This is a genomic window from Planomicrobium stackebrandtii (genome assembly GCF_030814955.1).
Classification (GTDB): Bacteria; Bacillota; Bacilli; order Bacillales_A; family Planococcaceae; genus Planococcus; species Planococcus stackebrandtii.
In genome coordinates this window covers 57672-114119 of the sequence record NZ_JAUSWB010000002.1, presented here as the reverse complement: position 1 = coordinate 114119, position 56448 = coordinate 57672, and the positions used below count along the sequence as shown (strand labels likewise).

At 44.7% G+C, this 56448-nt stretch carries 61 protein-coding genes and 1 riboswitch (2 of these 62 running past the window's edge); of the genes, 13 read left to right on the top strand and 48 right to left on the bottom strand.

Features of this window, described 5'->3' with window-relative positions:
* Positions 1 to 119, bottom strand: the beginning of a protein-coding gene (locus QOZ98_RS04130) for a type IA DNA topoisomerase (RefSeq protein ID WP_308786241.1). Its footprint begins 1990 nt before the window's first position; the window shows 119 of its 2109 coding nt (coding positions 1-119); its start codon is at positions 117 to 119; the stop codon falls past the left edge of the window.
* A gap of 138 nt (positions 120 to 257) precedes the next feature.
* Here QOZ98_RS04130 and QOZ98_RS04125 point away from each other — a divergent pair, with 138 nt between their 5' ends.
* Positions 258 to 935 carry an oxidoreductase gene (locus tag QOZ98_RS04125; RefSeq protein ID WP_308786240.1) on the top strand — a complete coding sequence of 226 codons (678 nt, stop codon included), beginning with the start codon at positions 258 to 260 and terminating at the stop codon, positions 933 to 935.
* Between the two features lie 42 nt (positions 936 to 977).
* Here the strand turns inward: QOZ98_RS04125 and QOZ98_RS04120 are convergent, their stop codons facing one another.
* From QOZ98_RS04120 to QOZ98_RS04070, 11 genes are all read right to left on the bottom strand, one after another.
* A complete protein-coding gene (locus QOZ98_RS04120; protein ID WP_308786239.1) occupies positions 978 to 1754 on the bottom strand; it encodes a sulfite exporter TauE/SafE family protein in 777 nt (258 codons plus the stop codon).
* Positions 1755 to 1813: 59 nt separating this feature from the next.
* The gene (locus QOZ98_RS04115) at positions 1814 to 2041 is read right to left on the bottom strand and encodes a sulfurtransferase TusA family protein (RefSeq protein WP_308786238.1); all 228 of its coding nucleotides are present in this window, start codon (positions 2039 to 2041) and stop codon (positions 1814 to 1816) included.
* A gap of 29 nt (positions 2042 to 2070) precedes the next feature.
* On the bottom strand, positions 2071 to 3198 hold the full coding sequence (locus QOZ98_RS04110) for an MBL fold metallo-hydrolase (protein WP_308786237.1): 1128 nt from the start codon (positions 3196 to 3198) through the stop codon (positions 2071 to 2073).
* A gap of 41 nt (positions 3199 to 3239) precedes the next feature.
* Positions 3240 to 3797: a sulfurtransferase TusA family protein gene (locus tag QOZ98_RS04105; protein WP_308786236.1), complete on the bottom strand. Its 558-nt coding sequence runs from the start codon at positions 3795 to 3797 to the stop codon at positions 3240 to 3242.
* Between the two features lie 42 nt (positions 3798 to 3839).
* Entirely contained in the window at positions 3840 to 4136 is a 297-nt protein-coding gene (locus QOZ98_RS04100; protein ID WP_308786235.1) for a rhodanese-like domain-containing protein, read from the bottom strand.
* Positions 4137 to 4150: 14 nt separating this feature from the next.
* Positions 4151 to 4516 (bottom strand): rhodanese-like domain-containing protein, encoded by a 366-nt coding sequence (locus QOZ98_RS04095; protein ID WP_308786234.1) that lies wholly within the window; start codon positions 4514 to 4516, stop codon positions 4151 to 4153.
* A gap of 31 nt (positions 4517 to 4547) precedes the next feature.
* Positions 4548 to 5030: a DsrE/DsrF/DrsH-like family protein gene (locus tag QOZ98_RS04090; RefSeq protein WP_308786233.1), complete on the bottom strand. Its 483-nt coding sequence runs from the start codon at positions 5028 to 5030 to the stop codon at positions 4548 to 4550.
* 140 nt (positions 5031 to 5170) lie between these two features.
* Complete coding sequence (locus tag QOZ98_RS04085; protein ID WP_142826841.1) at positions 5171 to 5431, bottom strand: metal-sensitive transcriptional regulator; 261 nt, start codon at positions 5429 to 5431, stop codon at positions 5171 to 5173.
* Between the two features lie 146 nt (positions 5432 to 5577).
* Positions 5578 to 5961: a DUF302 domain-containing protein gene (locus QOZ98_RS04080; protein ID WP_308786232.1), complete on the bottom strand. Its 384-nt coding sequence runs from the start codon at positions 5959 to 5961 to the stop codon at positions 5578 to 5580.
* 130 nt (positions 5962 to 6091) lie between these two features.
* Positions 6092 to 6541 carry an OsmC family protein gene (locus QOZ98_RS04075; RefSeq protein ID WP_308786231.1) on the bottom strand — a complete coding sequence of 150 codons (450 nt, stop codon included), beginning with the start codon at positions 6539 to 6541 and terminating at the stop codon, positions 6092 to 6094.
* The gene (locus tag QOZ98_RS04070; protein ID WP_308786230.1) at positions 6538 to 7497 is read right to left on the bottom strand and encodes a carbohydrate kinase family protein; all 960 of its coding nucleotides are present in this window, start codon (positions 7495 to 7497) and stop codon (positions 6538 to 6540) included. Before QOZ98_RS04070 ends, QOZ98_RS04075 begins: the two co-directional genes overlap by 4 nt.
* Before the next feature lie 92 nt (positions 7498 to 7589).
* On the opposite strand from QOZ98_RS04070, the gene QOZ98_RS04065 reads away from it, so the two are divergent.
* Positions 7590 to 8153, top strand: coding sequence for a GNAT family N-acetyltransferase (locus tag QOZ98_RS04065; RefSeq protein ID WP_308786229.1), 564 nt, complete (start codon positions 7590 to 7592; stop codon positions 8151 to 8153).
* Between the two features lie 109 nt (positions 8154 to 8262).
* On the opposite strand, the gene QOZ98_RS04060 is transcribed toward QOZ98_RS04065, so the two are convergent.
* The 4 genes from QOZ98_RS04060 to QOZ98_RS04045 form a co-directional block, all read right to left on the bottom strand.
* Positions 8263 to 9093 (bottom strand): MetQ/NlpA family ABC transporter substrate-binding protein, encoded by an 831-nt coding sequence (locus QOZ98_RS04060; protein ID WP_308786228.1) that lies wholly within the window; start codon positions 9091 to 9093, stop codon positions 8263 to 8265.
* 13 nt (positions 9094 to 9106) lie between these two features.
* On the bottom strand, positions 9107 to 9778 hold the full coding sequence (locus QOZ98_RS04055) for a methionine ABC transporter permease (protein ID WP_308786227.1): 672 nt from the start codon (positions 9776 to 9778) through the stop codon (positions 9107 to 9109).
* The gene (locus QOZ98_RS04050; RefSeq protein WP_308786226.1) at positions 9768 to 10781 is read right to left on the bottom strand and encodes a methionine ABC transporter ATP-binding protein; all 1014 of its coding nucleotides are present in this window, start codon (positions 10779 to 10781) and stop codon (positions 9768 to 9770) included. The genes QOZ98_RS04055 and QOZ98_RS04050 overlap by 11 nt, the downstream gene beginning before the upstream one ends.
* A 68-nt stretch (positions 10782 to 10849) precedes the next feature.
* A riboswitch (SAM riboswitch) is annotated at positions 10850 to 10955 on the bottom strand.
* A gap of 33 nt (positions 10956 to 10988) precedes the next feature.
* Positions 10989 to 11795, bottom strand: a complete 807-nt coding sequence (locus QOZ98_RS04045) for a carbon-nitrogen family hydrolase (RefSeq protein WP_308786225.1) — start codon at positions 11793 to 11795, stop codon at positions 10989 to 10991.
* Between the two features lie 85 nt (positions 11796 to 11880).
* Between QOZ98_RS04045 and QOZ98_RS04040 the strand changes: the two genes are divergently transcribed.
* Entirely contained in the window at positions 11881 to 13044 is a 1164-nt protein-coding gene (locus QOZ98_RS04040; protein ID WP_308786224.1) for a pyridoxal phosphate-dependent aminotransferase, read from the top strand.
* A 72-nt stretch (positions 13045 to 13116) separates the two neighbouring features.
* Here QOZ98_RS04040 and lepB read toward each other — a convergent pair whose 3' ends face one another.
* Positions 13117 to 13650: a signal peptidase I gene (gene lepB / locus QOZ98_RS04035; protein ID WP_308786223.1), complete on the bottom strand. Its 534-nt coding sequence runs from the start codon at positions 13648 to 13650 to the stop codon at positions 13117 to 13119.
* A gap of 245 nt (positions 13651 to 13895) precedes the next feature.
* Here lepB and QOZ98_RS04030 point away from each other — a divergent pair, with 245 nt between their 5' ends.
* Entirely contained in the window at positions 13896 to 14915 is a 1020-nt protein-coding gene (locus QOZ98_RS04030) for an SEC-C metal-binding domain-containing protein (protein ID WP_308786222.1), read from the top strand.
* 68 nt (positions 14916 to 14983) lie between these two features.
* Here the strand turns inward: QOZ98_RS04030 and QOZ98_RS04025 are convergent, their stop codons facing one another.
* Positions 14984 to 15205, bottom strand: coding sequence for a hypothetical protein (locus QOZ98_RS04025; RefSeq protein ID WP_308786221.1), 222 nt, complete (start codon positions 15203 to 15205; stop codon positions 14984 to 14986).
* 306 nt (positions 15206 to 15511) lie between these two features.
* Here QOZ98_RS04025 and QOZ98_RS04020 point away from each other — a divergent pair, with 306 nt between their 5' ends.
* Positions 15512 to 16027, top strand: coding sequence for a DUF421 domain-containing protein (locus QOZ98_RS04020; RefSeq protein WP_308786220.1), 516 nt, complete (start codon positions 15512 to 15514; stop codon positions 16025 to 16027).
* A 52-nt stretch (positions 16028 to 16079) separates the two neighbouring features.
* On the opposite strand, the gene QOZ98_RS04015 is transcribed toward QOZ98_RS04020, so the two are convergent.
* Positions 16080 to 16556, bottom strand: a complete 477-nt coding sequence (locus tag QOZ98_RS04015) for an acyl-CoA thioesterase (protein ID WP_308786219.1) — start codon at positions 16554 to 16556, stop codon at positions 16080 to 16082.
* Between the two features lie 92 nt (positions 16557 to 16648).
* On the opposite strand from QOZ98_RS04015, the gene QOZ98_RS04010 reads away from it, so the two are divergent.
* Positions 16649 to 17452 (top strand): aminoglycoside N(3)-acetyltransferase, encoded by an 804-nt coding sequence (locus tag QOZ98_RS04010; protein WP_308786218.1) that lies wholly within the window; start codon positions 16649 to 16651, stop codon positions 17450 to 17452.
* A 40-nt stretch (positions 17453 to 17492) separates the two neighbouring features.
* On the opposite strand, the gene QOZ98_RS04005 is transcribed toward QOZ98_RS04010, so the two are convergent.
* The 4 genes from QOZ98_RS04005 to adh form a co-directional block, all read right to left on the bottom strand.
* A complete protein-coding gene (locus QOZ98_RS04005; protein ID WP_308786217.1) occupies positions 17493 to 18083 on the bottom strand; it encodes a Fic/DOC family protein in 591 nt (196 codons plus the stop codon).
* Positions 18076 to 18264: a hypothetical protein gene (locus QOZ98_RS04000; protein WP_142826824.1), complete on the bottom strand. Its 189-nt coding sequence runs from the start codon at positions 18262 to 18264 to the stop codon at positions 18076 to 18078. Before QOZ98_RS04000 ends, QOZ98_RS04005 begins: the two co-directional genes overlap by 8 nt.
* Before the next feature lie 142 nt (positions 18265 to 18406).
* Positions 18407 to 18769, bottom strand: a complete 363-nt coding sequence (locus QOZ98_RS03995) for a DUF779 domain-containing protein (protein ID WP_308786216.1) — start codon at positions 18767 to 18769, stop codon at positions 18407 to 18409.
* Between the two features lie 54 nt (positions 18770 to 18823).
* The gene (gene adh, locus QOZ98_RS03990) at positions 18824 to 20344 is read right to left on the bottom strand and encodes an aldehyde dehydrogenase (protein WP_308786215.1); all 1521 of its coding nucleotides are present in this window, start codon (positions 20342 to 20344) and stop codon (positions 18824 to 18826) included.
* Between the two features lie 209 nt (positions 20345 to 20553).
* Between adh and rluF the strand changes: the two genes are divergently transcribed.
* A complete protein-coding gene (gene rluF, locus QOZ98_RS03985) occupies positions 20554 to 21261 on the top strand; it encodes a 23S rRNA pseudouridine(2604) synthase RluF (protein ID WP_308786214.1) in 708 nt (235 codons plus the stop codon).
* 13 nt (positions 21262 to 21274) lie between these two features.
* Positions 21275 to 21991, top strand: coding sequence for a DUF6904 family protein (locus tag QOZ98_RS03980; protein ID WP_308786213.1), 717 nt, complete (start codon positions 21275 to 21277; stop codon positions 21989 to 21991).
* Positions 21992 to 22179: 188 nt separating this feature from the next.
* On the opposite strand, the gene QOZ98_RS03975 is transcribed toward QOZ98_RS03980, so the two are convergent.
* The 8 genes from QOZ98_RS03975 to QOZ98_RS03940 all read right to left on the bottom strand — a co-directional run bounded on the left by QOZ98_RS03975 (position 22180) and on the right by QOZ98_RS03940 (position 28682).
* Positions 22180 to 22479 (bottom strand): AraC family ligand binding domain-containing protein, encoded by a 300-nt coding sequence (locus QOZ98_RS03975; RefSeq protein WP_308786212.1) that lies wholly within the window; start codon positions 22477 to 22479, stop codon positions 22180 to 22182.
* 104 nt (positions 22480 to 22583) lie between these two features.
* The gene (locus QOZ98_RS03970) at positions 22584 to 23456 is read right to left on the bottom strand and encodes a glycine betaine ABC transporter substrate-binding protein (RefSeq protein WP_308786211.1); all 873 of its coding nucleotides are present in this window, start codon (positions 23454 to 23456) and stop codon (positions 22584 to 22586) included.
* 21 nt (positions 23457 to 23477) lie between these two features.
* On the bottom strand, positions 23478 to 24314 hold the full coding sequence (locus tag QOZ98_RS03965) for an ABC transporter permease (protein ID WP_308786210.1): 837 nt from the start codon (positions 24312 to 24314) through the stop codon (positions 23478 to 23480).
* On the bottom strand, positions 24311 to 25504 hold the full coding sequence (locus QOZ98_RS03960; protein WP_308786209.1) for a quaternary amine ABC transporter ATP-binding protein: 1194 nt from the start codon (positions 25502 to 25504) through the stop codon (positions 24311 to 24313). The genes QOZ98_RS03965 and QOZ98_RS03960 overlap by 4 nt, the downstream gene beginning before the upstream one ends.
* A gap of 33 nt (positions 25505 to 25537) precedes the next feature.
* Positions 25538 to 26002 (bottom strand): thioesterase family protein, encoded by a 465-nt coding sequence (locus QOZ98_RS03955; RefSeq protein ID WP_308786208.1) that lies wholly within the window; start codon positions 26000 to 26002, stop codon positions 25538 to 25540.
* 23 nt (positions 26003 to 26025) lie between these two features.
* On the bottom strand, positions 26026 to 27006 hold the full coding sequence (locus QOZ98_RS03950; protein WP_308786207.1) for an L-carnitine dehydrogenase: 981 nt from the start codon (positions 27004 to 27006) through the stop codon (positions 26026 to 26028).
* Positions 26996 to 27898, bottom strand: coding sequence for a BKACE family enzyme (locus QOZ98_RS03945; protein ID WP_308786206.1), 903 nt, complete (start codon positions 27896 to 27898; stop codon positions 26996 to 26998). Before QOZ98_RS03945 ends, QOZ98_RS03950 begins: the two co-directional genes overlap by 11 nt.
* Before the next feature lie 247 nt (positions 27899 to 28145).
* Complete coding sequence (locus QOZ98_RS03940) at positions 28146 to 28682, bottom strand: TetR/AcrR family transcriptional regulator (RefSeq protein ID WP_308786205.1); 537 nt, start codon at positions 28680 to 28682, stop codon at positions 28146 to 28148.
* A gap of 140 nt (positions 28683 to 28822) precedes the next feature.
* Here QOZ98_RS03940 and QOZ98_RS03935 point away from each other — a divergent pair, with 140 nt between their 5' ends.
* Positions 28823 to 29239: a hypothetical protein gene (locus tag QOZ98_RS03935; RefSeq protein WP_308786204.1), complete on the top strand. Its 417-nt coding sequence runs from the start codon at positions 28823 to 28825 to the stop codon at positions 29237 to 29239.
* Between the two features lie 56 nt (positions 29240 to 29295).
* On the opposite strand, the gene QOZ98_RS03930 is transcribed toward QOZ98_RS03935, so the two are convergent.
* The 5 genes from QOZ98_RS03930 to QOZ98_RS03910 form a co-directional block, all read right to left on the bottom strand.
* Positions 29296 to 29712: a CBS domain-containing protein gene (locus QOZ98_RS03930; protein ID WP_308786203.1), complete on the bottom strand. Its 417-nt coding sequence runs from the start codon at positions 29710 to 29712 to the stop codon at positions 29296 to 29298.
* 148 nt (positions 29713 to 29860) lie between these two features.
* Positions 29861 to 30583, bottom strand: a complete 723-nt coding sequence (locus QOZ98_RS03925) for an amino acid ABC transporter ATP-binding protein (RefSeq protein ID WP_308786202.1) — start codon at positions 30581 to 30583, stop codon at positions 29861 to 29863.
* 12 nt (positions 30584 to 30595) lie between these two features.
* Positions 30596 to 31264 (bottom strand): amino acid ABC transporter permease, encoded by a 669-nt coding sequence (locus QOZ98_RS03920; RefSeq protein WP_308786201.1) that lies wholly within the window; start codon positions 31262 to 31264, stop codon positions 30596 to 30598.
* A gap of 28 nt (positions 31265 to 31292) precedes the next feature.
* Positions 31293 to 32132: a transporter substrate-binding domain-containing protein gene (locus QOZ98_RS03915; RefSeq protein ID WP_308786200.1), complete on the bottom strand. Its 840-nt coding sequence runs from the start codon at positions 32130 to 32132 to the stop codon at positions 31293 to 31295.
* Positions 32133 to 32207: 75 nt separating this feature from the next.
* Positions 32208 to 33050 (bottom strand): MurR/RpiR family transcriptional regulator, encoded by an 843-nt coding sequence (locus QOZ98_RS03910; RefSeq protein ID WP_308786199.1) that lies wholly within the window; start codon positions 33048 to 33050, stop codon positions 32208 to 32210.
* A gap of 431 nt (positions 33051 to 33481) precedes the next feature.
* On the opposite strand from QOZ98_RS03910, the gene QOZ98_RS03905 reads away from it, so the two are divergent.
* From QOZ98_RS03905 to QOZ98_RS03890, 4 genes are read left to right on the top strand one after another with little or no spacing between them, the layout of a single operon-like run.
* A complete protein-coding gene (locus QOZ98_RS03905; RefSeq protein WP_308786198.1) occupies positions 33482 to 34231 on the top strand; it encodes a carotenoid biosynthesis protein in 750 nt (249 codons plus the stop codon).
* Positions 34228 to 34902 (top strand): lysophospholipid acyltransferase family protein, encoded by a 675-nt coding sequence (locus tag QOZ98_RS03900; RefSeq protein WP_308786197.1) that lies wholly within the window; start codon positions 34228 to 34230, stop codon positions 34900 to 34902. Before QOZ98_RS03905 ends, QOZ98_RS03900 begins: the two co-directional genes overlap by 4 nt.
* 2 nt (positions 34903 to 34904) lie before the next feature.
* A complete protein-coding gene (locus QOZ98_RS03895; protein WP_308786196.1) occupies positions 34905 to 36005 on the top strand; it encodes a glycosyltransferase in 1101 nt (366 codons plus the stop codon).
* The gene (locus tag QOZ98_RS03890; RefSeq protein WP_308786195.1) at positions 36002 to 37495 is read left to right on the top strand and encodes a phytoene desaturase family protein; all 1494 of its coding nucleotides are present in this window, start codon (positions 36002 to 36004) and stop codon (positions 37493 to 37495) included. Before QOZ98_RS03895 ends, QOZ98_RS03890 begins: the two co-directional genes overlap by 4 nt.
* 311 nt (positions 37496 to 37806) lie before the next feature.
* Here QOZ98_RS03890 and QOZ98_RS03885 read toward each other — a convergent pair whose 3' ends face one another.
* The 12 genes from QOZ98_RS03885 to gltB all read right to left on the bottom strand — a co-directional run.
* Complete coding sequence (locus QOZ98_RS03885) at positions 37807 to 38640, bottom strand: phytoene/squalene synthase family protein (protein WP_308786194.1); 834 nt, start codon at positions 38638 to 38640, stop codon at positions 37807 to 37809.
* A complete protein-coding gene (locus QOZ98_RS03880; protein WP_308786193.1) occupies positions 38637 to 40094 on the bottom strand; it encodes a phytoene desaturase family protein in 1458 nt (485 codons plus the stop codon). Before QOZ98_RS03880 ends, QOZ98_RS03885 begins: the two co-directional genes overlap by 4 nt.
* Positions 40091 to 41617, bottom strand: a complete 1527-nt coding sequence (locus QOZ98_RS03875; RefSeq protein ID WP_142826799.1) for a phytoene desaturase family protein — start codon at positions 41615 to 41617, stop codon at positions 40091 to 40093. Before QOZ98_RS03875 ends, QOZ98_RS03880 begins: the two co-directional genes overlap by 4 nt.
* Positions 41618 to 41856: 239 nt before the next feature.
* Positions 41857 to 42423 (bottom strand): 3D domain-containing protein, encoded by a 567-nt coding sequence (locus tag QOZ98_RS03870; protein WP_407676697.1) that lies wholly within the window; start codon positions 42421 to 42423, stop codon positions 41857 to 41859.
* A gap of 247 nt (positions 42424 to 42670) precedes the next feature.
* Entirely contained in the window at positions 42671 to 44116 is a 1446-nt protein-coding gene (locus QOZ98_RS03865) for a DEAD/DEAH box helicase (protein ID WP_308786192.1), read from the bottom strand.
* A 143-nt stretch (positions 44117 to 44259) separates the two neighbouring features.
* Entirely contained in the window at positions 44260 to 46131 is a 1872-nt protein-coding gene (locus tag QOZ98_RS03860; protein ID WP_308786191.1) for an alpha-E domain-containing protein, read from the bottom strand.
* Positions 46131 to 47588, bottom strand: a complete 1458-nt coding sequence (locus QOZ98_RS03855) for a circularly permuted type 2 ATP-grasp protein (RefSeq protein WP_308786190.1) — start codon at positions 47586 to 47588, stop codon at positions 46131 to 46133. Before QOZ98_RS03855 ends, QOZ98_RS03860 begins: the two co-directional genes overlap by 1 nt.
* 108 nt (positions 47589 to 47696) lie before the next feature.
* Positions 47697 to 48320: a hypothetical protein gene (locus QOZ98_RS03850; protein WP_308786189.1), complete on the bottom strand. Its 624-nt coding sequence runs from the start codon at positions 48318 to 48320 to the stop codon at positions 47697 to 47699.
* A gap of 134 nt (positions 48321 to 48454) precedes the next feature.
* Positions 48455 to 49363 carry an HD-GYP domain-containing protein gene (locus QOZ98_RS03845; RefSeq protein ID WP_308786188.1) on the bottom strand — a complete coding sequence of 303 codons (909 nt, stop codon included), beginning with the start codon at positions 49361 to 49363 and terminating at the stop codon, positions 48455 to 48457.
* A gap of 90 nt (positions 49364 to 49453) precedes the next feature.
* Positions 49454 to 49915 carry a hypothetical protein gene (locus QOZ98_RS03840; protein ID WP_308786187.1) on the bottom strand — a complete coding sequence of 154 codons (462 nt, stop codon included), beginning with the start codon at positions 49913 to 49915 and terminating at the stop codon, positions 49454 to 49456.
* A 363-nt stretch (positions 49916 to 50278) separates the two neighbouring features.
* On the bottom strand, positions 50279 to 51766 hold the full coding sequence (locus QOZ98_RS03835; RefSeq protein WP_308786186.1) for a glutamate synthase subunit beta: 1488 nt from the start codon (positions 51764 to 51766) through the stop codon (positions 50279 to 50281).
* A 277-nt stretch (positions 51767 to 52043) separates the two neighbouring features.
* Positions 52044 to 56448, bottom strand: partial view of a glutamate synthase large subunit gene (gene gltB / locus QOZ98_RS03830; RefSeq protein WP_308786185.1) — the 3' portion only. It continues 182 nt past the right edge of the window; the window shows 4405 of its 4587 coding nt (coding positions 183-4587); its start codon lies off the right edge, out of view — the gene reads right to left on this strand; it ends in the stop codon at positions 52044 to 52046.

Below are 56448 nucleotides of genomic sequence, written 5' to 3'. Positions count from 1 at the left end.
CCTTCTGGAAAAATCGCATCAGGTGCGACTTCAATGTAACCGTCGCGTTTCGTAGTTTTGAACGCTTCGGCATAGGCCTTGGCCTGACTTGGCTTTTCAGCGACTATCACTGGTTTCATGCGCTTCTTCCTTTCCGTTCGTTCCTACTCTTATTGTACTCTTCTAACCAAAGATTCAAAGCAAAAAGACAATTCCCTGCAGTTTGGGGTATAGTAGATTTTAACAGATAGAAGTCAAAGAAGAAGGAGTCGTTCACTATGAACAACAAAACTGCTTTACTGGCAGGCGCGAGCGGACTGGTTGGCAACGAATTGCTCCACATCCTTTTAAACAGCCCCAATTACAGCGGAGTAAAAATTTTGGTTCGCCGTCCGCTGGACATGACGCATGAAAAGCTCGAACAAGTGATCACGGATTTTGACAAGCTGGATCATTACGCCAAGCACTTTGACGTTGATGATGTTTTTTGCTGCCTCGGTACTACCATTAAAAAAGCGGGATCACAGGATGCATTTAAAAAAGTCGATTATGAATACCCATTAAGAATGGCTGAATTGGCCAAGTCGCAGCAAGTGAAGAACTTTTTGCTTATCACTGCTCTTGGTGCTGATGCTGAGTCCAAAGTCTTTTACAGCCGGACCAAAGGGGAGCTGCAGGTTCGGCTAAAAAAAATTGGGTTGACTTCCCTGCACATATTCCAGCCTTCTTTGCTGCTTGGAGACCGCCAGGAATTTCGTTTAGGCGAAAAAGCGGCCACGGTACTAAGTCCAGCTTTCAGCAAATTGCTGAAGGGAAAGATGAAAAAATACAAACCTGTCGAAGCGAAAGATGTCGCGCTCGCCATGTATGAAGTGGCGCAAATTGAGCGGACAGGCAAATACACCTATCCATCCCATCGTATTGAAAATATAAGTGCGCAAAGTACTTTCAGATAAAAAGAGAGGACGCCTTTTAGCAAGGCGCCCTCTCTTTTTGCATTACAGGATATCTGTCCAAATTTTAATAGCTGTTCCCAAAATCAGCAACGCCAAAATCCATTGCAGGTATTTAGTGTTCATTTTTTGTCCTAGTTTCGCTCCCAGCGGTGCTGCCAGTATACTTGCAACAATCATCACTGTTGCGGGACCATATAAAATCTGGTCCGTAACAATTTTACCGACTGTTGAACCGATAGACGAAAGAAACGTAATCGCGAGCGAAGTTGCGATGGTCATCCGGGTCGGAATTTTTAAGACAACCAGCATGATCGGCACTAAGATAAAGGCACCTGCTGCTCCAACAATTCCTGCTGCGATTCCGACGATAAATGCCAGTACTGCGGCCAGCCATTTATTGAAGGTAACCTGGTTGAGCGGGATGTCATCGACTCCTTTTTTTGGCATGAACATCATCACGACCGCAATGGTTGCCAATGCCGCGTAAACAATATTGATCCCCTGCTCCGAAAGTAAAGTGGAACCGTAGCCTCCAATAAAACTTCCCACTAAAATCGCGCCGCCCATATAAGCGATTAATGTTTTATTCAAATACCCGCTGCCACGGTATGCCCAGACACCTGCGATGGTCGCAAAAAATACTTGAATGGCACTAATTCCCGATACTTCATGTGCACTGAATGCCGTATACCCCAACATCACCGGTATATAAAGCAGCATCGGGTACTTGATGATTGATCCGCCGATTCCCACCATTCCGGAAATAAAGGAACCTACAAATCCGATGATAAAAATGATAATGATAAAGTCCAGACTCATTTTAGTTCACCTTCCTAAAAGGGAAAAGGGCATCTTGTCGATACCCTCCAATCCGGCTCTTAGCCTTTCTTGATCCAGAATGAAAAGACATCGCCATTTTCCTGCGAATCCAATAATTCGTGTCCGCCGGATTTTGCCCATGCAGCCAAGTCCGCCTTGGCACCTTTGTCAGTAGCCAAAATTTCAAGAATCTGTCCACTTTCCATTTCCTTCATTTCTTTTCTTGTTTTTACAATCGGCATCGGGCATGCCAGCCCTTTTGCGTCCAATACTTTATCTGCGTTCATCAAAATCTCTCCTTTGAGTTGTTTTTTATCTAACGTACGGCACAGCGGTTTGGCCCAATTTCCATTTCTCGCTGCACTTCTTCGTCCGGCGCGATTTGCCCCATGTTCGTCTTGCGGATGTCCTGATAGGCATTGGGCTGCGGCGGCAGGTTCTTGGTGACCATGTCGCGGAATTCCTGTTCGTCTGCAATATTCAAGCCATGATTATCTTTGAACAAGTCACCCAGTTTTTTAGCAACACTGCCATCTTTGTTCAACTCTTCCATAATCATAAAATGAGCCGGCAAAACAATGAGCTCATCTGCCAATTTTTGATAACGCGAGTAAAGAGATTCTCTCAAATCACCTACCCAGTCATCCGCAAGACCCGCGAGATCCGGCCGGCCAATAGAATCGATAAATAGAATATCGCCGGTCATCAAGTATTGGTGGTCTACGATAAATGACGTAGAACCGATCGTATGGCCCGGTGAGTAAAAGGCTTCAATTTTAATTTTCGAGCTTCCTATTGCCACTTCCAAGCCATTTTCCAAAGCTGTATAGCCAAATACAACTTCTTCTGCGTCTTTTGACGGCAAGTAGTAGTTCGCGCCTGTCGCTTCTGCAATCGCACGGCCGCCTGAAATGTGATCGGCGTGCAAATGCGTATCGAATACGTGCTTGATTACTGCACCTTTTTCCTGCGCGAAGTCCAAAAAGATATGTGCCATGCGGGTTGCATCAATAACAGCAGCTTCCCCCTCAGAGATTGCCATGTAAGACAGGCATCCCTTGCCAAGACGGACAAACTGATACAATTCGCCGCCGCCCTGCAACTCACCGACTTTTACTGGTTCCAGGTGCTCACTCCAGGCTTTCATGCCGCCTTCTAAATAAGCGGCATCAATGCCTTCATCTGACAGCATTTCTGCCACCATAACGGAAGAGCCTTCTTTTGCGCAGACTACCAGAATATCCCTGTCTTTCGGCAGTTCTGAAACCACTCTTTCGACTCCGTCCAATAAATCAAAATAAGGTGTATTCAAGTACTGGATATTGCCGCCTTCTATTTTCCAATCGGCGAAGGCATCACCGTTTCGTACATCCAGGATGAACAACGGCTCGTTATTTACTACTTTTTTTGCCACTTCGCTTGCCTTCATCGCTTTTATCGTCATTTTCTAATTACCTCCAGGGGTATATATTTATTTAAAAAAATTTACTCCGTTATACCTGTCCAATCACTCATGCCAGGTACTACATTATAGAGGCAGCCAAAACCTTTTTTGGCCATCATATCTCCTGCAATCCCGCTTCTTCTTCCTGAATGGCAAATAATGTAGATAGCATCTTCTTTAGCTAATTCATCCATTCGTGCTTCTACTTCACCTAATGGGATATGAATGGCTCCGGGAATATGAGCATCTTCGAATTCATCTTTTTCACGTACATCCAAAACCGTCATGCTCTCATTGGCTTCCACTTTTTGAGAAAAGTCAGCCAAAGAAATTTCTGGGATTGTGATTGTTTCTTCCGGAGCACCAGCTCCATCTTTACGAAGAAAATGGCGTAACACATCCCCTTCGGTTTCAGTGCCGATATATTGATGCCCTGAACTTTTTGCCCACGCTTGAAGATCCGCTGTCGATCCTTTATCTGTCGCCAGAATTTCCAGTACTTTACCTGAATCCATCGTTTTCATCATCTTTTTTGTTTTTACAATCGGCATTGGGCATGCCAGCCCTTTTGCATCTAATATTAAGTCAGTTTGTACCATTTGTTTTCCTCCTTGGAAATTTGCCTGTTCTTTAGCAGGCTGTTAGTTTGTTTCGCCATTCCAGTCCAGCATTCCGCCATCCATATTGGCAACGTTGTATCCCAGATTTTCGAGAAAACGGGTAGCTTGTCCGCTGCGTCCGCCTGATCGGCAAACCATAATGTATTCTTTTGATTTATCAAGTTCGCTCATTTTAAATTCCAATAATCCTAAAGGAATATTGATGGCACCTGGAATTTTTCCTGCCGCTACTTCATTGGTTTCCCGAACATCGATCAAGCCGATAGACTGTTTGCTTTCTACTAATTCTTGAACTTGTTGAGTTGTCATTGTTTTCATAACCCAGTTCTCCTTTATCTGCGGTAAGTGCTCATGCCGCCTCTGATATTTGTTATGGCGGTGAACCCATTTTTCTTCAATAATTGGCTGGCTTTGCTGCTGCGCATGCCGCTTTGGCAAATCACCAGTACTTCTTTATCTTTTGACAATTCACTCATACGCTTCGGCAACTCATTTAATGGAATGTTTTTGAAACCTTTAATATGGTTCCCTTTAAATTCTCCCGGTGTCCGAACATCGATATACTGCCTATCTTTCTTGCCGAGCTGCGTTTTTAAATCTTCTGTAGAAATCGATTCGACTCCCTTAGCTGGTGGCGTGAACCGGTAAGCCACCCAAAGAACAGCTGCTCCAATCAAGACCCATATAATCCATTCCATGCTGCATCTTTCCCTTCCGCTTTAAATGCGATTAGATGAATAAATTGACGTTGCCGTCTTCGGCATCTCCAAGGTAAGCTGCCACTCCTGCATATTCAACTCCATCCAACAATTCTTCTTTCTGCAAACCGAGAAGATCCATTGTCATCGTGCAAGCGATCATTTTTACCTCCTGTTCCTCTGCCATTTCAATTAATTGAGGCAAAGTGAGCGCATTATGCTTTTTCATGACCTGTTTGATCATTTTAGGTCCCATTCCGCCAAACTGCATATTTGACAAACCAAGTTTATCCGCACCTCTAGGCATCATTTTCGCAAACATCATTTCCAGGCGCCCTTTTTTCAGCGCTGGCGGATTTTCTTTCCGCAATGCATTCAATCCCCAAAATGTATGGAAGATTGTCACTTCATGATCGTATGCTGCAGCACCATTGGCAATGATATAAGCTGCCATCACCTTATCGTAATCTCCGCTGAATAATACGATCGTTGTTTTCTTTTGCTCTTGTGCCATTTTATTGCCTCCACTTCCAATTACCCGTAGGGGTATATTTTGTTGCGAAAAAAAATGACGTTTTATAGTGGCGCCGCACTTTCTAATACCCTAACCGGTATATTAAAGAATATATTCCCTGCTGTCAAATAAAAAAATTTTTATCGGCTCTTTACCAGCAAGTCTACAGCTTCTTTTACCATACCTTCTGTGCTTTCACCTTTTTCGATGCTTTCACGTACGCAAGTTTCCAGGTTATCACTGACGATTACACCGATAGCACGATCAACTGCACTTCTTACTGCGGACAACTGCATGACAACGTCTCTGCAATCTTCGTCATTCTCCACCATTTTGAGAACACCGCGAAGCTGGCCTTCTATTCTTTTCAATCGATTCTCGACAAGTTTATCGTATTTCATCTTCATTCTGCCTCCTGTATTACAAAGGATGTATTGCTAACTCTTATAGTATACCCCTAAGGGTATGAAGTCAACACATGAGCTCGCATGAATAATTGCTTTCGAAAACGAGCGGGGTTAAACCCGTTTCGCGACGCCCATCTTCATTAAGCTGACTGGTCAATGCACTTGATTAACCGTTCTTCAATATCTTCAGCAATCGATTTGATATTCTGATCTTCTACCATACTAATTAAAGCTGTGGGCTTTGGCATTCCGATCTTCACACCATCGCTTTCCTTATAGACAACGATTTTGCATGGCAAAAAATAGCCAATCATCAAGTTTTCCGATAACACACGGTTGGCTTCTTTCGGATTGCACACTTCTAAAATGGTGTAGGGGGTATCGAAATCTTCTCCTTTTTCCTGAAGTTTTGCCGTTAAATCGAAATTCCATAGAATTCCGAATTGCTCCGCCTTTAGATTTTCTTCTAATGCCTCTACGGCTTCACTCACTGTTTTGGATGTATCTACTGTGTAATTGAACATGGTTTGTTTCCTCCTCTTACTGTTTTAGGACCTACAAGTACCCTACCCGGTATATACAATCGTAAACACAACGACAAAATTGGCAAAAATAAAAACCTTCAGCCTTGATAGGATGAAGGTTTTAAAAGATCTAGCTTCCTGCTTTAATATCCGCCTGCAATTCTATTTCCACATTGCCTTGAATGGCGCGTGTGATCATACAGGAGCTTTCAGCTTTTTCCGCTAATTTCTGTGCTAATGATAAGTCCTTTTCAGAAGCGCCAGCTTTCAGTACCACTTTTGGTTTATGGATGATGCGTTTATAAGTGATTACGCCTTTTTCCACTTCTACAATGCCTTCCGATTCCATCGTCAAGGACTGTTTTTCCAGCTTGCTGCGTTCCATCATAGCGGCAAGCGTAATGATGTAGCAAGTTGCAGCTGCGCCCAGCAGCATTTCATCCGGATTCGTGCCGATCCCGGGACCGTCCATTTCAGGAGGAATCGAAATTTGCGTTTTTAAACCGCCAACTTCAATATTTCCTACATCGTTTCGGAGACCTGGCCAATCCGCCTTTAAATGAAAACTGTGCAATGTCATCGAGTTTCGCTCCCTTGATTCATGATTTTTTTCATCTCATCGAGCCGCGGCATCGCAGTCAGTGCTCCTGCTTTTGTCGCACAAAGCGCCCCTAATTTATTGCCAAAATCAGCACATTCTACGACTTCCTGCTGGGTTTCAGGCAAGCCAAGCAAATGGACGTGACGGATGACGCCTGCCATAAAGGCATCCCCAGCGCCCGTTGTATCCACTGGCTGAACAGGAATGACAGGAACATGGTGAGTGTGATTTTGAAAAACCGCATGCGTCCCATTTTCACCATCGGTTACAAAAACCAACGGAATAGAAAAGTGCGATAACCGAGAAATTCCTTCTTCCAGAGATTCGGTTTCCATTAGGAAAGCCAGTTCTGCGGTTGTCAGTTTGACAATGTCAGCCAATGGCAGAAAGCCGAGTACCGTTTCACGGCAATGCTCTTCACTTTGCCAGCGCAGCGGACGAATATTAACATCATATGAACAAAGAACGCTATGCTCTTTTGACAGTTCCAGAGCTTTTCGGGTTGTGGCCCTTGCCTCAGGATGGAAAAGAGTTCCCGAACAAAAATGAAAGACACTTGCCCTTTCGAAAGCTTCCCTTTTTAGTTCATGGCCCTCTACTTGAAGGTCGGGTGTTTCATTGACATAATCCGCAAACACACGGTCAAATTCCGGCGTCAGGTGAATGTAGACACCGCTCACCCGCTTTTCCGGAACCGTGATGGCGTGCGTTAAATCGACGCCTTCTTTCACTAATTCATGTCGGACAAAAGCCGAGGTTTCATCGTCGCCGGTAATTGTAATAAATCTCGAGGGCAATCCCAGTCGGCTGATACCTGCGGCCACATTTACTGTAGCGCCTCCCAAATGGCGGTTGAATCGGTCGTTTGTTGTATTTGCTGCAATATAATCGACAAATGCATCTCCATAGGTCAAGACGTGCCTGGTGGTTTCCATGTTTCGCCTCCTTCATGCTAAAGGGCTGTTTGGCTGATATACTATTATTTCAGTCATAGCAGAGTTAATGCAAGCAAAAGGAGTGGATCCCAATGAATATTATCATTAGACAAGCACGGCCGGAAGATGCAGAAAAAGCAGCCCCGCTCATCATCAATGCAATCGGCGATATCGCCAATCATATGACCGCGCAGCAAGAGCCGGAAGCTGTGCTGAAAAAAGTAGAAGAGATGGTTCGCGGTGAACATACGCGCCACAGCTATCGCTCCACTTACACAGCTGCAGCAAATGGCGATATCGCCGGTATTTTGGTGCTTTATCACGGCAATCAAGCCGAAGATTTGGACCTTTATTTGATTGAACAACTCAAAAAGCAGGGCCATGAACGGACGATCGAACCCGAAGCCCATGCCGATGAATGGTATATCGACACCGTTTCAGTCGATCCGAAATACCAGGGCCAAGGAATTGGTTCAAAACTGTTCGATTTCGCTGAGAAACTGGTTGCGGCTCAAGGAGGCGGCAAGCTTTCGCTGAATGTTGATGTGGATAAAGAAGGCGCTATCCGCTTATACAAACGCCTCGGCTACTCCATTTCCGAACCATGGACGATTCTCGGTGAGCCGTTTCACCACATGGTCAAAATGATTCCTTAAAGTGGCTGAAGCGCTCTTTAAATATGACGAAAGCCGCTCCAGATTTTTCTCAGGAGCGGCTTTCTTTCTATAACATTCGATAGAATTCTTTGAGTGAATGATCCTTCTTCTATTCAGCCATCCATTCGGGTTTGCCGAAACCTTCGAATTCCGCGTCGATTACAGCTTCAAATTCTTCCGACTCTACAACTTCCACTAAGTCAGCAGCCAATTCACTGTCTTCATTTTCAGCAGTAACCGCCACGACGTTGCGATATTCGTCCGGCATGTTTTCTAATACCAGTGCATCAAGTAGATTCATTTCAGCTGCTAATGCAAAGTTGCCAGGTACAGCCGCTAAATCAGAACCATCAACTGCGCGCGGCAGCTGGCCTGCTTCGATCGGCTGGAACACCAGGTTCTTCGTATTTGTAATAACATCCCTTTCCGAAGCCTGCAGGACATCCGCATCAGGATCCAATTCGACCAAGCCCTCAGCTTCAAGCATCAGCAAAGCACGTGCTCCGTTTACCGGATCATTCGGAATCGCGATGGTTGCCCCATCCTCGATGGCTTCCAATGAATCAAATAGATTTGAATAAATCCCCATTGGAGCAGTCGGTACTGTAGTCAATGCCGACAAATCCATGCCTTGCTCCTGTTCAAAGTTCTCCAGATAAATGGTGTGCTGGAACAGGTTGGCATCGATATCTCCGCCATCAAGTGCCACATTGGGCTGGATGTAATCGCTGAACTCAACAATTTCCACCGTATAGCCCTTTTCCTCTAAACCAGGCACGATTGCTTGGTTTAGCATATCGCTGTATGGTCCCGCAGTTGCCCCTAGTTTAATATCTTTTGAAGCTTCTTCAGATGAGCCTGAAGAGCCACTTTCTTCTCCACCGCCGCATGCTGCCAAAGCCAATGCACTCGCTGCTACTATCAATCCAAATTTTTTCATGTTATTCTCTCCCTTATCGTTTGTCGATGGCTTTCGCTGTATAATCTCCTGCCTGTTGTATCAATTGGACCAGCACAATCAAAATCACGACGGTGACGATCATAATGGTATTATCGTACCGGTAGTAACCAAAACGGATGGCCAAATCACCAATACCGCCGCCTCCTACGACGCCAGCCATGGCAGAGTATGCGACTAAACTGATGATGGTCAACGTCACGCCCTGGATAATGCTCGCTTTCGCTTCCGGCAGCAGAACGTCTTTAATGATCATCCACGGTGTAGCGCCTACTGCAATTGCCGCCTCAATAACTCCTTTATCAATTTCGCGGAGTGAGGTTTCCACAATCCGGGCGAAAAAAGGAATGGCCGCAACCGATAAAGAGACACTTGCCGCAATCGGTCCGATTGTCGTTCCAGTAATAAATTTAGTCAGTGGGATGAGTGCCACCAGCAAAATAATAAACGGAATTGAGCGAACGATGTTGACGACAAAACCGATTACAGAATTCACGGGGCGATTCTCCAAAAACAAGCCCCGGTCTGTGATAAACAGCAAAATCCCTAACGGCAACCCGATAATCAACGCAACAGACAACGAAATGCCAATCATCGTCAATGTTTGAAAAAATGCCGTTTGTATTTCTGGCCAAAGTTCAATTATTCGTCCCCATTCAATGCCCACTAGGAATCACCTCCACAATTGCAGACCTGCTTTCCATATACTTTAATGCGTCCATAACAGCGGACGAAGTGCCTTTCAATTCCATGATGAAAATTCCAAGAGGCCGTTCCTGAATGTATTCGATTGCCCCATGCAAAAAATTCCCTTTGATCGGGTAGTTCTGCAGAGTATCAGAAATCACACTTTCTCCTGCGACACCGCCCTTGAACAGCACTTTCACCAGTGTTCCAGTAAATTCCTTCAGAAGATGTTCGGGAACATTAAACGAAACGACACTCGAAATGAATTCCTTTGTTAAATCCTTTTGGGGATCGGCAAAGATGTCGTATACCTGTCCTTCTTCAATAACGCGGCCTTCCTGCATGACAGCCATTCGATCACAGATTTCTTTGACCACATTCATTTCGTGCGTAATCAGCACAATCGTAATGTTCAATTTGCGGTTGATGTCTTTCAGCAACCGCAAGATGGACAAAGTCGTATTGGGATCAAGCGCTGATGTCGCTTCATCGCATAGCAGCACTGCCGGATTGTTAGCCAGCGCTCGGGCAATGCCGACACGCTGCTTTTGACCGCCGCTCAGTTGGGCCGGATAAACATCACGCTTGTCGGATAGGCCGACCATTTCGAGCAGCTCTTCCACACGAGTTGAGATGCTTTTTGGAGGAGTGCCTGCAGCCCGAAGCGCAAAAGCAATATTGTCATAAACCGTTTTTTGGCTTATCAAGTAAAAATGTTGAAAGATCATGCCGATTTTCAAGCGAGCTTTCCGAAGCTGGCCCCCATTCAATTTGGTCAGATCTTTGCCATCTACTATGACACTGCCTGAGGTGGGACGTTCAAGCAGGTTGATGCATCGGATCAAAGAGCTTTTACCAGCGCCCGAATAACCGACGATGCCAAAAATCTCCCCTTTTCCAATATCCAATGAAACATTGTCCACTCCAGTGACGGTGCCATGTTTGGTTGTGTAAGTTTTCGTCAATTTCTCAATCTGTATCATAGCTTCCTCCCGCCAACAAAAAGAGGCCTCTTTCATCAAGAAAGAGGCATCGAAAAGTTTAATTTCTCGACTTATCTTCCGGAACATTTTTCTGGTTCCGCAGGACTTGGCACCTTCCCAATCGGGGGTTGCCGGACGTCATAGGGCCTACCCCTCGGTCTCTCTTGATAAGTTTAGGTTATTAGATTGAATTTTATGTTACAGGCATTACTGCAGGGTGTCAATCTGCTTTTTGAACTTTTCATACAACTTTTCGCGGCGGTCATCGAACACCGGAATCCGTTTCCGGACCTCTCCGACTTCAGCTAAATCGATTTCCACATAGCCGATGCCTTCTTCTTTTTTCATGTCCAAGCGAACTTCTCCCCATGGAGCAATGGCCATCGTGCTGCCGCCAAATTCGTTGTTCGGGTCGCTGCCGATGCGGTTTACTGCAACGATAAAGCACTGGTTTTCAATGGCGCGTGCCTGCAGCAGGATGCGCCAATGGTCAATTCGCGCTTCCGGCCATTCTGCTGAAACAAAAATGAGTTTTGCGCCGTTCAGTGCCTGGGCACGAATCCATTCAGGGAAACGGATGTCGTAGCAGATGACTCCACCGAACGCGATATTTTCCAATTCGAATAGACCGAGTGAATCTCCTTCTTCCAGATGGATATGCTCATCCATCAAGCCGAAGCGATGCGCTTTGTCATATTCTGAAACAAGCTCTCCGGTTTTATCGACAACAAACATGGTATTGTAGAAACCATCAGCCTTTTTCGTTGAAACAGAGCCTCCGACAATATTCACCGCGTGTTCTTTTGCAAAACCTTTCAGCAGTTCCACTGTGCGGTTTGTGCTGTCTGCCAAGGTTTCCAGTTCCGTCAGGGCATAGCCGGTGTTCCACATTTCAGGCAGCACAATGGTCTCAGCCCCATTACTCGCCGCCTCTGTTAAATAGTCCACAACCTGCCGGTAATTCTGTTCAGGCTCTCCAAAAGCGATATCCATCTGTACGCATGCAATTTTCATATTTTCTCCTCCAGTAGACAAGTTACCTTAAACTCTATAAGATTTGGGGTAGATGTGCAATTATTTCGAAAACAAGGAGAATCTCATGGAATTTTCAAATCGCCTGCAAAACCTGCCTACCCAATTTTTTGCTTCACTGGTCGCTAAAACGAGCAAAGCCATTGCCGAAGGACGTGACGTTATCAACCTTGGCCAAGGCAATCCCGATCAGCCGACGCCAGACCATATCATTAAAGCGCTACAAACGGCAGCGGCCGATCCAAAAACGCACAAATACTCGCCTTTTCGCGGCATTGCCGAACTGCGCCAAGCTGCAGTGGCTTTTTACAAACGCGAATACGGCGTTGATATCGACCCCGATCTTGAAGTAGCCATACTGGCTGGAACCAAAATCGGCCTGGTCGAATTGCCACTGGCCCTGCTGAATCCCAAGGACATCCTGCTGCTGCCGGATCCCGGATACCCGGATTACCTGTCTGGTGCCCCACTTGCCGACATCGGCTACGAGCTGATGCGGCTGGATCCTGAAAACGGCTATTTGCCGAACTACAGCGAGCTGCCGGAATCCGTCCGGACGCAAGCTAAACTGATGTATTTAAACTATCCGAACAATCCAACAGGCGCTATTGCCAATAAAGACTTTTTTGACGAAACTGTCGATTTCGCTAAAGAAAACGGCATTGCTGTTGTCCATGATTTTGCTTATGGAGCTGTCGGGTATGAAGGCAAAAAACCGGTAAGCTTCCTGCAATCTGAAGGAGCCAAAGAAGTTGGCATCGAGATGTATACCTTATCGAAAACATACAATATGGCCGGCTGGCGCATCGGATTTGCTGTTGGCAACTCCAAAATGATTGAAGCACTGAACTTGATCCAAGACCATTTATTTGCAGGTCTATTCCCTGCCGTCCAATTGGCCGCAGCGGAAGCATTGAGCGCCGATCAGCAGTGCGTGGACGAGCTGGTCGACCTTTACGAAAAACGCCGCAATGTCCTCGCTGAAGAATGCTCGCGCATCGGCTGGAACATTGACGCGCCAGCGGGTTCTTTCTTTGCATGGCTGCCGGTTCCAAAAGGATTTACCAGTGTGGAATTTGCCGACTTTCTTCTGGAAAAAGCCGATATTTCCGTTGCTGCAGGCAGCGGGTTCGGTGATGGCGGCGAAGGCTTTGTCCGTGTCGGATTATTGGTTGATGAAGCCCGTATCATCGAAGCGATAAACCGAATTGAAAAGTTAAATTTATTTTAAAGCACACAAAAAGACAGCTGCCCTTTAGAGGAGGCAGCTGTCTTTTTGTGTGCTGGAACAGAAACTGATGTTTCATTCTACAATTCCCACATGATTGAAAGGAGCAAGTCTGATTTTCACTTCACCCACGATCGAATCTCGGGAAATAACCCCTAAAACTCTGGAGTCCATGCTGTTTAACCGGTTGTCACCCAATACATAATAGGATTCTGCCGGCACCGTAAATTCCTTAAAATCCTCAGTCAATCGGGAAAGTCCCTGCTGCTCCGCCAGTTTTTTGTTTTTATCCAAATAAGGTTCGGCTTCAGCTTTGCCATTGACATACAATTGATCATCTTCCATGGAAATACGGTCTCCCGGAACGCCAATCACCCGCTTGATGAAATTTACTCCATTGGGTGCAGTGAACACGATCATATCAAAATTTTCTATCGAATAAATCTTCACCAGCATGACTTTGTCATCGTCTTCAAATGTAGGCATCATGGATTCGCCGTGCACGGCCACAGGTTCAAACAGGAAATGCCGGGACACCAAGACAATAAGCACGGTCAAAAAGATGACACGCATCCATGAAATCGATTCTTCTACCGGATCTTCGAACACATTTGTCCCCTCCTGCTCATCGCTTGTTTTACTCTATTATAATACGGGTTCTGCTTTGTGCCTATTTTAGGTATTTATAGTTCCGTTAACCTCTTTCCAAAAGAATAGGACAAAAAAACAGTTTCCGCTCACTTATCCCAGCTGCCGCAGTATGTTTCTGTACGATCTCTCAGCGTCTAAATCGTCAGACTTTTGAGCGTATCGCCATTTTATGTTACACTCAATAAAAAATGTAGGTGATTAGAATGGTAGGAAGAAATGATCCATGCCCATGCGGCAGCGGCAAAAAGTACAAAAAGTGTCACGGAAAACAGCAAACTGTGTCCATCAATGATTTGGTGAATGATGAACTGTTTAAAGTACGCCAGCAGTTCTTCTCGGAAAACCCGAATCAGGAACAGCTTGCCGATTTTCGTGAACTTCAACAGGAGTGGCAGCCACGCTTGATGCAATCCATGGCTGAAAACGATGCCCAGGCATTTGTAATCGAGAATTTCCTGTTCATGAAAAAACCGGAACTATGGGCAGACTTTTTAGCTAAGCAAATCGAACTTTCCCAACGCCCTTCAACTAAAGAAGTGCTTGAAAACTGGAAAGACGCAAAAGTATTCCTTGGGCAATACATTGAAGGCAATACAGAAACGGCTCAGTTCAAAGATGTCTTTACAGGCGAAACACTCAAAATGGCAGATCAGCCGCCAACAGATATGGAAAACGGACAAGGCTTGCTGGCCATCCTTCTTCCGGACTCCCGTATTGGAAAAGAAGGCGTTTTGTTCCTTAATGGCTATTTGACAGTTGTCGGAGAGTTCGCTCCATTCCTTGAGCAGCTAAAAGCACAAATCGCTGCCGACAATGGTTCAGAGGATGAAAGCTATCTGCGCGATAATTACTTGGCGGTGGTTGAACAAATCGTCAAATATTCAACTGGCAGCGTTGAAGAAAGCATCCAGCTTTCTCCCGAACACGATTCAGTGATGGCTGAACTTGATAAGCATATTGAGCAGGCAGATTTTGACGAAGAGACAATCAGCAACATTACCAGCATATTAAACAGCTATCTTGTAAGCCAGCAGCCAACTGTCCAAAAACCGGAAGCTCTTGTAGCCGGCTATTGGAGATTCCTGCAGGATCACGAACTGGTTAAAGGTCCAATGCTTTCTGCAAAAGACTTAAGCGAAAAATTTGGCGTGTCTTCAAGTACGATTTTGAAACGTTCAAAAGAGTTTGGCACGTATTTCGAAGAATTATTGGCAAAAAAATAAGTTTCAACCATTAAAGAAGGCTTTTCCTTCTTAGTGAGTTTTGAAACAGCAAAAAGGAGCAGCCTCGGCTACTCCTTTTTTTCGTTGTCTTTTCTTCGGAACGTAATGAGAATATAAAGCAGAATCCCTGAAACCACCAGAAACAAATACAAACGGATAAAGTAAATCTGAAACCATAAAGCATCGGTTAAACCGAAAATAAAATTGATCAGAGTCACAGTAGACAGCAAGACTCCTACCGCAAAAATTAGTAAGCCAGCATAACGGATCAGTTTCAGAAAAAGTTCCATTTTGATCGCCCCGTCTGAACATAAGATACTTTCCTATTCCCTTTCCGAAAAACTGCAACCACTTCTGCTGTATTTCTGTCCGATTCATGTTTGTTAATAACTCTAAGGGGAAACATAGAGAACAACAAGAAAATACCCCAAATTCCGGATTCGGAAGCAAGATGTTCCATATTCCTTTCCTTATGCACACTAACTATGCTATTGATGTGTGCTATGTGGATAAGGTATTTGAATTTTGCTGATATTCTTACTAAATCGAACTTATTAACATGTGGATAAACTCATGAAAATAGAAGGGGGCACATGATGTTTGAAATTACGCTCGACAGTTTTATCAGGATTGTGACAGTCGGTTTCCTTGCATACGTTGGACTAATTATCTTTCTGCGCATCTCAGGCAAACGGACCTTAACCAAATTAAATGCCTTTGACTTGGTGGTAACTGTGGCTCTGGGTTCAACATTAGCCACGGTTCTATTGAACAACAGCATCAGTCTTCTTGAAGGGATGACTGCATTTGCCTTATTGATCTTTTTGCAGTATTTATTCACGCTTTTTTCCGTTCATTCCAAGTGGTTCAATAATATTATTAAATCAGAACCCAGCCTGCTATTTCTCGATGAACAATTTTTGAGAAGTACCATGAAAAAGGAACGAATCAAAGAAATCGAAATCCTGCAGGCTATCCGCAACACCGGTTTTGGCTCCACCGAAAAAGTGAAAGCAGTCGTCCTCGAAACAGACGGCAGCTTATCAGTAATAAGCAGTGAACCAGGCAATGCTTTAGCAAACGTGAAATCCAAAACTGAAACAACTCAATGATAGTTTTCATTATAAAAAGGTGCATGGAATAAAACCCATGCACCTTTCTCTATTATCTTGGCGTTTTCACTCTCATTTTCCGGTGCTCGCGTCTGGCAGGAGCTGTTTCAAAAAAACGTTTTTCGCCTTCTGATTCGGCTAATACAGGCGGTACCGGTGTCGGCTTGCCATCGTCTCCCATTGCGACCATCGTCAAAAATGATTCCGTCGTCAGCTTTTCTTCGCCTGTTTGCAGATTCTTCGATTTCACACGGACATAAACCTCCATCGAAGTACGCCCGGTTGATGTAACATTCGCCTCAAGCTCCAGAACATCCCCGACACGTGCAGAAGACAGGAAATCCACTGAATCGATTGATGCAGTTACCACAACCTGGCGGCGTGCATGCTTCATTGCCGTGATTCCTGCAATTTCATCGATATAGGACAATACCTTGCCGCCAAAAATGGAGTCCATATGATTGGTGTCCGGCGGGAGCACCAACTTTGTCTGAATGGTTCTTGAATCTTTCATTGGTCTTGCTTCCATTGCCATCATTCCTTTCTCTATTGCCCTGCAGCAGTGGTTACCCAAAACAGCAGGCTTTCCTTTATAATATAATGAAATCGGAGGGATACTTTATGTCAGAGTTATTGAATATTTTAAACACACCCGAATTCCAATCAAAAGCGACCTTAAAACGACAGCTTCAGCAGCTCGGCATTGCTGCCGGAGATGCATTAATGGTCCACTCTTCCCTGAAGTCTATGGGATGGATCGCAGGAGGCGCTCAAGCGGTCGTAGAAGCCTTGATGGAAACTATTACTGAAACAGGCACATTGGTTATGCCCGCTCAGTCTGCGGACAACTCAGACCCTGTATACTGGATGGAGCCGCCAGTTCCCGAAAATTGGCATCAGCCGATACGTGACGAGTTGCCCGCATTCGACCCACATTTAAGCGGACTGCGCGGTATGGGCAAAATCGCGGAATCTTTCCATCGCCATCCATTGACGATACGGAGCCCTCACCCTTCACATTCTTTTACCGCTTGGGGCAGCCAGGCAACTGATTGGATGAGTGAACAACCCATCGATGATTCTTTCGGAGAACGATCGCCGCTCGCAAAAATGCTGCAGGCAAATGTGAAGATCCTTTTCATTGGCGTCGGCTTTGATTCGTGTACTGCTCTGCATTATGCTGAATTTGTTCAGGAAAACCGTTCTACTTCTCCGCAGGGCGCAGCAGTTTTAAAAGATGGGAATCGCGTTTGGCAGACGTACGACTGCGTCGAAATGGATTCAGACCGTTTCCCGGAAATCGCCAAAGCTTTTCCGGGCAATATTTCAAAAGGACGGTTAGGCCAGGCACAAACCCAGCTTGTGGAAATGAAGCCGCTGATCGAATTTGGCATCGAATGGCTGCACAGGCATCCGGCATCGTAACGAATAGAAAATGCCAGCGCTCCTCGAGCAGCTGGCATTTTCATGGAGTGACAATTTCATCCAACAGCCCTTCCAGGCGATCGTTGTCTTTATTAAACGAATCAACAAAAGCATTGATAATTTCTGCAGGCTCCAACACTTTTTCCCAATCCAGCCGATAACCGGCATTCAACAAAAGCTGCCGTGCAAATTCGCGGACACTGCGTCCATTGCCTTCGCGGAAAGGATGCAGTGCATTCAATTCCGACAAAAAATAAGCGAGCCGTGAAATCAGCTGATTTCGCGGCAATTCTTTCAAGTAATTCTCTGCTTTCAACTCATCAAAAATTTTCAGCAAATGCACCTCAATGTGTTTCGGGTGAGCAAAAGAAGAGGATCCTTTGGAAATCATTTCTTTCCGCAACTCCCCGGCAAATGGGTAGACGTCCTGAAGCAGATAATAATGTATGGCTAAAAATGCTTGAACATCCAGTGGATCTGCCGGCTTCTGTATCTGCAATTCCGAGAGGCGAAGCAGAGAGTAAACTTTCTCGAGATCCTTCAGTTTTTCTTCATCCTGCACATCGAACAGATTAATCAGTACATCGGTTCCAGGGTAGCAATACATCGAGGTATGCTGATACTTAGACATCGAACTTCCTTTTGATGGCCTGATGGAATTGTGCTTCCGTCCGTTCACCAGTCAATACCGACCGAACGAAATTCTCATCCTCATTTGTCACATCAAACCCTTCCGTAACTAGAGAATGTGAAGCGCAGGAAATCGCGTGATTGGCTTGTTCATGGGAAACTCGGTTCACTAATTTCGTCAACTGTATGACCACCTTTCGTATTGAAATTATACCATTTTCCCAACACGAATTCTACCTTAAACCCTTGATGCATAAAGGTTTTCCGTACTTTCTTAGCATTAATTGACATTAAAAAACCGGATGCATTTGCATCCGGTCTCTTTTAAATCTGTTCCTGCAATTCCTTGGTTTCTTCCGTGGTAAACGCTCTTGACCTGGTCAGGAAGCGTTTGCCTTCCACGCCTTCCAAAGAAAACATTCCTCCGCGTCCCGGCACAACATCAATAATGAGCTGCGTGTGTCTCCAGTAGTCGAATTGGTTTTTGTGCATATAGAATTTACTGTCTCCGATGACTCCCATCAGGATATCCTGATCCCCGATGAATAAATCACCTTCTGGATAGCACATCGGTGAACTGCCGTCACAGCAGCCTCCGGATTGATGAAACATAACAGGCCCATGCTTTTCCTTCAGCAATTGGATCAATTCAATAGCAGCATCTGTCACAATTACACGTTCGACCATTGCTATCCCTACTTTCCGGTAATCCTTAAAATACTGGCTGGATGTTCCGTGGGATCAAAAGAACCCTTGCTTGTCTTCACTGTAACTGACCAGCATATTTTTCGTCTGCTGGTAATGGTTGAGCATCATCAAATGGTTTTCACGGCCAAAGCCGGACATTTTGTATCCGCCAAATGCTGCGTGAGCTGGATATTGGTGGTAGCAGTTTGTCCAAACACGCCCTGCCTGAATACCGCGTCCGAAGCGGTAAGCGGTGTTGGTGTCGCGCGTCCAAATTCCTGCGCCAAGTCCATATAACGTATCATTGGCAATTTCAAGCGCTTCTTCTTTTGTTTTAAACGTTGTTACAGAAACGACCGGCCCAAAAATCTCTTCCTGGAAAACACGCATCTTGTTATTGCCTTCGAACACTGTCGGCTGGATATAGAAGCCTTCAGACAGCTCACCTTCCAAATGGTTGCGGTCGCCGCCGGCAAGAACCTTAGCGCCTTCCTGTTTGCCGATATCCAAATAGGATTGAATTTTTTCCATTTGCTCAGTGGAGGCCTGTGCACCCATCATCGTTTCCGGATCAAGCGGGTTGCCTGTTTTGATTGCTTTCACGCGCTTTATTGCACGCTCCATAAACTCGTCGTAAATATCTTCCTGAATCAGCACGCGGGATGGGCATGTACAAACTTCCCCTTGGTTCAAGGCAAACATGACAAATCCTTCAATTGCTTTATCTAGGAACGCATCGTCCTGATCCATGACATCTTTAAAGAAGATATTTGGAGATTTCCCGCCCAGTTCCAACGTTACCGGAATCAGGTTTTGTGAAGCATACTGCATAATCATGCGTCCTGTAGTCGTTTCACCTGTAAACGCAATTTTGCTGATGCGTGGACTAGAGGCAAGCGGCTTCCCTGTTTCAAGCCCAAATCCATTGACGATATTCAAGACTCCAGGAGGCAAGATATCAGCGATCAGTTCAGCCAATACCAGAATGCTTGCCGGCGTCTGCTCAGCAGGCTTCAAGACCACACAGTTTCCAGCAGCAAGCGCTGGAGCCAGTTTCCAAACAGCCATTAATATCGGGAAATTCCATGGAATGATTTGGCCGACAACACCAAGCGGCTCATGGAAATGATAGGCTACCGTGTCGTTGTCGATTTGGCTCAACGAACCTTCCTGTGCACGAATCGCTCCAGCGAAATAGCGGAAATGGTCAATTGCCAAAGGCAGATCGGCATTTAATGTTTCGCGGACAGCTTTTCCGTTGTCCCAAGTTTCAGCAACAGCCAACATTTCCAGGTTCTGTTCCAAGCGATCTGCAATTTTCAGCAATGCGTTGGCACGTTCTGTTACCGAAGTTTTGCCCCAACCGTCTTTTGCCGCATGAGCCGCATCCAAGGCCAATTCGACATCTTCAGCTGTAGAACGGGCAATTTCTGTAAACTTTTTGCCGGTTACTGGCGAGACATTGTCAAAATACTGCCCTTTGACCGGTGCTTTCCATTCCCCATTTATAAAGTTCTCATATCTGTTTTTGAACGTAACTTTTGATCCTTCTGTGTTTGGAACTGCATAGACCATTCCCATCTCTCCCTTTTTCTCATTTACTGTTATGTACGCGCTTACATTATTCTGCAAAAAACCGTGGCGCATCAATAACAGCTTCCCTTCTATATTGTCAAACTAATCTAAAAAATGCAACTATGAAACAACTATATTTTTTATTCACTCTGCTTGTTCATGTATAATAAGAGCGACACCAGGAAATAAGGAATTGAAAGGAATCTACTATGCGAATCAATAAGTTTTTAAGCGAAACAGGAATCACGTCCCGGCGCGGAGCCGATAAATTTATCGAGGCGGGGCGTGTAACCATCAATGGACAGCCCGCTGAGCTCGGCAGCAAAGTCGAAGCCGGAGACCAAGTTCATGTGGACGGCAAACTCATCGAACAGCCCAAACAGCAATATGTCTACTTGGCTTTAAACAAACCCGTGGGGATCACCAGTACAACTGAACGGCATATTGAAGGCAACATTGTCGATTTCGTCAATCACTCTGAACGTATCTTTCATGTTGGACGCCTCGACAAAGATTCAGAGGGCCTTATCCTTTTGACCAACGACGGCGATATCGTCAATGAGATTCTGCGTGCTGAAAATGAACACGAAAAGGAATATATCGTCAAAGTCGACATGCCGATCACGGAATCCTTTCTGGCAAAAATGGAAGAAGGGGTGGAAATCCTTGACACCAAGACGCTTCCAGCGAAAGCGGACAAGCTTTCAACTTACACCTTCAAGCTAACATTACGGCAAGGTTTGAATCGCCAGATCCGCCGCATGTGCTCGGCACTTGGCTACGAAGTTCGGAATTTGCAGCGTGTCCGCATCATGAATATCCTGTTGGAAGACCTGCCTGTCGGTAAATGGCGCGATTTGACTGAAGCAGAACGCAACGAGCTCTTTAAACAACTGGATTACACACCAAAACGCTGAGGAGGACATTGTTATGCTGACCATGAAAAGTACGCCGAACCATACAGGTGTTAAAATAAGCGGTGATTATTTCGATTTGGATGAGCTGAACCAGGCCATCTACCGGGTGATTGGCCAGGAAGACCAGTATTATGGCTACGAAGGGTCGCGGATGCGGATTCTTGGGATTTCCTACGAAATTCGCCATGCCGCCCAAGGAGACCGCAACGTGGACTTCGTATTTAATGGACTGCACGAACATACAATGAAGCAGCACAAGTTTATCGCTCCTGATAAAAATATTTATTTTTCCACTGAAGTGCTTTGGCCAGAATTGATTTATGCCGCCATCGCCTTAAAGGATTTTGTGAAATTTTACCAACAAGATAAAGAAGCCCCTCTTTGGGATGTCCACTTGCCAGTCATTTTCCGCTTTCAGTCGTTGATTCTCGACTGCCTGCAAGGACATATTCCCAAGGAAGAATTCGAACTGATTGTGAAAGCCTTCAATCAGCCCGTTACGGTGAATGACTACGCAATTCAATACGTAGACCTTTTGAACTTGAAATACATCGCCATGACCAAACAGCAACGGGAGCAAAGCCTATCCGCTATTGCCATGAAACTCGCCGTGCAGGACCAGGACTATACAGCATTTCGCAACCAAGTCCTTGCCGCGGCTACACCACACAAAAAACCAATTCACGAAATTACCGTACAGGCCGAATACCCGGAAGACTTTGAATGGTAAAGAGAAAAGCAGAAGCGCCCGGGTAGGTCCGACGGGCATAAGATGTTCTGGCGAAGCGGCGTTCTTTGCCGCACAGCCAGAGCAGCTTATGACCCTAGGACCTGGGCGCTGGAGTCTGGACAACGAGAAAAGCGCAAACTGCACATCTCCACATAAAAAAGCTCACGCTGACGATGCGTGAGCTTTTTTCATGGAGTAATCTGCAATACCAATAAGTCGCTCGGTTCGATTGCAGTCAAGCTATGTTTTTCTTTCGGATTCATGTGCAGAATATTATCAGGCGCTGCTTCCACCGTCTGCCCTTCTACAACAAATGAAACTTTTCCGCTTCGTACGATGATAAGGACATCGGCCATCGAATCATGCTCCGCAATTTTCTCTCCCTTTTGCAATTGCATATTGACGACTTGGGTCTTATTGAAATTTAAAGCTTTTTGGATATGCTTATTTTTTTCACCCAATAGATAGGGAGTTTCAATTAATTCCATCTCTTCACCTCTTCTTTTTTCAAACCATACACCCGCCAAAGCCAAAAGAAAAGAAAAAGTGCATCCATTATTGTTCGCACAATAGTGGATGCACTCGTTGTTGCTTACTCGCCAGTCATTTCGTCAACTTTATCCTGATTGTTGTCGATCCATTCCTGGGCAACTTCTTCAGGCTCTCCGCCTTCTTCAATCTTTACAATCATTTCTTCTACGTCATCAAGTGAAATACTCCAGTTGCTCAAAAACTCATAAGCTTCCGGCGCATTGTCTTTCAACTCCGTGTTTGTGATGACTTCAACAGATGAAGTTTCAAAGAATCCTTCTTCATTAGTCAATACTTTCAAATCAAATTTATTGAACATCGTGTGGGGTCTCCAGCCGTAAAAGATAACCGGTTCTTCCTGAGCCATCAGCTTCTGGGCTTGAGCAAGCATGCCGCCTTCTGAAGAACTCACTTGCGTCATATCAAATCCGTAAGCTTCGATGATCTCATCACTTTCTATTGTGGCGCCTGCTCCAGCTTCAATGCCGTAAAATTCATTATCAAATTCGCCTTCGCGCCCTTCCAGGTCTTCAAGAGAATTGATGTCTTCCATATATGTTGGGACTGTCCAGCCAGTTTCTGCTTCCGGATAGCTTACAGAAGTGCTTTCAATATCGCCTTCGTATTTGTCCAGGTAGTTTTGGTGCATCGGCACCCAAGCATCCATGAACACATCAAGGTCTCCACGGGACAATCCAGTATAAACGCTTCCAGCATCTGCATTGGTTTCTACTACTTCATAACCCATATCCTGCAGTATCAAGCCGGCAATTTTCGTTGGCGGTACAGTGCTTGTCCATGGTGTTACGCCAAAAGTGATTGTTTGCTGTTCAGCACCAGCAGTGCCTTCTTCTGTTTCTTCCGTATCAGAACCGCAAGCCGCCAAAACGGCGACCATCAATGCAACCATTGCTAAGAATAAAATCTTTTTCATTTTTCATTTCCCCTTTTGTTTTTATTTTTTATTTTTCCGTACCAGCCCTTGGGTGATCCGGTCCATAATAATTGCCAGCACGACGATTCCTAAACCGCCTGTCAGGCCAAGGCCTACATTTACAGTAGAAATCCCTTCTAATACTACCGAGCCCAGACCTGGCGCTCCAATCATCGATGCAATAACTGCCATCGATAGTGCAAGCATCATTGTCTGATTAATCCCCGCCATGATAGAAGGCAACGCCAAAGGCAATTGAACTTTATACAACAGCTGCCATTTGGTCGAACCAAAAGCTTTCGATGCTTCCACAACATCCGCCGGCACTTGCTGAATCCCGAGCGTTGTCATACGGACTGCTGGAGGTGTTGCAAATACGAAAGTGGCAATGACAGCCGGGACATTGCCAAGGCCGAATAACAGAATGGCTGGTATCAAATAAACAAAGCTAGGCAACGTCTGCATAAAGTCCAAGATTGGCCGCACAATGCTGGCCATCGTTTTATTGGTTGCTGCCAATATGCCAAGCGGAATCCCGATAATCACTGAAATCAGCGTGGACACGATGACAATTGCGACTGTCTGCATCGCTGCTTCCCATAAATCGACAGATCCCAGATAAAGGCTGCCCAACAGCGCGAACAGTGCCAGCCCTTTTCCTGAAAACTTCCAGGAAATGATGATTAAAATCAGCACAAGCAATTCTGGAGGAGCTGCAATCAATAAGTCTGTTACTCCGTCCACAAAGGTTCGAAGGCCTTCACTAATACTGTCAAAGAACTCGCCTGTTACCGGCAAGAGCCACTCGTCTACAAAGCGATTAGTCCACTCTTCCAAAGGAAGTGTAAAATAATTCATGGCGCAGTCACCTCATTTTTTCCTAAGACTAAGCCGGACAGAATGGAAACCCGTGATACGATTCCAAGCAATTTCCCATTTTCAACCACTGCCAGTGGATATTTCGCTTCGACAGCTACACCAAAGAGGTCATTTAAAGGGGTTTCTGGAGAAATTTCGTGAATGTCTTCGATCAATACGTTTTCAATCGGCAAATTTTCTTTATATGCATTGATGGCATTATCAATTGTCAGCAGGCCTTTGAAGTTATTGTCTTTGTCGACAACAAAGATGCTTGAAGCTCCCGCTTCTTCCATTTTCCGGACGGCTGCCAAAGCACCGCTTTTGTCTGCCATATGAACTGCCGGTTTTTTCATGACGTGAGAAGCCATCAGCACTTTCGAACGGTCTACATCCTTGACGAAATTCGAAACATATTCATTCGCTGGATTTTCAAGGATTTCATCGGCTGTGCCCACTTGAACAATTTCACCATTTTTCATGATGGCGATGCGGTCTCCCAGTTTCAGCGCTTCGTCCAAATCATGCGTGATGAACAAAATTGTCTTCCCTAATTTGTTTTGCAGGTTCAGCAGTTCATCCTGCATTTCTTTGCGGATCAATGGATCAAGTGCACTGAATGCCTCATCCATAAGAAGAATGTCCGAATCGTTAGCCAGGGCACGTGCAAGACCTACACGCTGCTGCATTCCCCCACTCAACTCTTTAGGGTAGCTGTTTTCATAACCGTGCAAGCCAACGTCTTCAATGGATTGCTGGGCGCGTTTGTTGCGTTCTTCTTTTTTGACTCCCTGAATTTCAAGTCCGTACGCAACGTTCTGCAAAACGGTCCGGTGTGGAAACAATCCAAACTGTTGAAATACCATCCCCAGTTTTTTCCGTCTCGTTTCAATCAGTTCGTTTTTTCCCATCTCGACAATATTTTGGCCATCAATCAGCACTTCACCCGAAGTCGGTTCGATCAACCTGTTCACTAAGCGGATCAATGTTGATTTCCCGCTTCCGGACAGTCCCATGATGACAAAAAATTCACCTGCTTCTACTGAAAAAGAAGCTTGGTTAACCCCAACTGTCATACCGGTCTCCGCTAAGATGCTTTCTTTTTGTTCACCGTTCATCAGCCTCTTCAATCCTTGTTGTGGATGAGAACCGAAAATTTTGGTTAAGTTATTCACTTCTATCTTTTTCATCGACATGCTCCTTAATTTATTATTGCAGGATCGTTAAAAACCGATCCTTCTGCCTGCCTGTTTTGGCATTGGCAACTCTTTATGCAATACGCTAAGTGCTTCTATTGTTTCGCCAACCGCTTGCGGAAATGGGGCAGGTTTGCCTTTTGCTGTATCCATGCCCATCCACATCTGCTCACTGGTCGCAACCAGCTCTTCAGCGGAGTTTGTCATTGAAAGAAAGGTATGCAGCCTTTTGGCATCGCTATCCAGCAACTTGAATTCAATCGACAGTTTTTCATGTTCATGCACTTCTTTCAAGTAGCACAAATGCGTTTCGAGCGTAAAAATTGTGTAATTGCAACGAGAGCGGGCCGTTTCATCCAGGCCCAGAGAATCGATAAAACTATCTGCTGCCTGGCTGAATACTTTTGCATAAGCCGCGTCATTCATATGGCCGTTGTAATCAACCCATTCGCTGACAACCCGTTCTTTGTGTATTAAAGATGATTGAGCCATTTTGCCAACCCCCTTTCAACAATTTATTGTTTGACAACCACTTTTTCTGTTGCTGTAGTTTCGGGCCAATAGGATTCTACTAAATCTAGCAGTTCAACCAAAAAGGCGTTGCGTTTTTCTTCCATTTCAGCAATGGTTGTGTCACCTGCATGCGTTTCGCAGCCGGTAATCACTTTTTCTTTCAATTCATCTGTTAGTTCAGGGGCTTCCAGTTTGGTCCATGGCAATTTCAATGTTGGCCCAAATTGCTCAAGCATATGGCGCATCCCTTTTTCTCCACCGGCAAGATGGAAGGTTAGGAACGGCCCCATCTGAGCCCAGCGGAGGCCAGCTCCGTAAATAATAGCCGCATCCACTTCTTCAGTCGTTGCAACTCCGTCATTCACTAGGTGCAAAGCTTCACGCCACAAAGCTTCCATCAACCGGTCAGCGAGATGGCCTTCAATTTCTTTACGGATAATCAAAGGCTTCATTTCTATACTGGCGTAAAAGTTTTTGGCGCGATCCATGACGGCGGCGCTGGTTTCCTTACCGGCAACCAGTTCAACCAGCGGCAAAATATATACCGGGTTAAACGGATGGGCTACGATTAAGCGTTCAGGATGCTTCAGCCCTTCTTGCAGCGTGCTCGGCATAATGCCCGATGTACTCGATCCAATAATGGCTTCCGGTTTGGCGTATGCATCAATGCTCGCCAGTACAGATTTTTTCAAATCTTCGCGTTCCGGGACATTTTCTTGAATCAGATCTGCTTCGCAAACTGCCTCTTCGATAGTTGGCATAAATGTCAGACGGTTTTGAGCCGCTCCATCTGCCAGACCTATTTTCACCAAAGACGGCCATGCTTGGTCGATGGCTTTTTGCGTCCGTTGCTCTGCACCTTCTGCTGGATCAAATGCGATTACATCAAAACCCTGTGCCAGGAAACGGGCGATCCAGCCGTTTCCAATGACGCCGGTTCCGACAACGGCAATCTTATTAATTTGATGTATTTTATTGTCCATTATTATTGCCTCCGTAAGGATTGTTCAGTTGGAAGTGGACGCGCGCTTCTTGCGGCGTCATCACTTCAATATTCGCAGCATGCAATTTTGATACGGCTTGGTCGACAAGCTGTTCATTGCGTGCAAAAATCCCTTTTCCTAAATAAAGATTATCTTCAAGCCCTACACGGACGTTCCCGCCGTTTTGTGCAGCCATTTCCAAAATTGGCATCTGCATGCGGCCGATGCCAAAAGCTGACCAATGTGCATTATCGGGAAGACGGTTTTTCATATACTGTATGGTTTCTTCATCAGCGTCTGCGCCCCACGGAATGCCAAGGCAAAATTGGAACATTGGATCGCCATCAATCAACCCTTCAGCGATCAATTGCTTGGCAAATCGAAGATGTCCGGTATCAAAGCATTCCAGCTCTGGTTTTACACCGCTTTCCTGTATCAGCTTTGCCTGTTCACGCAGCCAATCAGTCGGACTCATGTAGACCATGTCGCCGAAGTTTACGCTGCCGCAATCCAAAGTGCACATTTCCGGGAGCAAGCTGCCAACCGGTTCATGCCGTTCTTTAGGTGTTTGCATATCTGTGCCTTCGCCGCCTGTTGAAGGATTCGAGAGGTTCGGAATAAAGTCTCCCCCTCCTCCCGAGGTAATGTTTATGATTACATCCGTTTCTGATTCCCGAATGCGTTCAATGATTTCGCGGTAATGGTCCAAACTGTGGCTAATGCCGCCCGTTTTGGGATTGCGTGCATGAACGTGGGCAACAGTGGCTCCGGCTTTTGCCGATTCAATGGCCGATGCTGCGATTTCTTTTGGCGTCACAGGTACGTATTGATTTTTAGCAGCAGTATCTCCTGCTCCTGTTACTGCGGCTGTTAATAAAACTTTTTGCGTCATTTTATCTCTCCTGTAAAATTTTAGGCATATGTACTCATTCAAGTTTCGTTTTTATTGCATATAATAATTAATTGTTTTTTCGCACGTTTTAAACTGTACCATCCAGACGGTAATGTTTCAAGGTGATTTCCCGCATAAAGTTAATACAGTCGTAGCAAATTGCTGATTTATCCTATGCCTCTAGGCTTTCCTTCACTGCTAAAAAAATAAAAAAACACATCATTTATGCAATGACGTGATTTTTTTCTTATTCATCTATCCAGTTTTTCAACTTTAAATACACTTCTTCTTTTCTTTGCTCGCCTAAATGGTGAATGTCAAAAAGCTCGGACAACCAAATTCCATCTGTTGCTAATCGGATAATTGTGGCTTTCACCGGGTCGATTCCGTCTTGTTCAATTTGGATCTGCCATTCGTTGTAAAGGTCGCGGATTGGATCCAATAAATCAGAATTCACTGCTTTAGCCGCTAATAAGCCCGCATGCATTTCTTTATTTGGATAAGGATTATTGAATGTTACATCCGCGTAGGATTGAATCCATTTCCCTTTTTCTTTTGTTGATTCAGCTACCGAAGCAGCAATTTTATCCCGGTAATTTTCAGCCAAATGGTCCACCATCCCTTTGACCAAAGCTTCCTTAGAAGGGAAATGGTAAAGCAGGCCTCCCTTGCTGACTCCAGCTTCAATCGCTGTAGCTTCTAAAGTTAAATTAAAAATGCCCCGCTCACTGACAATTTTCGATGCTGCATGTAGAATCTCGATTTTTCTGGTAGCTCTGGCCATGTAAATCTCCTTTTCAGAATGGATTTGATTTTCACTATACTACCTGGACGGTTTTTTTTCAAATTCGACTCAGTGTTAGCAAGCTTTTGGAAAAGGGTATGTTCAACTAACAGCATTTAATTTTAAAGGAGCGTGATTGTGTGTATAGATTTTTTATTCTGCTAATTATGATTTTGTTGCTGGCTGCCTGCGGAGAAGAAGCACCTGACACAAGTGAAGAAAGTCAGACAGAAGTTACTGCCCCTGACGGAGAATTGGATCCAACCTCTCCAGAGGAAGCTGAAAACGCAGAGTTTGCGAGTTTTGAAGAGTTAATTTCTGGAACGATTGAAGAAGGCACTGGTGTTTCCGTCCAGGGCACAGTTGAAGAATTGGCAGACGACATCGCCTTTCCTTCATTTATCATCGAAAATGGAGAAAACCGCATCTATATTCGGAATATGGCAGAAACGCCGGTGGAGGTGGGTGACAGTATTTCAGCGGATGGTATCTTTGATGGCAACGCCGAGGAAGATATGCCGATGATTTCTGCTTCCATCATTGAAAAAGACGAGTAATGGCCATGCAAAAAAGCCTTTCCCTATGTGGAAAGGCTTTTTTCACGGCCAGCTGCTTAATCCAGCTCCGAGATTTCAATAATGGTATTTTCTGCATAGTGATTTGACGAATCATCTCTGATAGCCAAGTCACCTAACGAAACAATGCCAATTATTCGTTCGTTCGCTACAATCGGAAGCCTGCGGATCTTATGGATGGCCATTAACTCAGCCGCTTCCTCAACGGTAAGGCTCACCGTTCCGGTAATAACTTCCGCCGATAGGATTTCCGCGATAGCAGCATCACTTGGAATCTGTTCAGCAAGCCCGCGAATGACGATGTCGCGATCTGTAACGATTCCAACCAAACGCCCATCTTCACAGATGGGAATTGACCCTACATTTATTTCACGCATCATTGAGGCAACTTCTTGAAGCGTTGATTCGGGTCTGCACGTTTCGACGTCTGTCGTCATGATATCTTCGATTCTCATCCCTTCTGCCTCCTCAAGTACTCTCATTACTTATAGCTTAACCGATTTGCCGTTTAGCAAACGTCAATTATTAAAAGAAAGAAGGAATCAGTTCATTTGAACCGACTCCTTCTTATCCACTTAGTATTTTAAACCCACTGCCAGCTAGTTATTCCACTAGTTGAATAAACTGTTTTGTCCGCTCATTTTGTGGGTTTTCAAAGAAATTCTTTGGATCTGCAGATTCAATGATCCTTCCTTCATCAATCATGATGATGCGATCCGCCACTTCTTTGGCGAACTTCATCTCATGGGTGACAACGACCATAGTCATTCCTTCTTCAGCCAACTGCTTCATAACCTGCAGCACTTCCCCAACCAGTTCCGGATCCAGTGCTGACGTCGGTTCATCAAACAGCATGACTTTCGGCTGCATGGCAAGTGACCGGGCTATAGCAACACGCTGCTTTTGCCCTCCGGAAAGCTTACTCGGATAGACATCAGCTTTATCTTCCAAACCTACCTTTTTGAGCAATTCCGCTCCCAGTTTTTTGGCTTCTTCCTTCTTCATCTTTTTGACAGTGATGGGTGCTTCTATTACATTTTCCAGTACTGTTTTATGAGGAAAAAGGTTGAAATGCTGAAATACCATACCAACTTCTGCACGAATTTTTGTTAAGTTATCCTTTTTCGGATTGACTGTGTGGCCATCAATGGTAATTTTTCCTTCATTGATCATTTCAAGAAAGTTAAAGCATCTGAGAAGTGTACTTTTCCCGGAGCCGCTGACTCCGACAAGTACGACAACTTCCTGTGGCCTGACGTGAAGATCCACGCCTTTCAGTACCTCGAGGTCACCAAAGGATTTATGAATGTTTTCTCCAATAATCATGTTAGTCCCTCCTTAGGCTCTGTCGACATCGAGTTTGTTTTCATACAAACGCAACAAGAATGTGAAAATCATGACAAGCACGAGGTAGTAGAGCGCAACAACCAGGAACGATTCAAATGGCTGGTAGGATTGTGCTGCTTCCCGGTTTCCAAGTGAGAAGATTTCGGCTACCCCGATAATATAAACGAGTGATGAGTCTTTCAATGTAATGATGAACTGGTTGCCAAGCGGTGGAATCGAACGGCGCAATGCCTGCGGAAAAACGATTCGGCTCATTGTCTGGCGGCGGTCCATCCCAAGTGACATACTGGCTTCCCGCTGTCCAGGATCAATTCCCTGAATCGAGCCGCGGAAAATTTCTGCAATATACGCACCATTATGGACACCGAGCGCTATAGCTCCAGCCCAAAAGTTCGACATCGTATAAAGTTCAACAATGCCAAAATACAAGAACATAATCTGCACGATCAGCGGGGTTCCGCGAATGATCGTGATGTAAATATTGGCAATAGCCCGTAAAATTTTCGATCCTGAAATTTTCATCAACGCAAAGACCAGTCCGATGACTGTCCCTAAAATTACACCGATTGCTGTCAGTTGAAGCGTAACAACAGTGGCTTCTAAAAATCCAGGGTATGTTCGCATGAATACATCATATACTGTTGTAAATATCTCTGGCATGCCTTCCACTCCTCTTCATCTCAAATAATTATTCGAGAACTTCTACGCCTTCAAGATCTATATCGAGGAGATTGCGGCCAAACCATTTTTGTGAAATCTCTTCATACGTTCCGTTTTCAATGATTGTATCCAATGCCTCATCTATAGCCTGAAGCAATGCTTCGTCTTCTTGGCGAACAGCGATTGATGGTTGTTCAACCCATAATGGATCGCCGACCATTTCAACTGCCAGTCCTTCATTTTGTGCTTCAAAACCGACAACATCTGCTGTAATTACTGCATCCAACCGGCCTTCAACTGTCAAATCCTGCAATGCGACTACGTCACTGGAGTAAATTTGAATATCATCTGTGAATTCTTGGGCAGCTGTATCATATGTACTTTGCCCTACTACACCGATTTTAACGCCTTCCAAATCTTCAGCAGACTGGATTTCGGTATTTCCTTCACGGACGAAAATTGCTCCACCTGAATAATAATATGGATCTGAAAATGCAACTTGCTCAGCACGTTCTGCCGTATTTGACATCGAGCCGATAATGGCATCATAACGGTTGGTGTTCAATCCTTGTATAATCGTTTCAAATGGCGTCGTTACCGGATTCGGCTCCAGACCCATCTCTTCTGCAAGTGCATTGCCGATTTCAATATCAAACCCTGTAAGATTTCCGCCTTCTTCAAAACTGAAAGGCTTGTAAAGACCACTTGAAGCAGTAGTAAACATGCCATCTTCCAGCAAGTTCAAATCACTGCTCTCGCCTTCCGTACCTGATCCTTCTTCCGAACTGGATGAGTCGTCCCCTCCACAAGCTGCTAACACTACTCCTGCGGAAAAAATTACGCTTAAAAATGATAATTTCTTTTTCATCTTTCTCTCCCCTTTTCGTTTATAATTGACCAAATCGCCGAGGCGTTTCGGAACTTCCTAATGAATTGCGTGCTGCTACATAAAAATATTGCGTTCTTTGTAGACCGCTTCAACCTTCGCTAAATTAGCATTTACCTTTGCCTGTTCTTTGACATAAACAAATCGCATGATTGAAGTCAAAAGTGCGTGGACAGAAGTGTACGAATCAATGTTTAAATTTGTGTTCACGGATACGGTCAGTACATGGTCTGCATATGCAAGTGCCGGAGAATCTGCCGAATCAGTCAAAACGATTACATCCGCTCCTCGTGATTTTGCACTCTTTAATGTATCAATGACCATTCTGGAATAACGCGGGAAAACAAAAGCAATTACCAAATCGCCCTTTGCCATCTTAGAGAGCTGGGTGTAATATTCCCCTGTCGAAGAATACATCATCTCTGTATGGTCAAGTGCCAGGTTCAGCCAATTGGAAAACCAATGCGCTATGCCATAATCAAAAAAATTGCCGGTCACATAGATTCTGTCTGCCTGGCTGATTCTGTCAACAACCTTTAGAAGTTGATCTTCTTTAATCGTTTTTTTCAGTTTCACGATACTGGAAATATCCGCATCAAGCAGATTTTCCAAAAAAGACTGATCAGCGACTGGTTCCGGTATTTTTTGTTCGGCCTTTTCCAATCGTTCTTCAGCTAATTTACGCTGCACAACCTGTTGAAATTCCGCATATCCTGTGTACCCGAGCTTTTGTGTCCACCGTATCACCGTCGATTCACTGACATTGACACGCCTGCCGACTTCAAGAGCAGAAGAGAACGCTAAAAAAATGGGCTCTTTAAAAAACAAATCACCGACTTTTTTTTGGCCTGAACTAAATTCCGGGTAAGAATTAGACACACTTCGCAGTAAATCCTGCATATTTAACGCCTCCACTTGAAGAACACACTCATTTACTCTTCTAAAGTATACTATTATGCAGGAAACCCTGCAATAGTTTACAGAAAATTCAACGCTGACAATATTATCAGACAGGGAAAAGCGGGTGCGGAAGGCTTGTTCTAGAGGCGATCAGAGCTCTTTGTTTCAGAAAAAACATTTATTAAAATTATTACTTTTATCTAAGTAAACACGCTATTCCCTTTAAAGTAGCCGCTTTCAATTCAGAGGATAGGTAATATAGATAATTTGATATAAGGTTTTATGCCCGTTTTTTGTAAAATTAAAACTCTGTAGTCCCATTCGGGCTTTAAATATAACGATTCTATTTGTTTAATAGCTATGGTTTTCATATTTTGATTCTATTCCTGTATAATCTTTGTATAAGTCAATTTATTGAGGGGCTGTTCAGGGTGTGGGAAAATCGGATTTTTAAACTTTTTATTTTTTGGTACATATGCGGCGTCATTTTACTTGGCTTTGATCTTCTTCCCTCTTGGTTGGAATGGGCAAATGCATTCTTTTTGATGCTGGCTGGTACACTCGGCTTTTTATATTTCATTAAGCGTTTTGGCGCTGTTAGTGGATCAATGCTCGGCATCCTCATTTTCTTTTCAACATTCATTGTAGAATGGGCGGGCGCAGACAGTGGATTTCTTTTTGGTTCCTATGATTATACAGACCGGTTTGCGCCAAATGTCTTCGGTGTTCCGGTTGCCATCGGTTTCGCCTGGTTGATGGTCATGGCCACTACACATGTCATCGCGCGCTGGATTGTGCCTGCCGGCGGCTTACTGTATGCCGCAGTTGGCGGCATAGGAGCGGTAATTATTGATCTGATCATCGATCCTGTAGCCTACCAAATCAAACAATATTGGATTTGGGAAGATACCGGCATTTATTATGAAATTCCATGGACCAATTTTTTTGGATGGTTTGTCGTGGCATTCGTCCTTCATCTGATCATCGACTTGGCCATGAAAAAGAAATCTATGGCAATAGCATCCGAATTGCCTGAAAAACGGATGGTTGTGCTGTATGTATTGATGATTGCCATGTTTATCATGCTGGGGGCAATTGGGGGATTGTGGTTGGCTGCTTTCTTAACAACTGTTTTGACTGCTGTGATTGTCCTAGTGGCATGGAAGAGGCGACCTGTATGATCGATGCAAAAAAATCGGCTTTATTTGAAACGGGCTTTAACATGTACTTAACGCCGCTCATCCGCACTTCTTTTTCCCGAATGCTCGGGCAAGGTGTGGAAGCTATACCAAAGAAACCGGTATTGTTTATCGCCAATCACAGTTCCTGGTGGGATGGCCTGCTGTTCTTCTATTTGAACCGTACAGTCTGGCGTCACGATATCCATATGATGATGCACGAAGAAGGGCTCCAAAAGCACCCTTATTTTCGATACTTGGGTGCATTTTCCATCAACCGCAAAAAACCGAAAGAGATTCTGACGTCGCTGCAATACGCCGAGGCCTTGTTGAAGCAAGGGAAATCAGTTGTGCTTTTCCCTCAAGGAGATGAATTTCATCTTGAAACAAGGCCACTCGCATTCCAGACAGGTGCCGCATACCTGATGGAGCATTGTCCGGAAGTGCCGGTTGTGCCTCTCAGCTTTTATTATTCCTTCGGTCATCAGCAAAAACCCGAAATTTGGGTTCGCCAGCACCCAGTGATATCGACCGATACTTTGAAACACTTGTCGCGAAAAGAGAAAACCGCCTATCTTCAAGAGCTTTCAATAGAACAGCTCGATTCTTTGAGAGATACAGTCATCAGTGAAAACAGCGAAGGGTTTCGGCCACTCGGAAAAAGGAGAAGATGATTATGGCCATCTATATCGGAATCCACCTTTTCTTTCTTGCCTGGATCATCATCAATCGCCTGTTTCTTCCAGCCCTGCCCAAGCAGCCGCAGCTTTCTGCTGACCCTTTGGTATCCGTACTGGTTCCCATGAGAAACGAAGAACGCAATGTAGAGGTTCTGATAAAGTCCTTAAAGAATTCTACATATGGGCATGCAGAGTTCATCATTTTAAATGACCAATCGACAGATGGTACTCAAGCGGAGCTGGAACGTGCGATTGCCGAAGATTCCCGCTTCACCATCCTGCATGGTACCCAATTGCCGGATGGCTGGGTCGGCAAAGTGCACGCCTGCCATCAGCTTCAGCAAGCCGCTTCCGGAGACTATTTGCTGTTTGTCGATGCAGATGTCCGCTTCCGGCCAAAAGCCATCGAACAGTCGCTTTCGTTGATGCAGCAAAAAGGCGCCCAACTGCTCACAGGTTTCCCCGCTTTTGATGTAGCGCCTTTTCTCAGCAAGCTTCTTGTCCCGATGCTGCATTTTGTGATTTTATTCCACCTGCCTCTGGCATTAGCCAATTACACTAAATTTAAAGCAGCAACCGCGGCCAATGGCATGTGGATGATGTTTGAAAGCAGAAGCTACCAAAAAATCGGTGGACATACAGCTGTCTATGATTCGCTGGTCGAAGATGTCCACATTGCACGCAAAGTAAAAAAGCACGGCTTCAAAGTCGTGCTGGCAAATATCACGATGTCCGTAAAATGCCGGATGTATACGACCAACGCTGAAGTGTGGGAAGGCTTCCTGAAAAACAGCTATGCTGGAATCGGCCGGTCACCCGTTATAGCCACAGCCCTCATTTTGTTCTATTCAATCTTTTACATCCTCCCGCCGTTTCTGGCTCTTTACGGCTTGTTCAGTGGATTTTATTGGTGGATCGTTCCGTACTTGCTGACAGTTGCTCAGCGCTGGTATGTGGACATGGTAACCAATCAGCGCTGGTACCTGTCGTTCCTCATTCCCCTGCAGGCAGCCGCCATGCTTGCTGTATTGGTTGAATCGATGCGCAAATCCTTTAAAAAACAGCCGTATTCGTGGAAAGGAAGGCATTATTCATGAAAAAAATTGTCATAGTCGGCGGTGGACTGGGTGGACTTGCTTCTGCAGTGACGCTAGCCCATGCTGGATTCGACGTGGAACTCTTTGAAAAGAATAGTCACCTAGGGGGCAAACTGATGCCTGTCGAGCTGGGGAACTACCGTTTTGATTTCGGTCCGAACACCATCACGATGCCAGCTGTCTTTAACCAGGTCATTTCCCAGACCGGTGAAAAACCACAGGATCATCTGAATTTTATTCCCTTGCAATCCCATACCCGCAATCATTTTCCGGATGGCAGTCTATTCGATTTTACCAGCGACCAGAACCAGATGATTCAACAACTCAAAACCTTTGATCCTTCGGCTGCCGACAAGTACCAGGCGTTCATCAAAGAAATCAGCCGCTTGTATCGTTATTCAGAACGCTACTTTTTCCCGGTGACGTTTCAATCCTGGCGCGATTACCTATCGCCTTCTCTCGGATTTGCTCTTCTTAAAGTGCGGCCGGCAGAATCGATGCATCATTTTTTCCAGCGCTATTTCACAAATCCTTTGCTCGTTCAGGCATTCGACCGGTATGCCACGTACATCGGCTCCTCCCCTTACAAAGCACCAGCTACTTTCTCCATGATTGCTTACTTGGAATTGGTGGAAGGCGTCTATTACACAAAAGGCGGAAACACCGGAATCGCTAACGCGTTTGCTGCTGTGGCGAGGAAATGCGGTGCTCAATTGCACACCAACACAGAGGTCAAAAGAATTGTGACAAATGGCGGAAAAGCTCAGGGCATCGAGCTCGCAGACGGGACCCGTATTAGGGCAGATCTGGTTATTTTAAACGGAGATCTGTTGTCTGCCTTTCCTTCCTTGGTAGCAGAATCCGAACGGCCATCGTTGAACGATGCTAAAGTGGCTGCTTTTGAACCATCGATTTCGGCTTTCGTCATCACTGTCGGGTTGTCTGAACGGCTCGATGTTCTGAAGCACCACAATGTCTTTTTCTCAACGGACTATCGTCAGGAGTTCCATGATTTATTTGATGCTTCAATCTACAGCAACGAACCGACAGTCTATATCAGCAACTCTTCCTATACAGATCCTTCAATTTCACCGGATGGCGACAACCTGTTCATTTTAGTCAATGCACCCGCATTGACCAAAGAAGGTGATCTGCAAATTGAACCTGAGGTTTACAAAGAACGAATCTACGACTTTCTGTTAAGCTACGGCGTTGATATTCGCAGCCATTTAGCTGAAGAAAAAATCTTCACGCCGGCTTTTATCCGCGACAAGTTCGGGTCATTCCGCGGCGCACTTTATGGCCCTTCATCCAATCGGCCAAAAGACGCCTTCCTCCGCCCGCCCAATGCCAGCCGTGACATTCGCAATCTGTTTTTCGTCGGCGGCAGTACCCATCCCGGCGGCGGATCGCCCATGGTCGTATTGAGCGGCTTGAATGTCGCCAACAACATTATTGCGAAATTTAAAAAGACACCGCCATCACAATGATGGCGATGTCTTTTCCAGTTTAATGGTTATGCCTAGAGCACACGGGCGCTTCCGCTTTTCTTATTGTCCAGACTCCAGCGCCCAGCTCTTTGGGTCATAAGCCAGCCCGACTGCGCGGCAAAAAGCGCCGCTTCGCCGGTCTCTCTTATGCCCGTCAGAGCTACACGGGCGCTTCCGCTTTTCTTCATTGTCCAGACTCCGGCAGCCAGCCCCTCGAGTCGCTTCAGCCTTACCGGCAATGGCAAAGACCGCCATTACCGGTAAGGTTTCCAGCGCTTGTCGGAGCTACACGGCTGCCTCCGCTTTTCGTACTACAAACAAGCTAGTATTGCTTGTTTCGACTCTTCTGGTACATAGTGCTTTTCAAGGAAGACATTATATTGTTTAGAACGGATGGTGACTAAAATTTCACGATATACTAATGCCGCCCCTTTTACAGGAACTCTCGAAGATAAAGGATAATCTTGGATGGTTTCAAATGCTTTTTTGTAATGGAATTCCGCTTTTTCGGCCAGTTCTTCCCATACTGCAATAAATTGAGGAGTTACTACTCCGGAGCGAAGCTCTTCTTCGCATAGCTCATATTTCCCCATGATTTCTTCAGGCAAATAAATTCGGCCCATTTTCAAGTCTTCGCCAATATCCCGAAGAATGTTGGTGATCTGCATGGCGTATCCTAGTGAAATAGCGCCTTCTTTTAGGACGTTGGTCTTGCCTGGAGCCAAGATAGGCAGCAACATTAACCCGACTGTACTCGCCACATGATAGCTGTAATTCAACAGCTCTTCCATCGTCCGGTAGCGGTTGATGGTCAAATCCATTTCTTGACCGGTAATTAAACCCGAGAATGCTTCTACATCCATTTCGTAGTTTTCGAATACATGCGCCAAAGCTACCCACATCGGATTTTCAGTATCGTAGATGCCCGTCTGAAATTTTTCAAAATCGAACTTGAATTCTTCAAGTTCTTCTTTGGAATTCTGTCCTTCGTCCACAATATCGTCCACTGTCCGGCAAAACGTATAAACAGCCCAAACGGCTTTACGTTTTTCCTTTGGCAGCAAGGAAAATGCTTTGTAAAAACTCTTTGAATTTACAGCGATAACTTGTTCACAGGAGGTATAAGCATCTTTTAAATTCATCATGCATTGCTCCTTTCCTTTGCAAAATCGCCTTGGATTTGCTCTGCCAGCAGCTTTGCACCTTGCATGACAATCGGAATGCCTCCTCCGGGATGGACAGAAGCGCCGACTGCATACAAGCGATCCGTTTTATATGGTTTGACTTGGGGACGGAAAACACCCGACTGGAACAACGTTGGACCGATTCCAAAACTGCCCCCTTTAAAGAGGCCAAAAGCTTCTGCTTCTGTCGGTGTACGGACTTCCATCCATTCAACTGCTTTCCGGAAATCCGGAAAAGCCAACTCTTCCATGCGGTCAATTATTTTTTCAATCCAGGCCGTATCGTTCGCCCAGTCAATATCTGTCCCTGAAGGTACGGGAACCAATACATAGAGAACGCCTTTCCCTTCAGGAGCAAGCGAATCATCTATCTTTGACGGATGGAAAGTATAAATTGCCGGATTTTCCGTTTTCTGTTTTTTCACAAATACATCGTCCATGTGGTCTTCATAACTATCGCCAATGAAAAATTGATGAACATTTCCTTCTTCGTATACTTTATTTAGTCCAAAATACAGCAACACGCATCCGGAAGAAGCTGTATAGCTCTTCTTCTTCTGTTCGGGCAAAACTTTTTCAATGCCAGGGAAATCGCCATTATAAACAATCGCATCAAACTCTTCATAGCCCTCTGCTGTTTCGATTGCTTTGGCTTTCCCGTCTTCTGTCACAATCCGCTTCACTGGACAGTTTGTTTGGATGGTCGCATTTGGGCGTTGCCGCAGCTCTTTTTCCAAAACAGGAATGAGGCTGCCGTAACCGCCTTTCAAATAATATACTCCATGTTCGTGTTCACTGAAAGGAACAAGCGAATACATGGCCGGCGCGCGGAACGGGTCCCCACCGATATAAAGGGATTGCAGCGAGTAAGCCAACTGCAGCCGTTCATCGCGGAAATAATTTGACGTGAGCTTTTTGACTGACTGTTGAGGCTTCAGTTTTAATAGTTTCTTGATGTTTGCAGCTGTAAAAAAATCGGCTTTATTAACAAATGAATGCTCTAAAAATGATGACTTTCCGATTTCAAATCGCTTGCGCCCTTCTGAAATGTACCGAAGGAATCCTTCTTTTTCAGCAGGGAACACATTTTCGATTTCTTCCAGCTGTCGGTTGATATCGGGATATTTGGTGTATACCGTACCATCTGGAAAACGAATGGAATAAAGTGGATCGCATAGTAACAATTCGATATCTTCAGCAGCAATACCTGCCTGCTGAAGAAGATCCTGAAACATTTCAGGCAACAAGACAATTGTCGGGCCCTGATCTACTTTAAAGCCATCTCTTTCCACAAAAGTTAAACGGCCGCCAAGCTTTTCTTCTTTCTCAAAAATGGTGACATCAAAGCCCATATCCGTTAAATACAGTGCACCCATCATACCGCCGACGCCGCCGCCGATCATAGCGATTTTCATGCAAATCCCTCCAGTGCCGGTAGAGGCAAAATCGGAATTCCTTTTTTTCCATGCTGCTCAAGAATGCCATTGGCCGTAATGCGGGCAGATTCCAGGATCGTTGGCAATCCGCTTCCTGGATGAGTTCCCCCGCCAACCAACCAGCAACTTTCCAATTCCTCAAATTTGTTGTGTGGCCGAAATACCATCATTTGCGTTAATTGGTGCCCCAGGTTGAATGTCGCTCCCTGATACACTGAATAATCTTCCTGCCATCCCATCGGTGTCAGCATTTTTTCGACTTCGATATGGTCCCGCAGATTTTTAAACTCGGACTTTTCTTCAATGATATCCAAAACCAACTCCCGAAACGCATGCTGTTCTTTTTCCCAGCCAATGTCGCTAAAGTTATTTGGGACAGGAGCTAAAATATACAAGGCAGATTTCCCTTCTGGCGCTAGTGTTGGATCCGTTACACTGGCGTTTTGTACATAGATGGAAGGATCTGCGGAAAGAATGCGCGATTTTGTCATCTCTTCTACATTCTTCTTATAATCTTTCGAAAATATAATGGTGTGGTGAGACAAGTCGTACTTTTTATCAAGGCCCAAATAAAGCATAAATGTGGAGCAGGAATATTTTTTCTTCGCCAGTTTTTCCGGCGTGTATTTTTTCAGGATTCCTGGTTCAACCAAATGGTTCATAACGTGTGCAAAGTCACCGTTAATAATGACTTCGTCCGCCGCTTCACGCTGTCCATTTTCCAGATCTACCCCTTTAACTTTTCGGTTTTCAATCCATAGTTTTTTGACGCCTGTGCTGGTATGAATTTTACCGCCAAGTTCTTCAACAACTTTTGCCATTGCCTGAGACAATTGGTTTACGCCTCCAATTGGATGGTAAATACCATAAGCATGCTCCATATACGACAGGATGGAAAAAGCTCCTGGACATTCCCATGGCGACATTCCCAAATATTTGGACTGGAAGGCAAAGGCCATCTTTAATCGTTCATCCTTAAAGTAGCGGGATAAAACATCATACAGAGTTTTGTTCACTTCAAGTTCCGGCAAAGCCCTTAAAACTTTCGGCTGGATCATACTAAAATAGCTATCCATCTTTGATTGCAGCATGGGCGATAGAACTTCCAGTTTCTTTCCTGTTTCTTTCATGAAACGCTCGTATCCATCACCGTCGCCTTTGAAGTTTTCATTGATTTGTTTCTTCATTTCCTGGTTATTTCTTGTCATTATCAGGTTTTGATCTTCAAAAATCAATTCGTACATAGGGTCCAATTCAACTGCATTCATGTAATCTTTTAAATTGCGGCCGGTCGTTTCAAATAACTCTTCTACCAAATGCAGCATACTCAAAAAAGTCGGGCCTGTATCAAAAGTAAAATCACCTAAACGCAGCTCTGCATTTCTGCCACCTACCCAAGGCTGTTTCTCATAGACATCCACTTCGTATCCTCTACTCGCCAATAACATGGCTGCAGCTAAGCCGCCAGGTCCGGCCCCTATCACAATCATCTTCTCCGACATAACAGATGCCTCCAATTCAAATAGCCCTAATAATTCTACATTTATTATACAAATATTATACCGTCAAACTCAAAAAAAGACTATTCATTTGAATTTAGGCTCTTTCAAAATTGTTGCACCTTGGCGAACCGCCATTTTCGAGGATAGATCCCCTTTGCAAAACCTCGGCAAATCCTCCTTTAATCATGACAAATAAAAACCCAAAAAAGGCCGGCTCATTTTCATGAGCCGGCCTTTGCTTATTTCAATATTTTTATTTTTACGTTCTTGCGTCCCCACTTAAGGGCGCTGCTTTGAGTAGGAATGAAGACATCGATTTTGTTTCCTTTGATGGCACCGCCAGTATCTCCAGCGACTGCATAGCCGTAGCCTTCAACATGGACTTTCGTTCCAAGTGGAATAACTTTCGGATCTACCGCAATGACTTTGAGGCCAGGGTTTTTCTTTAAGTTAAGGCCGGTGCGGGTAATTCCTGAACACCCTTTGCAGTAGGCTGTGTAGGCAGTTGCACTAACTGTGAATTCTTTAACTACTGATCCGCTTGTAGAGCGGGATGGAGTAGTTTTTTTCGAAACCGTCTTTGCTGCCGGTTTCTTTAATTGAAGTTTTTGTTTTGGATAAATTGTATTGGACTTTAAACCGTTCCAAATCTTCAAGTTGCTGACTGTTACTTTTTGCGTTTTTGAAATCTTATAGAGTGTGTCCCCACTTTTTACTGTGTATGTGTTTGATGCTGCTGAGCTCTGAATCGAAGTTGCTAGGAATAAAATCAGTGCAAAACTTAAGACCGCCAATAGTTTTTTCAATCTGCTATCCCCTTTGCTTTTTGTAAGTACAATTAAAATAGCACGGGAATATTACAGACACGTGACAATTAAGGGCATCTTTCATTACAATACCGCTTCAATTTGTGACATAAGTATTGTATGGACTCATTTTAAACCCTAAATATTGGAATAATAAAAGCCTTTTATACCATTCTATATGACATGCCCCAAATATATTTCCTGGGAAATGAAAAAGCACAGGCTGATGATCAGCCTGTGCTTCCCTTTATTTATTCGCTTTGTGCACTTTCAGCGTTTTTCCTTTTACCGTCTTATCTTTCATTGCTTTCAACACCATTGGTCCTTTGCCGTTCAGAATATCGATATATGTCACCGTATCCTGAATTTTGATGATTCCGATGTCTTCAGCCGTCACACCTGGGATGCTTGTCAATGTTCCGACAAAATCAAAGGCACGAAGCTTTTTTTTCTTGCCGCCATTAAAGTACAGCTTGAGGATATCCTTATTGACTTGCTCGTTTTTATTCCTCTTCAGCTTTGGACGGCTTTCAAGTTTCTCAGTAAATGCCTGCGTTGCTTCTTCTACTTCGTATGTGGAAGGAGAAGTTCTGCGAGAGATTTCAAATCCGATATATTCTTCAATCTCATCCAGGAATTTGTCTTCGTTTGGAGTGACAAACGAAATTGCTTTTCCTGTTTTCCCAGCTCGTCCGGTACGGCCTGCACGATGTACATAGCTTTCCTTTTCCATTGGCAGGTCGTAGTTGATGACATGCGTGATGCTGTCGATATCAATTCCGCGTGCCGCAACATCCGTTGCCACTAAGTAGCGGAATTCACCACGCTTAAAATCATTCATGACCGCAGTCCGATCTTCCTGCAGCATGCCGCCGTGCAATTTATCGCATGTATAAAAATGTTTTTCCAATTGTTCCATGACAAAATCAACATTGTCTTTTGTCCGGCAGAAAATAATGCAGCTGTCAGGATTTTCAATGATGGTCACATTACGCAACAAGGCAAACTTTTTCTGCTCTGCGACAACAAACAGTGAATGATCGATTTGGGCAGCGAGGTTTTCTGCTGACGCAATTTCAATATGCTGCGGATCGATCATGTATTTTTTCTGCAAATTTTCAACATTTTCAGGCAAGGTTGCTGAAAATAACATGGTTGTGCGCTGCTTCGGCAACTTATTGATGATTGCTTCCACCTGCTCCACAAAGCCCATATTCAGCATTTCATCCGCTTCATCCAAAACCAGGTACTCTATTCGCTCAAGGTTTAATGTCCCGCGTTCGATATGGTCAAAAACACGTCCTGGCGTTCCTACTACTACGTGGCATTTTTGCTTCAGCTCAGCCTGCTGGTAAGCGAAAGGCTGCTTGCCGTAGACCGCTGCCGCTTTGATGCGCTTAAAACGGCCGATATTCGTTAAATCTTCTTTTACTTGGTCTGCCAGTTCCCGGGTCGGTGTCAAAATCAATGCCTGCGGCTTGTTTTCTTCCCAGTCGACCAATTCACAGATTGGAATTCCAAAGGCCGCTGTTTTCCCGCTGCCTGTTTGGGACTTGACCGTTAAGTCAGTCTTTGACAGCGCGACAGGTATCACTTTTCTTTGTACTTCTGTCGGTTCCGTATAGCCAAGTCCTTCCAGGGCCTTTACTATTGTTTCACTTATATCGTAATCGCTAAATTGTCTGTTGTTCATAATTGCTCTCCATCTCCGTTCAAAAATTTCAGGTTCTCCTATTATCGCACGGATTAGAAAATTCTGCCGTTAAACGATTATTAAGATTTATCCCATTTTAACGGCTTCAGGCTGAAGATTGCCATGGTAATCAACCTTTTTCTTTATTGATCCATCAGGCTTACTGAGACTTTGACATCCAATGATTGGCTGCCGCCTCGGTAAACGCCCTGCACTGGGCTGACATCGTTATAATCACGCCCCACACCAACACGGATGTGATTTTCCAGCGCCTCTACATTGTTCGTCGGATCCAAACCGACCCAACCAATACCCGGAACCATCACTTCCACCCAAGCATGGCTTGCAGCATCCCCGACCAGCGCCGAATTTTCACCGACGTATAAGTAGCCGCTGACGTAACGGGCCGGAATATATTTGCTGCGAAGAATGCCCAGCATCACATGCGTAATATCCTGGCAAACCCCTTTTCTCAAGTCAAAAGATTCCTGTGCTTTTGTATCGACGGTCGTTGATTCGCCATCATAGGTAAAATGTTGATGAATATGCTCCATTACGTCAATCGCGTACTGCACCGGATTTTTCATGATTCCGAGCTCCCGATCTACCTGGCTCATCTGCTCTATTGTTAAATACGTATACGCCGTATTGCTTAGAAATGCCAAATAATGTTCTCTGAATAATTGCGAATGAAAAATGGCACTCATTTCAGGTGAGTAGTCAATGCGATGGATAAATGGACTTTTTTGTATACTGACAATTGATGTAGTTTTGACTTCCAGATGTTGATGATGCTCTGCGATGAAAAATGTTTCAACGTGGTTGCCCCAAATATCAATATGTTCCTTGGTCAGAGAAGCCGGTGTGATGTCAGCACGATAAGATAATAGCCGCTGGCATTCATCGGTTCTTGGTTTTAAGCGAATCGAGTTCATGCTCTGGTCGACAATGGTTTCGTACTGAAAGACATTGGTATGCTCAACTTTATATTTCATAGAAGTTATTCCTTTCGCGCCCATGCTCTGTGATTGGCTGGACTCCCTCGGTTTAGTCTCGGAATCGCTTAAATAGTAGGTTTTCGAAAAAATTTCTCCGACTTCATTGCAGCCATTTTGAAAATCATTGAGAAAATCCATGATTTCATCAGAATTCAACTCAACTATGCTGATTTCTTCAAATTCTTCCTGCAGCTGGTCTAATTTTGCATAAAGTTCCCAGGAATAATGAGAAATTTTTCCTCCCTCAAGTTCATCGATCGCTTTGCGGACATGCGTCAGGCAATAGCGGATCGACCGGGGAAAGTTTGTATTGGCAATCAGGAAAGTCAGAACTTTCTTGGGATCCATTTGAGGCGGATTCATTTTTAAATACGCATTGTAGCCATTCGTCATCCGCAATGCGGCCAGCCAGTAGTAATAATCTTCGGACTGGGCTTCGAGCACCCGCTCCCGTGTCCGCTCACATACCACGTTCAAAACCCGCGCTGTTTTTTCTGCACGCTCCAGCCATTTTGCAATTTTAATAATTTGATATGGCACACCCCTAGGCATTGCAGATTCAACAATTCCCTGAGTGATCAGTGAGGTTAGCTTCACCTGCTCAAGAAATTGGCGCATTTCCTTGACGGTGCAGCTTTGCTGATCCATCTCCTTCAAAGCCAAATAGCAGTCATTCCATGCTTCCCAATAGTCATCCGGAATATGATCCCGGCTGATTCTGGCATTTTCACGAACAATTCTTACACAACGTGCTACAGAATTAAAATTAGTTTCTTCCATCGCCAAATAATGGACCAGCTGGTCTTCCTGATAGCTCGGCAAGGATTTGATGTGCTCCATCGTTTCAGTCGAAGCACAGATTTCATAAATCAGCTTCCAATCACTGTCCCGAATCAGCTCTTCGTCTGCAGCTTCGATCATCTGCAGCAGCTGCACATCTAAAATGCGGGCATTGTTTTCCGCTCTTTCAACGTTTCTTGACATCCAGTACAATGAATTCGCTACGCGGCTCAGCATCAGGCGTCCCCCTCTTCTTCCCGTTTTTTAAACACCCATGTATCTTTCCCGCCGCCCCCCTGTGAAGAATTCACAACTAGTGAACCTTCTTTTAAGGCTACGCGGGAAAGTCCGCCCGGCATGACGTGCGTATCCACTCCACGAACCACAAAGACCCTTAAATCGACATGGCAGGGATAAAATTCTTCTCCTTGATAGGCGGGAGCTCTGGATAACTTAATGGTAGGCTGTGCAATATACTGATGAGGGGTCTCAATGATTTTTTCGCGGAATTCCTCAATCAATTCTTCAGAAGCATGCGGCCCTACAAGCATATCGTATCCACCTGAAGCCCCAACATTTTTAACCACCAATTCATTCAAGTGATCGAGTACCCATTCCCTCTCTTCTGGATTATCCAAAAGATACGTTTTTACATTATCAATAATTGGTTCTTCGCCGAGGTAATACCGGATCATGTCTGGAACATAAGCGTAAATGGCTTTATCGTCTGCTACTCCGTTGCCGATGCCATTTAAAATTGCCACGTTGCCTTTTCTATAGGCAACCAGCAGGCCAGGAACGCCAAGTGCCGATTCAGCCAGAAATGCTTCAGGATCCAAATAGTCATCGTCAATTCGGCGGTAGATGATATCCACACGCTTTAATCCCCGGATGGATTTCATATAGACAATGTTCTTTTTGACAATCAGATCTCTTCCTTCGACCAAGTCAATCCCCATTTGCTGTGCCAAAAACACGTGGTCATAATAAGCGGAATTGTACATTCCCGGTGTTAGTAGGACTGCGAATGCCTTTTCTTTTCTTGACTCTGGTGCATGATCCAATATGGCTTGATGCAAATGGGATAGTTGATGCTCGAGGGTATGAACCGATTGGCTGGCAAAAAACTCGGGGTAAACCTGGCGCATGACATAGCGATTTTGATAAACGTAGGACAATCCGGATGGATTGCGCAAATTATCTTCGAGTACATGATATTTTCCGTTTTCGTCGCGAATCAAATCAATTCCCGCTAAAAAGATATGGTTCTTCAACGGAATATCGATGCCTTTCACTTGCTCTTCGTAATAATATGGGTTTTCTTCGACTAACCGCCTTGGGACAATTCCGTCCTGAAGAATGCGCTTTTCATGATATACATCTTCCAAAAATTGGTTAAGCGCTTCCGCCCGCTGTATCATCCCTTTTTCCACTACTTCCCATTCCTCAGAGGGAATGATGATAGGAATAAAGTCAAAAGGCATCGTTCTTTCCGTCCCAACATTATTATTGTAAACCGTGAACGTAATGCCCTGCCTTAAAAATGACAGCTGAGCTGTCTCATGCTTTTCTCTTAATTCTTCTTTTGAAAAGCTTTGAAGTACATCGAAAAACTTTCGATAATGCGATTTCGGTTTTCCTTGCGGCGTGAACATCTCATCAAAAAATGCTCCTGTTGAATAACTTTTAAACAAACGAGCAGCCCCTTCCATACGTAGAATATTCAGATAAAAAATGAATTAAGAAAAGCTATGCCGCTTCTACAAACGCGCATAGCTTATCTTAATTCTATTATACCTAAATTATTTTCCGAATGTTGAATCATTTGAAGATGAGCTGTCTTTTTCAGATGATTTGTCCGATAAATCTTTTTTTAGAGAATCTGTATATTCTGTGCTGCTTCCCAATGGTTTGCCTGCATTGGAAGAAGAACTTCCTGTTGAATCATCCTTGTTCGAAGAATTATCTGATGCATCTTTTTTCAAAGATTCGGTATACGCTGTGCTGCCGCCATAAACTCCGCCTGTTGGCTTGTTAGTACTAGGGGAAACACTGCTTGTACTCGATTTATCTGTCGTTGAACTGCTGCTCTTGTCAGCATTTCCGCCAACATCATCCTGAAGTGTCTTATTGGCTTTGTCCAGCGCATCTTTCTCTTTGTTCATCATGTCTTGCTGTGCATCTATTGCCGTTTTTACTTTTTCAACGGCTTTGTTGACAGTCGGTTTCACTTTATCGACCATACCGCCTGATTGTTCATTTAGGCGATCAAGCCCTTTTTTTATGTTTGCCTTGATATCTTCTTTGCTGGTTTGAGAAGTTCCGCCTGTTTCTGTTTTCTTCTGCGTCATTGCTGCACCGATTACGGCACCAAGACCGATCAATACAAGTTTGCCGAACATACCGCCTGATGAATTTCTAGCCATATAGATCTCTCCTCCTTGTTTGTATAAATCATTGTGTATAAAGTATTGACTAAATTTCATTTTTTTAAACATTTCAAACAAAATAAAAGACACCTCAAAATATCCGGGGTGCCAAGGGCAAAATATTTATGTACTTAGGTAGTTAGCTTTCCTTCTTCTTTTAAAACCTGCTCAAATGCTTTAACTACGTCCTCATCGTATTGCTCTCCCACTAGACTGTTAAGTTCAGCCATTGCATACTCAGCGGAAAAGGCAGACCGGTAAGCTCTGTCTTCAGTCATCGCATCGAATGTATCACATACCCCAATAATTTTTGCTTCTATCAGTATTTCATCGCCCTTAAGGCCAAACGGATAACCTCTGCCATTAACACGCTCATGATGTTGTTCAACGATGTCTGCTAAATCAGCATATGCTGTTTCCCTAATCATTTTTGCACCATCACCTGGATGTTTCTTTACCACTTCAAATTCTTCATTGGTTAGTTTGCTAGGCTTTTTCAAAACTTCTTCTGGAATATTGATTTTGCCAATATCATGAAGAATTGAGGCAAGGAACAAATTTTCTATCTGCTCTTTCCCTAATTTCATCTTAGCTGAAGTCTTCACTGCGTAGTTAGCTACTCTTGAGCTGTGGTTAAAAGTATATCGATCTTTTTTCTCGACAGCCATTCCAATTTTTCTTAACTCGCTAATCATATTACTTAAATAATGGAATACCGGGGTAGTAGAAACCGACAGGAAAGTCACGTCTTTTAAAACTGTAAAATGAATCGCACTCTCTAAATTTTTACACGAAAAAAAATCATTAGTACCTAACTTTAAAATGCCGCCATTAACTTCGGCTTCTACTTCACCAGCTAGTATATAGAAAAATTCTTGGGCATCTTTTTGATCTCCTGGAAAAAGCATGAAAGTGCTTCCTTGCTTAACAGTTTGTCTCATCAACTCTATTCCGCTGCCACGTCCTAAAAGATCTAACGTGGTCGAGCCGTTCTCCACTTTTTCAAGATGACCATTTTTTAGTATATCCAAGCCCTTCACATACACACTTCCTTTCCAAAAAAATATGAGAGCAGAGAAGAATCTCTCTACTCTCATACTACTCTAATTAAAGTTCTTTGAACAACATGTTTACCAGGCAATTACGACGATTGGATCAATTAATTCAGTGCGATCAGCAAACTCAATTGGGACAAGCTTGATAGCCACATCCAAACCGGCCTTCTCCGCTTTTTCAATGCCTTTAAGCGTCATTTTTTCAGTTTTCACTTTCAATTCGCTAATTAATTTATCAGATTGTTTTTCGTAATCTTTAGTGAGCTTAGCCAGTTTAGCTAGATCTTGATGTTTGGATTTTTGTTCCTGATACTTAGCATACATCTTCTCGGATTTGTCGACTGCTTTATTGATTTCTGCGTATATTTTATCGTTGGTTTTATTAACTTCAGTAATCGCTTTTGCAACTTCCGGTGTCATTTCATTTGTAATCTCGTAATCTATTGCTTCGTTATTGCTTTCCGCAAAAACACTCGTGCCCATTCCTAGTGCCATAACCAATGAAAATAGTACGGCGATTAAACTCTTTTTCAACATATGTATTCCCCCTATTTTAAATTTGGTAGCAGGGTCTGAAATTCTAAATTTTTATAAGTGAGGATGTATATCGTATCACCTAAATTTGACTTAAAATACCAGCTCTTACCTTCTATAGTATATACTCAGTAGGTCTTTTGCACAACTAGCTGTTGCATTATTTAGATAAAAGACACATTTTTTACATCAATATAATAAGCTGAAATCATTTAATTATCAGACTTCTTAGCCTTGAGGCAACTATTTTCTTTGGAGTAAAGCTTCCTGTTGAAATGTTTATCCTCTTCCTATAAAAATAGCTGCGGACAAACTGAATATCGAGTTTGTCCACAGCCTTTCTTAAAAGAGGTTGCTATTTATTTGTTATGGCAATACCGTAGTTCCCATGAGGAAACGATCGCATTCACGTGCAGCTTCGCGTCCTTCATTAATCGCCCAGACAATCAGGCTTTGGCCGCGGCGCACATCTCCCGCCGCAAAAACACCTTCAACACTGGTCGTATATTTGCCATATTCGGCTTTTACTCGTGAGTTCACTTCTGTTTCCAGTTCCAATTGCTGGATCAGATCCTGTTCTGGTCCGCTGAACCCAATGGCAATCAGTACCAAATCCGCTTTCCATACTTTTTCTGTACCTGGAATTTCTTCGCGAATCCGATTGCCGTTTTCATCGATCTTCAATTTCACATTTACAGTATGCACTTCTTTGATTTGTCCGCTTTCATCACCAACGAACTTCTTTGTCATAACTGCATAGGCTCTTGGATCCTCACCAAAAGTGGCAGCAGCTTCTTTATGGCCATATTCAATGCGGTGAACTTTCGGATATTGCGGCCACGGATTGCCTTTTTCGTCGCGAATCGCGCCTTTTTTATCGTAGACATCAAACTGCACAAGGCTTGCACAATCGTGGCGGACGGACGTTGCTAAGCAATCAGTTCCTGTGTCTCCGCCTCCGATGACGATAACGTTTTTGCCTTTTGCTGAAATGTATTGGCCATCTTCAAAATTTGAATCCAAAAGACTTTTCGTGCTGGCATGCAGAAAATCCATTGCAAAGTGAACGCCCTTCAAATCGCGGCCCTCTACGTCAATGTTGCGGTGAACAGTTGCCCCTGTACACATGACAACTGCATCAAAATCATCTTTCAGTTTTGAAGAAGGATAGTTTTTGCCTACTTCTACACTCGTGATGAAAGTGATGCCTTCCTGTTCAAGAATATTCACACGTCTTTGCACCATATCGTAAGACAGTTTCATTTCCGGAATTCCGTATGTCAGCAAGCCGCCCACGCGGTCGCTTTTTTCAAACACGGTTACCAAATGCCCTGCTTTGTTCAATTGAGCCGCTGCTGCAAGTCCGGCCGGTCCTGAACCGATTACAGCGACCTTTTTGCCAGTCCGTGATTTGGGCGGTTCCGGTACAACCCATCCCTCCGCAAAGCCACGTTCAATAATGGACCGCTCCACTGTACGGATAGCTACGGGCGGTTCATTGATACCAAGAACACAAGCTCCTTCACAAGGGGCTGGACAGGCAGTTCCAGTAAACTCAGGGAAATTATTCTTCAGATGCTCACGATGCAAAGCTTCCTTCCATTGTCCGCGGTAAACCAGATCATTCCATTCAGGGATAAGATGATTCACCGGGCAGCCAGTGGTCACATTGTCCAAATCCATTCCGGTATGGCATGTCGGCACTCCACAGTCCATACAGCGCGCACCTTGTTTTGCCACTTCTTCATTTGACAAAGGAATTGTATAGTCGTTCCAATCTTTTGTCCGTTCAGCCGGTTGGCGCTCTTTGACTGTTTGTCTGTCGTATTCCATAAATCCAGTTGGTTTGCCCATCTTTTCCCTCCTACTCACAGTTTCTCATGATGAATCCGCGGAGCTTTCGTTCGTTTGCGAAAGCCCGGGATTTTTATTTTGTCGAGTCTCCAGTGTCTTTTCGCTTTTCTTTGTCCAGACTCCAGTGCCTAGCTCTTCGGGATGTAAGCCACTCTGGCTGCACGCCTGAAAACACGCCGCTTCGCCAGATCGTCTTACACCTGTCAGAGCTACACGGGCACTTCCGCTTTTCTTTGTCCAGACTTCAGCGCCCAGCTCTTCGGGCGCTTTCGCTTTTCTACTTCCCGGCGCCAGCCATTTTGCTTTCTTCAAAAGCAGCCATTTCGGCTTCGGATTTCGCCATGCCGCTGCTTTGAAGCTTGCTGATGCGTTCGTTGATTTGCAGGTAAGCTTTCGGGATGACACGCACAAACTTGGCCGTGTAAATATCCCAATGCGCCAGGAGTCGAGTCCCTTTGGCACTGCTCGTGTAATGGACATGCTTCTTAATCATTTGACGCAATTCTTCGATTTCTGCTGGGTCGGCAAGCGGCTGTAAATGAACCATTTCCGCATTGCAGCGTTCACTGAATGTGCCTTCTTCATCCAGCACATACGCTACGCCGCCGGACATGCCGGCTGCAAAGTTTTTGCCGGTTTGTCCGAGAATCGCTACCCGGCCGCCTGTCATGTATTCGCAGCCGTGGTCGCCCACACCTTCAACGACAATTTTTGCTCCACTGTTTCTGACTGCAAAACGCTCGCCAGCCACACCGTATATATAAGCTTCACCGGCAGATGCACCGTAGAACGACACATTTCCGATAATAATGTTGTTTTCAGGCAGGAATGTTGAATCCAATGCCGGGTAAACCGTAATTTTCCCGCCCGACAAGCCTTTGCCGACAAAGTCATTGGCATCGCCGATCAAGTTCATCGACATCCCTTTTGGAATAAATGCCCCGAAGCTTTGTCCGGCAGACCCTTGGAAGTTCAAGTTGACCGTGTCATCAGGCAAGCCTTCCGCACCATAGCGTTTCGAAATGGCGCTGCCCACAATTGTTCCCGTGGCTCTATGGATATTGCGTATTGCTGTCGCGACTTCAACTCGTTCACCCGTTTCAATCGCATTTCGGCAACGTGGCAATAACTCTTGATGATCCAAAGTCTTTTCCAATTCATGATTTTGTTTGATGGTTGCGTAACGCCCAACTTTTTCAGGAAGGTCCGGCTGATACAGCAATGCACTCAAGTCAATGCCCCCTGCTTTCCAGTGATTCACTGCCTTATTGGCTTCGATGACATCGGTCCGGCCAATCATCTCATCAATTGTACGGAAGCCGAGCTCTGCCATTAGCTCGCGCGTTTCTCGTGCGATAAAGCGCATGAAGTTCGCGACATGCTCCGGATCTCCGCCGTATTTTTCACGCAGCTCCGGGTTTTGGGTAGCAATGCCGACAGGGCACGTATCCAGATGGCAAACGCGCATCATGATACAGCCAAGTACAACAAGAGGGGCAGTTGAAAATCCAAATTCTTCAGCACCTAAAAGAGCTGCTGTCACGACATCGCGTCCAGTCATCATTTTACCATCTGTTTCAACAACAATCCGATCACGTAAACCATTCAGCAAAAGCGTCTGATGCGTTTCGGCCAAGCCGATTTCCCACGGCAGACCGGTGTGCTTCAAGCTTGTTTTCGGTGCTGCGCCCGTTCCTCCATCATAGCCGCTGATCAGTACGACATCTGCACGGCCTTTTGCAACGCCGGCAGCAATTGTACCGACACCCACAGCAGATACTAATTTAACGCTGATGCGTGCATCCGGGTTTGCATTTTTCAAGTTGAAAATCAATTCAGCTAAATCCTCGATCGAATAGATATCGTGATGCGGAGGCGGTGAAATCAATTCAACACCTGGAGTCGAACCGCGGACTTCTGCAATCCAAGGATAAACTTTCTTTCCTGGCAAGTGGCCGCCTTCTCCGGGTTTTGCTCCCTGCGCCACTTTAATTTGGATTTCATCGGCATTCACCAGGTAATGGCTGGTTACACCAAAACGTCCGGATGCCACCTGTTTGATGGAACTGCGGCGATTATCGCCATTTTCGTCAGTAATAAAGCGGGAAATTTCTTCTCCACCTTCTCCGGAGTTGCTTCGTCCGCCGATGCGGTTCATCGCAACCGCAAGAGCTTCGTGCGCTTCTTTACTGATAGAACCGTAAGACATGGCACCTGTTTTAAAACGTGCGCAAATTTCCTCGATCGTTTCTACTTCATCAATTGGCACCGGTGTCTGTTTCTTAAAGGACATCAAACCGCGCAGTGATTGAAGATTCGCTTTTTCATCAGTCAAAAGATTGGTGTATTTTTTGAAAACATCATAATTATTGGTCCGGCATGCATGCTGGAGCGTATGAATCGTTTTCGGATTATACTGATGGTTTTCACCATTTTCACGGTATTGGAACTCATCACCCGAATCCAGCGCCTGATCGTCTCCCTGAGCAGCCGGGTAAGCTGCCGCATGGCGCATAAGTACTTCTTTGGCAATGATATCAAGGCCAATTCCGCCAAGGCGTGAGGAAGTACGTGTAAAATATTTATCGATTACATCCATATGAATGCCGACCGCTTCAAAAATTTGTGCACCTCGATAACTTTGGATAGTTGAAATACCCATTTTAGATAGCACTTTGATGATGCCATCTGTAACAGCTTTTACATAGGTTTGTTCCGCTTCTTCAAAACTCATATTTGGAATATCTTCAATTTCAACCAGATCCTTAATTGTATCAAAAGCCAAATAAGGGTTGATGCCTTCTGCTCCATAGCCAAGCAAGGCCGCAAAATGATGGACTTCGCGAGGTTCTGCAGACTCCAGCAAAATACTCATTTGTGTACGGGTTCCTTGGCGAATCAAATGATGGTGAAGGCCAGAAACGGCAAGAAGTGCAGGAATTGCTGCATACTCTTCATTTACACCGCGGTCAGATAAAATCAGCAGGGTGGCACCGTCTTTAAGCGCCTGATCTGCTTCTTTGAAAACGGATTCCAGCTTTTGTTCCATTGCTTCCGTGCCGTCATTTTTTGAAAACAGAATGGAAATTGTCTCAGCTTTAAAATCCGCAATATTTTGCTGGCGCAGCTTTTCAAGTTCCGCAGCGGTCAAAACCGGAGTTTCCAACCGAATGTGGCGGGCACTTTCAGGGCTTGGCTGAACCAGGTTTCCTTCTGCACCGATAGTAGTCCTTGCAGCTGTAATAATATGCTCACGGATCGCGTCTATCGGTGGATTTGTTACTTGAGCAAACAGTTGCTTAAAGTAATTGTAAAGAAGCTGTGGTTTTTTCGATAAAACAGCCAATGGTGAATCATAGCCCATTGAGCCAACAGGATCTTTACCGTCAGTTGCCAGCGGCTTGATGATTTTTTGGACTTCTTCCATCGTGTAGCCGAAAGCCAACTGACGCTTGATCAACGGTTGCGTATCGTCAGAGTTCGAAGGGTTCACCGGCTCTGGCAAATCTTCCAGGTCAAACATGTTTTTTTCGATAAAATCTTTGTAAGGCAGCTCTCCCGCAATCTGAAGCTTGATTTCTTCATCCGGGATGATTTTGCCTTCTTCCAAATCCACCAACAGCATTTTGCCTGGACGCAGACGATCTTTATAGATGATGTCATCTGCAAAAATATCCAATGCACCCACTTCTGAGCCCATTACGATCATGCCGCTCTTCGTCACATAATAACGCGCTGGACGAAGGCCATTTCGGTCAAGGCAAGCCGCAATCTGTTTGCCGTCAGTAAAGACCAGTGCAGCCGGCCCGTCCCATGGCTCCATAAGTGTACTGTGGTATTCATAGAAATCTCTTTTCTCCTGTTTGATGGTCGGATCATTGACCCATGGTTCCGGGACCATCATCATTGCTGTATGTGCAAGCGATCTTCCAGACAAATGCAAAAATTCAAAGCAGTTATCGAACATAGACGAGTCACTGCCCGATTCATCGATGACAGGAAGGACTTTTTGAAGGTCTTCTTCATTGAATGCCGGGGACGTACACAGCATCTGGCGGGCACGCATCCAATTGACATTGCCTCGCAGGGTATTGAATTCGCCGTTGTGGATTGAGTAGCGGTTAGGGTGTGAACGCTGCCAGCTCGGGAAGGTATTCGTGCTGAAACGTGAGTGGACAAGTGCTAATGCCGACTTAAATTCCGGATGGTTGAGGTCAATATAAAACGAATCCAGCTGTTCCGGGATAAGCATGCCTTTATAGACAATCGTCCCTGCTGAAAGACTACTGAAATAGACGTCTTTAAAATCTTCTTTGCCAACCATTGCCTGTTCGATTCGCTTGCGGATAATATACAACCGACGCTCAAGATCCATTCGGTTTTCTAAACCGTGAGCAGCTCCAACGAATACCTGGCGGATAACGGGTTTTGTTTTTGATGCGACTTTCCCGACAAATGAATCATTTACTGGAACTGGACGCCATCCAAGGCAGATTTGCCCTTCTTCCTGAATGATCTGTTGAATCATTTCTTTTGTCTTCATTCGAAGATCATAATCCTGGGGCATGAATAACATACCAATGCCGTACTTTCCTTCTTCCGGCAATGTGATACCTTCTTTTTCGCATTGTTTAAGGAAAAAACGATGGGGTATTTGGGTTAAGATCCCAGCACCATCTCCT

Excerpts from the sequence above, each read along its gene's own strand:
- QOZ98_RS03840 (WP_308786187.1), bottom strand. The coding sequence starts at position 49,915 with ATGTTGAAAAAGAGTTTAATCGCCGTACTATTTTCATTGGTTATGGCA.
- QOZ98_RS04030 (WP_308786222.1), top strand. The coding sequence starts at position 13,896 with ATGGTAGGAAGAAATGATCCATGCCCATGCGGCAGCGGCAAAAAGTAC.
- QOZ98_RS04120 (WP_308786239.1), bottom strand. The coding sequence starts at position 1,754 with ATGAGTCTGGACTTTATCATTATCATTTTTATCATCGGATTTGTAGGT.
- QOZ98_RS03880 (WP_308786193.1), bottom strand. The coding sequence starts at position 40,094 with ATGAAAATCGCTATGATCGGCGGCGGCGTCGGCGGTATGATGGGTGCA.
- QOZ98_RS04125 (WP_308786240.1), top strand. The coding sequence starts at position 258 with ATGAACAACAAAACTGCTTTACTGGCAGGCGCGAGCGGACTGGTTGGC.
- QOZ98_RS03945 (WP_308786206.1), bottom strand. The coding sequence starts at position 27,898 with ATGACGCAAAAAGTTTTATTAACAGCCGCAGTAACAGGAGCAGGAGAT.
- QOZ98_RS04075 (WP_308786231.1), bottom strand. The coding sequence starts at position 6,541 with ATGACATTGCACAGTTTTCATTTAAAGGCGGATTGGCCAGGTCTCCGA.
- QOZ98_RS04115 (WP_308786238.1), bottom strand. The coding sequence starts at position 2,041 with ATGAACGCAGATAAAGTATTGGACGCAAAAGGGCTGGCATGCCCGATG.
- QOZ98_RS04045 (WP_308786225.1), bottom strand. The coding sequence starts at position 11,795 with ATGAAAATTGCATGCGTACAGATGGATATCGCTTTTGGAGAGCCTGAA.
- QOZ98_RS03850 (WP_308786189.1), bottom strand. The coding sequence starts at position 48,320 with ATGGCTAGAAATTCATCAGGCGGTATGTTCGGCAAACTTGTATTGATC.
- QOZ98_RS03910 (WP_308786199.1), bottom strand. The coding sequence starts at position 33,050 with ATGCAGGATTTACTGCGAAGTGTGTCTAATTCTTACCCGGAATTTAGT.
- QOZ98_RS03930 (WP_308786203.1), bottom strand. The coding sequence starts at position 29,712 with ATGAGAATCGAAGATATCATGACGACAGACGTCGAAACGTGCAGACCC.
- QOZ98_RS04090 (WP_308786233.1), bottom strand. The coding sequence starts at position 5,030 with ATGGCACAAGAGCAAAAGAAAACAACGATCGTATTATTCAGCGGAGAT.
- QOZ98_RS04015 (WP_308786219.1), bottom strand. The coding sequence starts at position 16,556 with ATGGAAGCAAGACCAATGAAAGATTCAAGAACCATTCAGACAAAGTTG.
- QOZ98_RS04105 (WP_308786236.1), bottom strand. The coding sequence starts at position 3,797 with ATGGTACAAACTGACTTAATATTAGATGCAAAAGGGCTGGCATGCCCA.
- QOZ98_RS04110 (WP_308786237.1), bottom strand. The coding sequence starts at position 3,198 with ATGACGATAAAAGCGATGAAGGCAAGCGAAGTGGCAAAAAAAGTAGTA.
- QOZ98_RS04025 (WP_308786221.1), bottom strand. The coding sequence starts at position 15,205 with ATGGAACTTTTTCTGAAACTGATCCGTTATGCTGGCTTACTAATTTTT.
- QOZ98_RS04085 (WP_142826841.1), bottom strand. The coding sequence starts at position 5,431 with ATGAAATACGATAAACTTGTCGAGAATCGATTGAAAAGAATAGAAGGC.
- QOZ98_RS04080 (WP_308786232.1), bottom strand. The coding sequence starts at position 5,961 with ATGTTCAATTACACAGTAGATACATCCAAAACAGTGAGTGAAGCCGTA.
- rluF (WP_308786214.1), top strand. The coding sequence starts at position 20,554 with ATGCGAATCAATAAGTTTTTAAGCGAAACAGGAATCACGTCCCGGCGC.
- QOZ98_RS03960 (WP_308786209.1), bottom strand. The coding sequence starts at position 25,504 with ATGAAAAAGATAGAAGTGAATAACTTAACCAAAATTTTCGGTTCTCAT.
- QOZ98_RS04020 (WP_308786220.1), top strand. The coding sequence starts at position 15,512 with ATGTTTGAAATTACGCTCGACAGTTTTATCAGGATTGTGACAGTCGGT.
- QOZ98_RS03875 (WP_142826799.1), bottom strand. The coding sequence starts at position 41,617 with ATGTCGGAGAAGATGATTGTGATAGGGGCCGGACCTGGCGGCTTAGCT.
- QOZ98_RS03940 (WP_308786205.1), bottom strand. The coding sequence starts at position 28,682 with ATGGCCAGAGCTACCAGAAAAATCGAGATTCTACATGCAGCATCGAAA.
- QOZ98_RS03890 (WP_308786195.1), top strand. The coding sequence starts at position 36,002 with ATGAAAAAAATTGTCATAGTCGGCGGTGGACTGGGTGGACTTGCTTCT.
- QOZ98_RS04040 (WP_308786224.1), top strand. The coding sequence starts at position 11,881 with ATGGAATTTTCAAATCGCCTGCAAAACCTGCCTACCCAATTTTTTGCT.
- adh (WP_308786215.1), bottom strand. The coding sequence starts at position 20,344 with ATGGTCTATGCAGTTCCAAACACAGAAGGATCAAAAGTTACGTTCAAA.
- QOZ98_RS04095 (WP_308786234.1), bottom strand. The coding sequence starts at position 4,516 with ATGGAATGGATTATATGGGTCTTGATTGGAGCAGCTGTTCTTTGGGTG.
- QOZ98_RS03860 (WP_308786191.1), bottom strand. The coding sequence starts at position 46,131 with ATGCTGAGCCGCGTAGCGAATTCATTGTACTGGATGTCAAGAAACGTT.
- QOZ98_RS04070 (WP_308786230.1), bottom strand. The coding sequence starts at position 7,497 with ATGGAAACCACCAGGCACGTCTTGACCTATGGAGATGCATTTGTCGAT.
- QOZ98_RS03900 (WP_308786197.1), top strand. The coding sequence starts at position 34,228 with ATGATCGATGCAAAAAAATCGGCTTTATTTGAAACGGGCTTTAACATG.
- QOZ98_RS04065 (WP_308786229.1), top strand. The coding sequence starts at position 7,590 with ATGAATATTATCATTAGACAAGCACGGCCGGAAGATGCAGAAAAAGCA.
- QOZ98_RS03915 (WP_308786200.1), bottom strand. The coding sequence starts at position 32,132 with ATGAAAAAGAAATTATCATTTTTAAGCGTAATTTTTTCCGCAGGAGTA.
- QOZ98_RS03970 (WP_308786211.1), bottom strand. The coding sequence starts at position 23,456 with ATGAAAAAGATTTTATTCTTAGCAATGGTTGCATTGATGGTCGCCGTT.
- QOZ98_RS04050 (WP_308786226.1), bottom strand. The coding sequence starts at position 10,781 with ATGATACAGATTGAGAAATTGACGAAAACTTACACAACCAAACATGGC.
- QOZ98_RS03950 (WP_308786207.1), bottom strand. The coding sequence starts at position 27,006 with ATGGACAATAAAATACATCAAATTAATAAGATTGCCGTTGTCGGAACC.
- QOZ98_RS04010 (WP_308786218.1), top strand. The coding sequence starts at position 16,649 with ATGTCAGAGTTATTGAATATTTTAAACACACCCGAATTCCAATCAAAA.
- QOZ98_RS03865 (WP_308786192.1), bottom strand. The coding sequence starts at position 44,116 with ATGAACAACAGACAATTTAGCGATTACGATATAAGTGAAACAATAGTA.
- QOZ98_RS03885 (WP_308786194.1), bottom strand. The coding sequence starts at position 38,640 with ATGATGAATTTAAAAGATGCTTATACCTCCTGTGAACAAGTTATCGCT.
- QOZ98_RS03995 (WP_308786216.1), bottom strand. The coding sequence starts at position 18,769 with ATGGTCGAACGTGTAATTGTGACAGATGCTGCTATTGAATTGATCCAA.
- QOZ98_RS03895 (WP_308786196.1), top strand. The coding sequence starts at position 34,905 with ATGGCCATCTATATCGGAATCCACCTTTTCTTTCTTGCCTGGATCATC.
- QOZ98_RS03975 (WP_308786212.1), bottom strand. The coding sequence starts at position 22,479 with ATGGAATTAATTGAAACTCCCTATCTATTGGGTGAAAAAAATAAGCAT.
- QOZ98_RS03835 (WP_308786186.1), bottom strand. The coding sequence starts at position 51,766 with ATGGGCAAACCAACTGGATTTATGGAATACGACAGACAAACAGTCAAA.
- QOZ98_RS04100 (WP_308786235.1), bottom strand. The coding sequence starts at position 4,136 with ATGAAAACAATGACAACTCAACAAGTTCAAGAATTAGTAGAAAGCAAA.
- QOZ98_RS03965 (WP_308786210.1), bottom strand. The coding sequence starts at position 24,314 with ATGAATTATTTTACACTTCCTTTGGAAGAGTGGACTAATCGCTTTGTA.
- QOZ98_RS03920 (WP_308786201.1), bottom strand. The coding sequence starts at position 31,264 with ATGCCAGAGATATTTACAACAGTATATGATGTATTCATGCGAACATAC.
- QOZ98_RS03925 (WP_308786202.1), bottom strand. The coding sequence starts at position 30,583 with ATGATTATTGGAGAAAACATTCATAAATCCTTTGGTGACCTCGAGGTA.
- QOZ98_RS03955 (WP_308786208.1), bottom strand. The coding sequence starts at position 26,002 with ATGGCTCAATCATCTTTAATACACAAAGAACGGGTTGTCAGCGAATGG.
- QOZ98_RS04060 (WP_308786228.1), bottom strand. The coding sequence starts at position 9,093 with ATGAAAAAATTTGGATTGATAGTAGCAGCGAGTGCATTGGCTTTGGCA.
- QOZ98_RS03980 (WP_308786213.1), top strand. The coding sequence starts at position 21,275 with ATGCTGACCATGAAAAGTACGCCGAACCATACAGGTGTTAAAATAAGC.
- QOZ98_RS04005 (WP_308786217.1), bottom strand. The coding sequence starts at position 18,083 with ATGTCTAAGTATCAGCATACCTCGATGTATTGCTACCCTGGAACCGAT.